The following is a 52,243-nucleotide window of genomic DNA, read 5'->3' on the forward strand; positions in this document are numbered from 1 at the left end:
AAGGTAACAGATGCATCATACAGATCGGCCCATGTTTTACCTCCATCGTCCGCATTTGCAAATCCCACGTAATTTGATCCTCTCGTTGCCCCAAACCCCGATCCTTTTATAGTAAGAATAGATTTGGATCCCGCTGAAATTGTTGTTGGAGAGAATGAAGTTATAGCAGCTGCGGCAGCTTGCTTCTTTGCAGCCCTGTTATTTTGCAACGCTTGCAAATTAAACTTGTTATAATCAATAACTGATAACGCAGTTTTTTGACTTATGAAATCATACAGTTTGGTTTTAATATCTGAATATCGGGTAAAAACATCAGCCGCGCTGAGTTCAGCAAGGTTGTATTTTATAAAACCCAGCGATAAGCAATTCGGGATGTAGCTAACGGATTTATTTGTTGCAATAGAGTTGTTTGTGTAAAAGTTGCAAAGAAAAATGCCGGTTTCTCCTATACCCAGCTCTACACCAGGGTTTACCTTAACCCAAGTATCACCAACTACGCCTCCATCAGATATCATTTCTATTTTTTCTGAACTAATCTCGCCTTTAAATACTTTATACAGCTCAATTATATTTGAAGTATATATACGGCTTTTATCCTCGTTCCAGAATGAAGTTTTACTAATTACCTTTCCCTCAATAATTATATCCGACTCGGCAATTCTTTTTTCCAAAGGAACATTTAACAAAAGACATTGTGCAGTAGAGAATGTAAAATTCGCTGCCAGGAAAATTGCAAATAAAAGCTTGTAGAAAGGTTTCATAGTTTATGGTTTTTGTAATAGTGAAAAAAATATTTTAATGTTTTTCTGCCGGCTATTAAACGAATGGAGTATGGAATTTTTTTCTTCTATCCCTTATTTTAGTGCCCAAACCGGTTGTCCGGATCATTTCATTTTAATTTACCGAACATTTATTACTAAACACGCGGTTCCCATCCGAAACCTGAATGGCATACATACCTTGTGAATACCCTGACATATCAATTACAGAAGAAGCCTGAGTTCCCGTTACTATTAGCTCTCCCGAATAGACAACCTGTCCCATCATATTAATGATCATTACCTGTTTATCATCATTCGTATTAAAATTGCCATTCATCATAATCGTTAATTGTTTATCTAACGGATTATAATTAGTATAAATGGCTGTTGAAGAAAGCAACGGATCAATGCCTGTACATATATCTACAGTTATTGTTTTTGAATACGTATTATCAGTGCCGCAGCTGTTAGTCGCTGACAAGGTAGCTGTATACGTTCCGGTGGCCGGGTAGGAAACGGAAGGTGATACCAAACCAGATGTTGAGGGCGAACCTCCGGGGAAGTTCCAGCTATAAGAACTTACATGCGTACTGCCCGAAGCATTAAAAACCAGGGAAGCATTCTTGCAAACAGTTGCATTGGCAGGAGTTGTAGTAACAAGCACAGTAACAGGATTGTCAATTTTGATATCTATCGCCGATGATCCCGTACAAGCTCCCGTTGAACCGGATATACTGTAAGTAATATCAGCAGTTGGAGAAGCAGTGACAACTGCTCCGGAGGTCGCACTCAAACCTGTGGATGGAGACCATGTGTATGAACCGGTTGCTCCGGATGCAGTAAGTGTTGTGGAATTCCCAGAACACATTGCGGTACCCTTTGAAGAAGTAATACTAATGGCCGGTGCGGGATTCACTGTTATATTTGTTACGGTTGAATCAAGTTCATGACATCCGCCACCTATTACAAACAGCTTCACCTTATAACTGCCTGCTGTACCATAAATAATACTTTGAGACACAGCGTTTGATATTTTAGGGTTCCCTCCAACGCTATACCAGATCAAGGTATCTTGGTGAAGTGATCCTGTTGCATCCACTGTTATTGCCGCACCCTGACATATTGTTGTTTGGCTTACTGTTGAAGTAGCTACAACCGGTTGATTGGTCAAAAAAGGAAACAGGTACAGTGATGCCTGTACGGCCCAATACGCACCGGTCACAGCCATCTGGTTCCATGAATTATCCATTCTTTGTTCCCATACTCCGCTTGGCTTGGTTTCTCCAAGCGAATTGGATACGATCAGTAAAGTATCCCTGGAAGTTGTCCAATTCAAATTCGAATAATCAATACCAATATAGAATTTTTTGTTAGCAGGTAAATTTATCACAGGCCTGAACGCAATATCCAAATATTGTTTTGCTTTTATCGCATTTCTGCACTGTTGGATTGTTTTTGTTGTGGAACCCAATAGCGTTCCGGGTGAATTGCCTGCGCCATCTGCTGCATACACATTAATGGTTATTGTTTTGCTCAAATTAGTGGAGTTTGCAAGATAAACCCACATGTTAGCGCGTGTAAGTATTGAATAAGGAGAACTTGACGCATCAAAATATTGCGCCTTTTGTTTTCTCGCATCCAGCCCATTGAGACCCATTATCCAGCCATCTTTATTGGTAGGAATAGTTGCGCTCGCGCCATATATGGCAGGATGCCAGGCAGGAGAAGCACCTTGTATCATTGAGTAATTTATATAATCACAACCATTGGCAGCTGTAACTGTTATGTATGCACTTTTTGTTTTGGTATCTGTTCCATTGCTATTACTTACCGTCAACGATACATTATACGAACCCGCCGTTGAATAAACTATTGGCGGCGGATTTTTTCCAGTATAACTGGCAGGTGTACCCCCGGTGAAAGTCCAGTTCCATGTAGTAGCTTTATGAATGCTTTGATCCGTGAATATTATTTTACCTCCTGCCGGAACACTTACAGCATTTGCTATAAAATCAGCTGTCGGTTTCCATGCCAGAGAAGCCTGTACACATTGCATGGTTTTATCCGCATTGATCCGGCCTGCTCCCAATTGACCGATATAAGAAGGATTCTGTGCATCAATATTGTCCGCATTATTTTTCAAACATGTTTCAACATCAACATTAGTCAGGTATGGATTCAATGATAACATCAATCCGCACAAGCCCGCAACTAGGGGAGATGACATAGAAGTGCCGCTCGGCGAGGAATAGCCCGCTCCGGTATTTGTTGTTAAAATACCTTCGCCGGGAGCCGCCAGGTCCACGTCAGGTCCAATGCTGGAAAAAGAAGATTTAACATCAGTCTGATTTGTGGATGCTACTGCAATAACGTGAGGGTATGCTCCGGGATAGGAAACCTGGCAAATACCACAATTTCCTGCTGCCGCAACCAGTACACAACCTTTACTGAACGCGTAATCTATTGCATTCTGATCGGTGAGTGAAACAGCTCCAGTTCCATACGACATATTAATAACTCTCGCTCCCGCAGAAGCTGCATAAACAAGTCCTGCAGCTCCACTGGTTATAGTTGAACCAGAAGCTGCGCTGGCCTTTACTGCCATTAATTTAATGCTGTATCCAATGGATGCTATGCCAGTACCATTATTTGAAGCAGCAGAAACTATTCCGGCAACTTCGGTACCATGTGGACCGGAATTAGAAGGATCACTATCATTGCTTCCTACATCGTACCCATTCACATCATCAATGTATCCGTTATTATCATCATCTTTATTATTACCCGGAATTTCTCCGGCATTCACCCATATATTAGCTATCAAATCAGGATGGTTTAGTTGTACGCCCTCATCGATAATTGCAACCACTATCGCCGAGCTGCCTGTGGAATAATTCCAGGCGTTTGCAGCACCGATCTTCGCTAATGCCCATTGCGATGAGTAACTTGGATCATTCGGTGTAGCCATTGATCTGTATAGGGGTACTTTCTCAACATACTCAACAATTTCAGAAGCCCTTAACTTACGAATCAACAGATCGATATCGGCATAGTTATTGAACTCCAATTCAAAAGTGCGTTGTAATACGTCCGATTCTTTGGCGGCATAAAAGGGCCTACGGAAGCTTTTAAAAATAAACTGTTCTGCCAGCGATGCCAAAAAAGGATAGGAATTTATATCCGTATGCATAGGATCATCCTTTATTCCCAAATTCAAGGGAACATTATTTTTCAGCTTAATATATACTCTGCCATCAACGTAGTTTTCATTTACCGTTTGGCCGGACAAGATCATTGCATTTGTTATGCAGGCACATACTATAATTAGCAGTCTTTTTGAAAGAACAATTTTTCGGGCAAAAACAATTATTTTGAAGAATAAAGTATGACGATTTTTCATAGTGACTTTTTGTTTTATATTGTTTGATTTCAACTAATATAAATTTCACTCAAAAATGCTGGCAAGTCAAATCAAATGTGTATAAAAATCATTAGATCAATTTTGATTAATATTATAATGTGGTTTGGAATAAAACCAATTAATACTGTTTTATTGACTATTAATAGGTTTAATTATTAAATTATCTGAATTATTATCAGTATATCAAATAAATATTAGTTAATTAAACCTCTCATCTCTTCCGTTCCTGAAATGGTAATTGTGCTGTTGCGTAAAAACTTATTCAGGCGGTATTCGGTTTAATCCTCGTTCCGGAATGAAGTTTTACCATTGCCGGTTCAGCCATTCTTTTTTTAAAGGAAAATTTAGCAGAAAGTCTTCTGCAGTAGGGGATATAAAATTCACTATCAGAAAAATCGTATATAAAAAGGCAGCAGAAGGGTTTCCTGGTTTATCATTTTTACATTTTCAGTATTTTACTTCAATACATGATCAATTTTGACATGCGTAGTCCTACTCTACTGAAGTCGTTTTCTCCTGCAATTATACACCAAAACGAGGACTATTTTCACGATTTATTTCGCGATAACCAGTTTGTGTTTGACTAATTTGTCATCCGATGAAGCAACAACATAATATATACCAGTGGGAATGTCAATTTCCGGTTTAATTATCACTTTGTCCGATCCATTTTCAATAATAACACTCGAACTGTATATTTCCGTCCCAATTATATCAAGCACCACAACTAGTATAGTTTTTTCTTTTTTTTCATTTAGCCGGAGCATAAAAGTACCCGTTGTAGGATTGGGAAATAACTGCTCGATAAAGTCCTTGCTAATTTGAACAGCCACTGTAGGTGAATATTTATATTTTCCGTCAAAGTCAGTTTGCTTCAGTTTGTAATAAGATACACCACTTAATGGTTGTTTGTCTTCTGCTAAATATTCCTTTACAGCAGTGCTGTTACCGGCTCCTTTTATTGTGGCTAGCTGTTCGAAGTGAAGATTATTTGCGCTGCGTTCGATGGTGAAATAATCGTTATTTGCTTCTGTTGCAGTTACCCAGACTAAATCTACCCGATCGTCATTTTTCCTTGCTGTAAAACTAAGCAGCTCTATGGGTAAAGGAGAACTTGACAGGGCAAGTGTACGAGGGGAGAACTGTGTAATACCCGGTTCTGTAACAACATTGGTAGTGCCATCGGCTGTTTGTCCTGGCAGTGCGGCATCCCACAAATTGTTGGACGTATTATATCGTTGGGCTTGCAGCAAGCCTTCATTTCCTGCTACTCCACCGGTAACTTCAGCCTGATTATACGTATAGCTAATGGTAGCTGTACCGCTCGGTCCGCTTTTATCAATCTGCCAAAAGCGGTCAATTGCATTTGTACTGTTATCTGCACCTGACTTAAGCAAATTAGTAACATTATCGGGTGCTGTGGGATAAGGTGTGTTATTGGATGCTGTTGGGTAGGTTGAAACGGCAACGTTTCCGGCAGTTCCGGCGGTTAGTTGGAAAGTGAGTGGGATATAGGTGCCGGTTGCCGTGGCAAATGGGTATATGTATGAGCCGGTAGTGCCTCCTACGTTCCAGTTTATTTTACTTGCATTATCGGTTGTCTCACTTTTAATATAACCAGTTGTGCGCGTGCAGGCTCCTGTTGAATTATTGGTTAAATAAAGTGTATGTGAATTGAGGTTGATATTTCCTTTAGTCAAACTGAGTACATTACTTACCCGCACATCCCCTGTTAATGTTGCAGCAACTATGGTACCCCAGATATTGGAAAGTTTCAGATCATAGAAACTCATATTTGCCGATCCATTTGTGCAAGTAACATTAGCCGTACTCGCGGCAATATTTATTTTTGAAGTGTTTGTAGAGGCATCTACCGTGCCTGCGATATATGTCCAATTTGTAGTCGATCCATTATCCCCTACATTGATAATATCTTTTAACGTAAGTGTGCCGCTTGGTTTATTGATAGTAATGTTCGGCGTGCCTCCAAGTCCCTCAAAGGTAGCCCCGAAAAAAGTTTGGTTGCCGGTACCGCAAATATTAATAGTTGCTGTACCCTGGCTGCCAAAACCCGAGGACTGACTTACATTAATATCACCTATGGCATTAATACTGCCTGTATTAATATAAACACCTCCGCCACCGCTCAGGACAAGGGTATTGGTTACAGTTATCGTTGTTCCGGTTGCAATATTGAAAAACATAGATCCGGAGCCATTAAATGTAACATTGTAAAGTGAAAGCGATCCGGTTATTGTCATAGGTCCGGTAGAGCTATACATAAACATAACGGTAGATATGCCGGGATCAACAGTGCCCTGTGTATAGGTCCAACTGCTGCATGTCACAATATATCCAACTAAGGATAAGGTTCCGCTTGCTTTATCAATATTTATTTTACACAAGGGTCCGTATCCCTGATTTGGAAAAAAGAAATTTTGTCCTGTTAAATTCTGGTTTCCCGTTCCACAAATATGAATGGTTGCAGAGCCTCCGCTGTTACCCGTAGTTGCATAAGAATAAACGGCGACGTTGCCTTTAGCGTCAATGGTACCTGTGTTTATGTACATCGAATTGGGAGCGCCAAAAGTAGGGTCGCCAATATTTAAAGTGCTGTTCACGGTAAGCGTAGTTCCAGCAGCTATTGTGTAAATGTAATTACGTCCTACTCCACCATTTGTTTGAGAAAATGTTAGATTATTTAACTGGTGAGATCCGGTTATTGTAGAACTTGCGGAAAATACGATAGTAGAAGCGCCATAATTAATAGTTCCCTGCGTGTAAGTCCAGTTGCCGGTTACACCGATCAGGCTTACCAGAAAAAGTGTGCCCGTAGCTTTATTAATATTTATAGAGCAAAGCGCGCCGCGGTATATGGAACCTTGACCTGTTAAGGTTTGATCAATTATCCCATTAATATTAATGGTTGCATTCCCGCCTATGAGGTTATTGTTATCGGTAAAACTATTGCTGTCTGTAATATCACCTTGCGCATCAATTGTTCCCGTATTAACAGTAACACCCTTGGTTCCTGTCCATGATAATGTATTTGTACATGTTAACACCGTTCCGGCTGCAATAGTATATACCTGATTGGCAGCAGTGGCTGTAAAAGTTAAATTGTAAAAAGCAGTGGAACCCGTAAGCGTAGCGGCGCCTGAAGTAGCAGCAAATACAACAGTCCCATTGTTCTGCGTAAACGTTCCACCTGATTTGGTATAACTGCCGACAAAAGTTAGTACACCTGAAGTAGAAGTAAAATTGCCTCCGCTTAAAGAAAATGTTCCATTGATAGTAATGGAGGAATTCCCGCCTGTAAATGTACCTGCAGCCATGGAAAAATTGCTTGCTCCAACGGTAATGGTTATTCCCGCATTTTGAGTGATCGTGCCGGAATAAGCTGCCTGTACATCAATTCCTGCCACATCGGGACTTCCATTTAAATTGCAATTAGCTGTGGATGTACCGTTGAATAAGGCTATATCCCCGGACCCGGGCACAGCGCCGGTGCTCCAGTTTAAACCATCGTTCCAATTATTTGTTGCATTGCCATTGTTCCAGATTATGTTAGCTGCTACACTATTATAATTATAAATAAGCAGCATTAACACTGCCAGGAAAAGCACTTTAACAAAAGGAATCTGTCTAAAGTGAGCGTTGATCCTAAAAAGCAAATATCTTCTCTTCTTCATAAAAAAGCCAATCTGAAAATCGGCAACAACCTCATTTAAAATTTAAACAGTCTCTTTCTTTTATTATTTCCGTTCGTTATAAATTTCAATTAAAAACAGTATCCAGTCAAATCAAATACATACAAAAATCATTCTGTCAATTAATAATTTAGGTAGAGCGAGCCTGGAAATAAGGCCCACAACTATATATTTTATTGATAATAATTAGATTTAATTATTAAATTAGCTGAATAATTATCAGTATATCAAATTAAAATACAGGATTTAAAATTTCCCATAATGCCTAAAACCAGCTCTGACGAATTGTTTATTTTAATCCAGTCTCTCTCCAAGGTTGAAAAGGCGAATTTCAGCACATACAGCAGGGCTAAATCTAAAACCGATAATCCTAAAAGCTTATTGCTCTTCGGTTTAATTTGTAAGCAAAAGGAATATGATGAGGTAAAACTTATCCGTCAATTAAACTCAATAGGCAAACATCATTTTGCAACGCTCAAAAATGAATTGCACCTATCAATTCTTCAAAGCCTCACCGATTATCACCGTGAGCTGGATGTAGAAACTGAACTGATCGAATTCATCCATGAAATAAAGATCATGATGAGCAAACAGTTATTTGATACGGCACTAAAACTAATAGCGAAAGCAAAAGCAAAAGGGCTTGAATATGAAAAGTACGATTACCTCCTTGTTTTATCTTCTTTGGAGCTCAGGATAATTAAAAGTACCTCAAGTCCTGATAAACTGAAAATATACCGTGAGACAGAAGAGGAAAGGAGAAAATTATACCTTGATTATTTGGATAATACAGCCCAGTATGAGGCTTTATCCAACGCGTCCTGGGAGGTTTTTTTAGATCACTCACATAGCAGGATTAAAAAAAATAAAAATAAATTAAAGCAAATATTAAAACATCCTCTTTTATCTTCTCCCCAAAAAGCACGGGGATTTTTATCACTGTTTGAGTTTTATTACATTCATTTTACATGTTCTAATTTACTTGAAAAAAGGGACAATAAACTTTTTGCACTTCAGAAAGAATGGCTTAGCTATTTGGAGAGTCAGCCACAAAAGCTTATTGAACGAAGGACTTTCTTTATAAGTGCAGCATCGCGTTTGTTATCCATTGCCTGGAGCCTGGGACGCATGAAGGAAGTGGATTATTATTATAAGCGGGCACAGACGTTTGTCCAGGGATTGCCCCCGGCAAAGAAAAATAAATTTTTTGTGGGCAATTTTGCGAGTCTAACCATTAATTACATGCATGGGCTACTGCTTGAGCAGCATGCAGCAAAAGCTATTGCAGTGTGGGAAGATATAAAGAGAATAATACCGCAGAATTTAATAAGTCAGTACAATACTATTACAGTTGATAACAATCTGTTTTATTCACATTTTTTATTGCGAAATTATCGGGAGGCCCGGAGCTATTTAAATAATATAATTTCTGTAAAAAAGGATATCCGGCTTGACATTCAGCAACAAACAAGGATCAACCTGCTTATAACCTATTATGAACTGGTAAACCTTGAACAAATGTCTTACTTAGCAAAATCCGTAAGAAATTATTTTATAAAAAAGTCTCCTGTTTCTGAATTTGATGAAAAGACCTTGAGTTATTTTGAACGAAAATTGCCAACGATCTCCAATAAAAAAGAAGAAAAAAGCGTATTCAGATTATGGAAACAAGAATTACTTCTGTTGCCACGTGAATCTTTGTTCTATAATTCTGATCCGGATAACCTTTTTGATTTTTTTTGTTGGATCGATAGCAAAATAGAAAACAGGTCTTATGCTGAGGTTGTGAAAGAGAAAGCGAAGAAAGTTGCCAGTTATTAGTTATCAGTTGTTTGTCTGTTGGCCACTGACTATTGACCAGAATGTCATTTCAAATTCGCCATTAAATACTCCCTGTTCAATCGGGCGATATTTTCAACAGAGATTTCTTTCGGGCATTCAGCTTCACAGGCATTTGTATTGGTGCAATTTCCAAAGCCTTCGTCGTCCATAGCTTTTACCATATTTAACACACGTGTTTCCCGTTCAATTTGTCCCTGGGGCAAAAGAGCAAGTTGAGAAACTTTAGCGGAAACAAATAACATGGCCGATGAGTTTTTGCAGGCCGCTACACATGCGCCACAACCGATACAAGCTGCAGCTGCAAATGCGTTGTCCGCATCATCTTTTGGTACAGGAAGGTTATTTGCGTCTTGCGCATTGCCTGTGTTAACTGACACAAAGCCTCCAGCTGAAATAATCTGATCAAATGCCGAGCGATCAACTACCAGGTCTTTGATAACCGGGAATGAAGAAGCTCTCCAGGGTTCTACTGTAATTGTATCGCCATCTTTAAACTTGCGCATATGAAGCTGGCAGGTGGTTGTACCCTGTGCCGGCCCGTGAGCACGGCCGTTTATATACATACTGCACGTTCCGCAAATCCCTTCACGGCAATCATGATCGAATGCGATGGGTTCTTCTCCTTTATTAATGAGCTGCTCATTGAGCACATCGAACATTTCCAGGAAGGACATGTCCTCAGAGATGTTGGTTACGTTGTAGGTATTGAAGTTTCCGGCTTCTTTAGAGTTCTTTTGTCTCCAGACTTTAAGAGTGAGGTTCATGTGTTGATGGTTGTTAGTTGTCTGTTGTTTGGGTATACTCTATTGCTATATCCGACACTATATCGGATTTAGACACAGCGCTTCCTAAATAGTTTGTATATCCATTTAATAATCTTAAAGTAGTTTCGATTAATTCTTTAGTTGATTTATATTCTTCAGGTGTTATGTAATTTTCATCCAAAGCAGTAATTAACTGATCGACCAACTCGAATAAGGAGCCTTTGCTATGGCGGCAAAAGCGAATATTGTCTTTGAAATGAAACCTTCCATATCCTTCTGCAATATTGTGTGTAACTGAGCGGGAAGCTCTCCTCATGTCATCAGTCAATGCGTATTTTTCCTCCGGTGGAAATTTGCGTACCATTTTCATGATACATCTTCTCACTTCAGTACCTGCTTTCCAGCAATTCAAATCTTCAAATGACTTTATTTGACTCATGTTATTTATTACAACCGACAACTAACAACTAACAACCAACAAACTACTTATAACTCCTCTGACTCGGATGCACAACATCAAAAACCAATTCTTCCTTATGAAGTTCAAAACTGCCTACTCCTTTGTATTCCCAAGCCGATACAAAACTGAATTTGTCATCATCCCGTTTGGCTTCTCCTTCTTCAGTTTGTGATTCTTCGCGGAAGTGGCCGCCGCAGGATTCTTTACGATTGAGCGCGTCCATACACATTAATTCGCCAAGTTCAATAAAGTCGGCAACACGACCGGCCTTTTCTAACTCAGGGTTCAATTCATTTTGTGTACCGGGAATGCGAACATCTTTCCAGAATTCTTCACGTAATGCACGTATTTCGCTGATAGCTCCCGTTAAACCTTTCTCGTTGCGACCCATTCCGCATTTGTCCCACATTATTTTACCGAGTTTTTTATGGAAATGGTCAACAGACTTTGTTCCTTTAATATTCATCAACTTGTCAAGCTGCTCCTGTACTTTCTTTTCAGCGTCAACAAATGCCTGGTGATCGGTTGGTATTGATTTGGTGCGGATATCACCCGATAAATAAGAGCCTATGGTATATGGAATGACAAAATACCCATCAGCCAAACCCTGCATCAATGCTGATGCACCCAGTCGGTTCGCGCCGTGATCACTGAAGTTGGCTTCACCCAGCGCATACAAACCGGGAACAGTAGTCATCAATTCGTAATCAACCCACAGGCCGCCCATGGTATAGTGAACTGCAGGATAAATACGCATCGGGGTTTCATAGGGGTTTTCACCGGTTATCTTTTCATACATCTCAAAAAGGTTTCCGTATTTTTCTTTTACGACGTCCTTACCTAATTTTTTTATTTCAGCTTCGGAAGGGTTTTGTATGCCGAGTTTATTGGCTTCAATACGGCCATAACGCATAGTGTTGAATGTGAAATCAAGATACACCGCCATTTTAGATGTGCCAACGCCGTAACCCGCATCGCATCTTTCTTTAGCGGCACGGCTGGCTACATCGCGCGGAACCAGGTTGCCAAATGCAGGATACCTTCTTTCCAGGTAATAATCTCTTTCTTCTTCAGGAATATCAATGGGTTTACGATTGTCGTCTTTTTTCTTTGGCACCCATATGCGTCCATCATTACGCAGAGATTCACTCATCAATGTGAGTTTTGATTGATGGTCGCCTGAAACAGGGATACAGGTAGGGTGGATCTGTGTGAAACAAGGATTTCCAAAGTAGGCTCCCTTTTTATGCGCTTTCCAGGCTGCAGTTACATTGCAGCCCATTGCATTGGTTGACAAATAAAATACATTACCATATCCGCCTGTACATAATAAAACCGCATGTCCAAAATGTCTTTCTAATTTTCCGGTCACAAGATCACGTGCAATAATGCCGCGGGCCTTGCCATCGATCATTACAATATCCAGCATTTCGTGGCGTGAATACATTGTTACCGTACCAATGCCTACCTGGCGTTCAAGCGCGCTGTAAGCGCCCAAAAGTAATTGCTGGCCCGTTTGCCCTGCAGCATAAAAAGTACGCTGTACCTGCGTTCCTCCAAAAGACCGGTTGCTTAAATACCCTCCATACTCGCGCGCAAAAGGAACGCCTTGTGCCACACATTGGTCAATAATATTTGCGCTCACTTCAGCAAGGCGGTATACATTTCCTTCGCGTGCACGGTAATCTCCGCCTTTTACAGTGTCATAGAACAAGCGATAAACACTGTCCCCGTCATTCTGGTAGTTTTTTGCCGCATTGATACCTCCCTGTGCCGCGATACTGTGCGCGCGACGTGGTGAATCCTGAAAGCAATAGCATTTTACTTTATAACCCAGCTCTGCTAACGACGCAGCGGCTGACGCTCCTGCAAGCCCCGAACCAACAACGATAATTTCAATGCTGCGTTTATTCGCAGGATTTACAAGCGGAACAGTTGATTTGTATTTGGTCCACTTGGTCTCAAGAGGGCCTTCAGGGATCCTTGAATTTAGTTTTGTCATATTCTTAATTACTCTTATATAAATTCTTATTCTTTATTTCTTTCTTCTCCCTTTTGCTCCCTCTCCGAAGGAGAGGGCCGGGGTGAGGACTATTTCACCCAGCCCATATACATTGCCAATGGCATTATTGCAAAAATAAAAGGAATGATAATTGAAAATGCTGTGCCAACAAGGTTTATTACAGGAGTGTATTTTTTATTATTTAAACCAAGTGTTTGAAAAGCTGAATAAAAACCATGCAGAAGGTGATAAGCCAATGAGATCATTGCAAGGTCGTACAGTACAACTACCCAAGCCTCACTGAATACCACTTTCATTTCGTCAAACAAAGTAGTATGTCCTCCTGTTATCTGATCGGTAAACCGACTCGTTACCCAGAAATGTTTAAGATGGATGATAAGGAACATCAGGATGAGTGTCCCCAGCAGACCCATAGAGCGTGAATACCATTTGCTGTTTTCATTTGCAGCGTTAACGGCATATTTAACAGGGCGGGCCCTATTGTTATCAAGCGTTAAAATGAGGGCCTGGTATATGTGCAGAACAAGTCCGATGAATAAAACTATTTCAACGGCTCTGATAATGGGGTTGGTTCCCATAAACTCAGCCCCTGCATTAAAATTTACGCCCCCATCGTTATAAAACATAAGCGCGTTAATGCCACAGTGAACAACCAGGAAAGAAATCAGGAATAGACCCGTAAGGGACATCACTACTTTTTTGCCAAGCGAGGAGGTTAAAAAACGATTCATGTGTATATAATTTTTAATTTCTTGATTGTCACATGGAATACGCCATATTAATTTTCGGTTGGTATGCCGAAGGTATATGGCTATTTCATAATTAGTAGCTTTAATTCAAAATTAAGTAATCTGTTTTCTTAAGGAAATAGTGTTAATTTTATGCGTCACAAAAGTAGCTTGCATAATTAATTCAAACAAGTAAATTACTTAATTATATTGCTCTCATTATTAACATTTGTTAATTCCTGAAAAATGAAGTACAATCCGATCGACAACAAGCTTTTTATTGAAAACAGGAAACACTTCGCTAAAAAACTAAAAGCAAACTCACTTGCTGTTTTTAATTCGAATGATATAATGCCTACCAGCGCGGATGGCACTATGCCATTTGTTCAGGATGCGGATATTTTTTATTTGTCGGGGATTGACCAGGAAGAAAGCATCCTTGTGATCTTTCCTGATGCAAAAAGCGAAGAGAATCGTGAGATCCTTTTTTTGAAGGAAACCAATGACCACATTGCTATCTGGGAGGGACATAAATATACAAAAGAAGAGGCGACTGCGGCTTCCGGAATAAGAACGGTTTATTGGTTGAGTCAGTTCAAAACTGTTTTTAAAACATTGATGAGCCATTGTCAGAATGTTTACCTGAATACGAATGAGCATACTCGTGCCGTTGCCGAGGTAGAAACCCGGGAAGACCGGTTTATTAAGTGGTGTAAAGAATATTATCCTGTTCATAATTACAAACGGGCGGCTCCCCTGATGCACGAATTGAGAGCCATCAAGTCCAAAGCTGAGATTGAGTTGATCCAAAAGGCCTGCGATATTACCGGGAAAGGGTTCAGAAGGCTGCTCGGGTTTGTTAAACCCGGGGTATGGGAATACGAAATTGAAGCTGAATTAAGCCATGAGTTTATCCGCAACCGCTCGCGTGGCTTTGCGTACGGCCCTATTATAGCCTCCGGTTCCAGCGCCAATGTATTGCATTATATTGATAATAATAAACAGTGCAAAAACGGAGAGGTAATATTGCTTGATGTAGCTGCGGAATATGCGAATTATGCTTCCGATCTGACACGCTGTTTGCCTGTAAGCGGAAAGTTTTCCAAACGTCAGAAAAGTGTTTACAATGCCGTACTGCGTGTACAGCGTGCTGCGATTAAAATGATGAAAGTCGGTAATACATTGGAAAAGCTGAATCGTGAAGTAGGAGATGTAATGCAGGAAGAATTGATAAAGCTCAGGCTTTTGAAAGGTTCTGCTGTTAAAAAACAGGATCCCCGAAATCCGCTGTATAAAAAATATTTTATGCATGGCACTTCCCACTATATGGGTCTTAATGTGCATGATGTGGGCGACTTCTCCCGTCCTTTTGAAGAAGGAATGGTTCTGACCTGCGAACCCGGTATTTATATTCGTGCAGAGAAGCTGGGAATTCGACTCGAAAATGATATTCTAATCACTAAAAAAGGTCCGGTCGACCTGATGAAAAATATTCCCATTGAAGCAGATGAGATAGAGGAGATAATGAATAAAAAATAAAGTATCACGCGACTTGGGCTAAAGCCCAAATAAGTTTTTATTTCATTACCCCGACCTGAAGGTCGGGGTAATGAAAAGTAGAAGTAACCGGGCTTCAGCCCAACACTCATTGGTAGAAGCTACCTTTACCCTACGCTTATTAAATGACAAAGTATACAGTATTCAAACAGGTTAAAGTACGTTACACCGATAAAGGAAAAGGTAGAACAATTGTGCTGCTTCATGGTTTCATGGAAAGCCTGGAGATATGGAACGATTTTTCCAAAGAACTTTCAAAGTCATTCCGGGTTGTTTGTATTGATCTTCCGGGATTTGGTGAAACGCCATGTATAGGCTACGTTCACACCATGGAGATGATGGCAAAATGCGTAAAATCGGTGATGGACAAGGAGCGTTTGAGGCGCTATGTTGTTATTGGTCATTCAATGGGAGGTTATGTTACAATGGCCTTTGCCGAACTGTTCCCCGATAATTTGAAAGGGTTAGGGTTATTCCATTCTTCTGCTTTGGCGGATACTCCTGAAAAAAAGGAAAGTAGGGATAAGGCGATCACCGTGGTGAAGAATAACGCACGGCAATACATTAAAATATTTTTTGAACCGTTATTTGCACCTCAAAATGCGGAAGCACATAAAAATGACATAAAAATTTTACAGGAAAGAGCAAGCCATTTTCCAAAGTTAGCTATTGTTAATGCTTTGGAAGGTATGAAGGACAGAGTGAAGCGTGATTGGATACTGGAAATGGCTAAGTATCCTGTACTGTTTATAATTGGCAAACATGATGTCGCTATTCCATATGAATCGGTTTTGAAGCAAACGGAATTGGTAAAAGATGCAGATGTTTTGTTCCTTGAAAATGTTGGACATATGGGTTTTTTGGAAGCGAAGGAGCAGACGATAAAAGCTGTAAAGAAATTTTCGAGAAGATGTTTTACAAGTCAATAACCTAACGGTTCTCTGCTTGTATGCCTGATTCTGACAACACGAATTTCTTTAGATACGGCCTTTAATTGATAGGTAATTCTATAACTGTAAACTACAAATGCCCGGAATTCTTTATTCGGGCTATTTTTTAATTTATCTAACTCACAAATAAGCGGATTTGTTTTAATAATTTCTAATCGCGTGAGAACGCCTTGCTTTACAATTTTAGGAGCTTGCTGACTTTGTTTGGATAAATAAGCGAGAATTTCTTTGAGGTCGTTAAGAGCATATTTGTCCCAAATTATCTTAAAATTTTTTACCATTTGGACAATTCCTTGATAGCGTCTTGGTGCGTAACGAAATTGCCCTTTTCAATCCTGGCAACTGCTTCGTCAATTTCTTTATTATACTGTTTGCGGTTAACCCGTGGATTTTCTTTATCAACATTCAAAAAGCTTTTTACCATTTCTAAAAGCAATGTTTGTTGCTTCTTAGATAATAAAGGCAAATAACTATCGAATTGTTTTTTTATCGCTATAGCTGTCATTTTGCTGAATTTTTAACACTCAAATTTACAAACAAACGGTTTGAATTCCAAAATGCTTTTGAAATGCAAGAGCAAAGCTATACATTAAACGGAATAAATTTCCGCAGAGTGAAACGTGATTGGATACTGGAAATGGCTAAGTATCCTGTACTGTTTATAATTGGCAAACATGATGCAGCTATTCCATATGAATCGGTTTTGAAGCAAACAGAGTTGGTAAAAGATTCAGATGTTTTATTCCTTGAAAATGCCGGTCACATGGGGTTTTTGGAGGAGAAGGAGCAGACGCTTAAAGCTGTAAAAAAATTTGGGAGAAAATGTTTTTATAATTAATCTCAATAGCAAAAAGTACTCAATGTAACTGATTGATTAGTAGATTTTTGAATTTTTTTGGGGGGGGTAAAATTAGGTTTTTATAGAGATTTGATCTAAATTAGCTTTAATATTTGGCATCCGAAAATGGTATTTAATCCCATCTTTTAAATTGGATTTTCCTGAAGAGTTGAGCATTGCAATAGGTGATTTTAATACTGCTTTCGAGTATGAATAAAATAACTTAAGTAGGAAATGAAAATATCAATTACAATTATTTTTAAAGGTATTTTATTTGTTATTGTTGCTCTTCTTCATTTACAAATGAATGGGCAATACCATTGGGACTACCCTGGTCCAACCAATGGATTTAATGGTGATGTTCGCGCTGCAGCAGTTTTTAATGGTAAACTTTACGTTGGTGGAAATTTTACTTTGGTTGATGGCACAACTCCAGCTAATCGTATTGCCTGTTATGATGGAACGAGTTGGGCGGCAGTTGGGAGCGGATTAGACAACAATGTTCGACTCCTGTATGTTTATAACGCTGAATTGTATGTAGGAGGATATTTCACTACTGCCGGCGGAGTTTCTGCAGTGCGTATTGCAAAGTATGATGGTACCACATGGAGTACCGTAGGAACAGGTGTTGGAATGAGTGGTGTTCCGTATGCTATGGCTACTTACGGTGGAAACCTGTATGTAGGTGGAGAATTCGGCAGTGTGGATGGACTTACCGTTAACCGCATAGCTAAATGGGATGGAAGTGCATGGAGTACAGTTGGCAATACCGGTGTTGGTATGAATGGCGCAGTTTATGCATTGGGTGTATATGGTGGAAATCTTTATTGTGGCGGGTCATTTAGTTATGCTGATTATGTTTGCTGTCCGACTGGTGTTGCTTGTGGCAAACTTGCGATATGGGATGGGGTAAATTTTTCTGCCCCCGGAACTGGAATTACAGGATCTTATGTTTATAAGGATATGGCCGTATATAATGGTGAGTTGTATGTACCGGGCCTATTTTCTGCCATGAATGGTGTCGCGGCAAATAATATTGCAAAATACGATGGAACAACTTGGACTGCTTTAGGTTCAGATGTAGCTGGCGGAGGTGCTAATGCAGAAGTAAACCCTTTGGTAGAATTTAATTCCGAATTATATGTAGGAGGAGATTTTACTTCTGTAAATGGAATGTTCGCCAGTAAAGTTGCTAAATGGAATGGAACAGCATGGTCGCTTGTTAGTACCGATACACTAAATAGTTTTGTTACTACCTTGACCGTGTACGATGATGGAGTTCACGGTGCTCATATTTTTGCGGGAGGGAAATTTACTCTAAAGGGAGTAGGGAAAGCTGTAAACAAAATGGCCATTTTACCCGTAGAATGGCTATACTTCAATGCCTTACATAATGTTGATGAAGTCAGGATTGAATGGGCTACAGCATCTGAAACCAATAATAATTATTTCACTTTAGAGCGTTCAGGTGATGGTATTTTATTCGACGGGATTGCAACAATAACCGGCGCAGGCACCAGTTCAAAGAGAATTAATTATTATACATCCGATAAAAACCCTCTTGCCGGAATTTCATATTATCGTTTAAAACAAACTGATTTTGATGGGAAGTTTACGTATTCAGAAATAGTTTCTGTAAATGTTGAAAATACCCAATCGGCTGATTTTTCAATTTATCCAAACCCTGTAAATATTTCAGATGGAAGTAGTTTTTCAATTACATTGGCTGGTTTGCAAAGAGAATCAACGGCGTTGGTAGTGCTTTACGATGTATTTGGTAAGCAATGCGTGTCGAAAAGAGTACAGACCGATAGTCATGGTAGTATTAATTTTACATTTGAAATTGGCGCATCGCTGAACAGGGGTGTATATATGATCAGGGCCACAAGTGGTAATAAACAGTTCAGTAAAAAGGTGATGATCGGATAATTGCACTTTTTAATTTTTAGAGAGTTGAACTATTCGGGCAGCCCCGGATCATAAAAACAATACCAGAATAAAATTTGCTAACCTTATTACATAATCATAAAAACTTTTCAAAATGAAGAAGATCTGCGCACTGATTTCATCGTTTTCTGTTTTCTTGTTTTCAACCGCCCAAACTATCGGAACATTTACCTCGGTTCAATCGGGTGTTCAGGTTCCTCAATTAATACTTCCTTCCACTCATACTTTCCAGCTATTGGTGAAAAATGGCGACCTAAGAACAGATGGCCTTCCTATAAAGGGTTGGCATGATTTTACCGGGTATATACCTAAAAATGGAAGTAGTAATGATGGGTATGTATTGCTTAACGAAGAAATCGGCGGTTATAGTAGTGAAGGAGGCGGGGGTGTGTCATTGGTTCGTACACATTTTAACAGTTCGACTCAATTGTGGGTTGTAGATTCCATAAATCAAATCGATTTTAGTATGCTGGATGGAACGTATGGAAATTGTTCCGGGGGTATTACGCCCTGGGGTACAGGTATAACCGCCGAAGAACAGGTAACCGCAACTGATCCTAATGGTGATGGATATAATAAAAATGGTTGGTTGGTTGAAATAGATCCTGCAACGCGTAAAATCAGGGACTATGGCAGCGGTCCTCAAAAGCTTTGGGCAATGGGCTGTGTAGACCACGAGAATGTTGCAATAAAAAGTGATGGAACAGTGGCCTATACCGGAGCTGATAAAACCGCTTATGGATTTTTATACAAGTTTGTACCAACAGTTGCAAATGATCTGACGGATGGAAAATTATATGTTTTTAAACAAATTACAGATACTACAGGCGATTGGGTACAAGTGCCAAATACGACAAAGGTTGAAAGAAACACCACCAATACACTTGCAACAGGGCTTGGCGCGACCAATTTTCAGGGTATTGAGGATGTTGAAATAGGGCCCGATGGTAAAGTTTATTTTGCCGAAAAATACAGCGGTAGGGTTTATCGATTAAACGATAATGGAGCCAACGTAATTAATTTCGAAACTTTTGTTGAGTCTGCCAGTTACCTTATTAATACTGATGCCGGACAACAATCAATTCCCTGGGGAGATGGCAACGATAACCTTTGTTTCGATGGTGAGGGGAATTTATGGGTGCTACAGGACGGCAGCGGAACAAGTTTACAGTATAACTATATCTGGATGGTAAAACCCGGCCATACAGCCTTATCTCCAATGGTAGAGCTGTTTGCAAGGACACCTCTTGGTAGTGAACCAACAGGGATCACGTTTACACCTGATTATAAATATATGTTTATTTCTATGCAGCATCCTTCAGGAACCAATAAAGCGAAGCAGGTAGATGCAGGAGGTGATACGGTTCAGTTCAATACACATACAACCATCGTGATAGCGCGAAATGAAAATCTTGGAAGTATAACCACATCCTTATCTAAAGTACAATTGAAAGATGCCATGACAGTATATCCAAACCCTGTTAAAAAAGGGGCGTTGCTGAATTTAGCATTTGATGTATCCGGAATTCAGGAATTGGATATTGAAGTGCTGAATATAAATGGAACTAAAAAAGTTAGTCTGCACATGACTTCAAAAAATGGTGAAAATATTTATTCGATCTCTACAGATGAACTGCCGGCCGGAATATATTTTGTCAGAATAACCGGAGTGGATGGGTTTAAAAAGAATGCGAAGATCACCATTCAATGATTTTGTAGTGATAATATACCGGCACTTATTGAGGTTAGAACCGGCTATATGTGTACTACGTAGCTTATGAGCGTAGTAGTACCGATAGCGTTGGCCTTCCGCAAACTCATGTAACCATATACTATCTTATAATTAATTTTTGTCTGAATACGGAGTTGTCAGAAGTTGCGGAGATGGTATATATCCCTGGGGAAAACGTATTAAATGGATCAATGGCAATTACCTGTCCTGTGTTATTTTCGAGGATGATTGCCTTGGAAAAAACTTCCCTGCCGCTTGCATCATAGATCACCACCAATACCTGTTGATTGTCTTCAGCCCCGGTTAAATTAAGTGTGAACCCGGTATTGAGATCAGCAGGATTTGGATATACACCAAATCTGAGTCCACCCGGCTCCGATTCGAAATTTACTGCCACCCAATTGTAGTATTTGTATTTTCCGTCAAAGTCGGTTTGTCTTAACCTGTAATAGGAAGTTCCGGTCATAGGTTGTTTGTCAACAGTCGAATAATTAAGTGTGTTGTTGCTGTTTCCGGCTCCATCAATAGTGGCGATCGATTCAATACCGATCATATCAGAACTTCGTTCAATCGTAAAATAATCGTTGTTGATCTCAGTTGCAGTACTCCATTTCACATCCACAGTATTTCCATTGGGTAAAACGGAAAATGATAATAACTCAATAGGTAATGGATTTTCTGTGGTTGTTGAAGCAAGAGTAAACGGACTGAATGAGGTAATCACGGCGCCTGAAATTACCGTGCCGGCTGTTGTATTACCTGTAGTTCCTCCGTTTCCGTGATCGCGCCACACTGATCCATCCCAGCGGGCAACCCTTAGGGTAGAGAGGTTGGTAACATCCCCGCTTCTCGCATTTTGCCATGATAAGGTAGCACTTACATTGGAAGTGCCGTTGGTACGATTCAATATCCAGTATTCATTGTGGCTGATATGTTCCAGGGTGGCATCTTTCAACTGGTTGTCATAGGTGGGATGAGGATCTGCTTTTAAATATTCGGCAGTAAAATGATCAGTTGTTACCGAGGGCGCTGTGATTGAAATTCCGGCATATACACCGCTCTTGCCCACAGGGAAAGTAAAAGCATCGTTACCGATCTTTCTCACCTGGCCGTCAACAAAACTGGAGTTGGAAGCTCCGCTAACTGTAACATTATCGCCGATCTGCAGCATGTTTGTTGATGTAGAAATAATATTACCTGACATAAAAGTCAATGTCTGACTGCTTCCATCCATCAGTAAAAGTGATTGTAATACTACATTCCCGGTAGATTTATTTATCTTGATCTTCCCATCAAAATTGCCTGTGGCTCCTGTAAGATCAAAATTCTGGTCGCCGCCTGTTCCTGTAAATATTAAGGTTCCCGTGCCGCCGTCGAATGTGGATTGAACGGTTACGGTATTTCTACCTTCAATAATGCCGGCTAAGATTCCGTCGGTAAAAATAAGATCATTAATCACATCAATAGTATCCCCCGCTGCAGTGCTGATTGCGTTATTTCCGCCACAACCGGGCTGTACATTCAGTGTACAATTATAAAAAGCGGTAGAGGTCAGCAGATCCACAGTAAAGTTGCTCGAACTGCAGCCTAGTTGCCGGTAGGTGCGGTGAAATCACCTGCCGATATAGTTAAAGCCTGTACAGACAATACAGTAGTTCCTATTGCAGGAGTAAGGGCACCGGCAGATTTGTCGATCACCAGGTGACATGTTCTTGGAGCCGCCGCGTTAACCGAGTAAGTTTGCGCGCCTGTTCCATTCATGATGATCCTTCCGGTTCCGCCATCTGAGTTGGCATTGATTGTTAAATTATTTTTCACTTCAACCATCCCGTTCAATACTCCATCAGTATGCACCAGGTCATTAATCACATCAATAGTATCCCCCGCTGCAGTGCTGATTGCGTTATTTCCGCCACAACCGGGCTGTACATTCAGTGTACAATTATAAAAAGCGGTAGAGGTCAGCAGATCCACAGTAAAGTTGCTCGAACTGCAGCCTGATCGGATCAAAGATCAGGGTACCATTGTTATGCGAAAAAGTACCGCCACTGTGTGTGAAAATGGTAACATTACTATTCCATGAACCACCAACTGATAAATTTGCAGAAGTGCTAAGAAAAGTGCCGCCATTTAAACTAAATGTACCTCCATTAATTGTGATGTTGGAACTTCCTCCTGTAAATGTACCACTCGACATGCTGAAATGAGATGAGCCGATAGTAATTGTATTTGCTCCCTGCGAAATAATACCTGTATATCCGGTAATTGAAAAACCCGCCACATTAACAACGGCATCGATTGTGCAGTCACCATTATTGCTTCCGGCTCCATCAAAAATAGCGACATCGGATGCGCCTGGTACTGAAGCTCCACCGGGACTATTTGAATTGGTTGACCAATTTGCGGTATTGTTCCAGTTGCTTGCTGATGCGGATACCCAATAGCGATTCGCCGAAAAGCAAATCGCGCCTGGCAAAGTACAAAATAATAATAAGGTGTATTTTAAGTGAGTTATCAATGTTTGAAATTATTATACTAGGTATAAATACTTAGTTGTTTTCATTATCTTATACTAGGTAAAATTATGAATTGTTGCGTCAAAAATCCAATAATTCTTACAGATGTAAGAAATTGGTTTATGATTGAATGAAGCAGAAACTGAGATACGATTAACAGGAGTTGATCCGGATCAATTTGCAAATATCTGATCTGTAGGTGATTATATATTATCAGCTAGTTAAAATGAGTACGAAAAAATGAAGATAAATTGAACTTATTTCTTTAGCAATGCATCCCAGCCTTGTGCCTTCAGGGGATGTACCGTTCCGCTTTTTGATACCAGGTTGCAGCCCGAATTTTTGTCCGAAATATGTCCTATGATGGTAATATCGGGATTGTCTTTGATCTTTTCATAATGACTTATGTCAACTGTAAACAGCAGTTCATAATCCTCTCCACCATTCAGTGCACAAGTGGTCGGGTCGAGATTAAATTCACGGGCGCGGTTAAAGGTCATCGGATCAAGGGGAATCTTTTCTTCGTACAAATTACAGCCAACACCTGATTGGGTACATATATGTAAAATTTCTGAGGCCAGCCCGTCAGAAATATCGATCATAGCGGTAGGGACGATATCCAGCCCTTCAAATATCAGCGGAAGATCCTTGCGTGCTTCAGGCTTAAGCTGCCGTTCGAGTATATAATCATTGCCTTCCAGGTCGGGCTGCACACCGGGATTTTCCTTGAATATTTTTTTCTCCCGCTCTAAAAGCTGCAATCCGACATACGCCCCGCCCAGATCGCCCGACACACAAAGCAAATTACTTTCTTTAGCTCCATCACGATAAACAATATTCTTTTTATCAGCCTCACCGATCGCGGTTACATTTATTACCAATCCGCTTTGAGATGAAGTGGTGTCACCGCCAACAAGATCAATACCATACCGGTCACAGGCAAGTGTTATACCCGAATATAATTCTTCAATGGCTTCCAGCGAAAATCGGTTCGATAATGCAATAGATACCAGTATTTGCCTGGGTGTAGCATTCATTGCATAAATGTCACTCAGGTTAACGGTTACCGATTTGTATCCCAAATGTTTTAAAGGGGTATAGGTCAGGTCGAAATGAACACCTTCAACCAGCATGTCCGTTGAAATAACAGTTTGTTTGTTTTTATAGTCAATGACAGCCGCATCATCACCAACACCTTTCACAGAACTCTCATTCTTCAAATTAATGAATTGTGTAAGGTGTTTGATAAGGCCAAATTCGCCTAATGCTTCCAGTTCTGTGCGTGATGATTTATTTTCGAACATATTTTCTATAATTTTTTAGTTCTAACGGGATGTTCCCATTTTTGAAAAATTGAACCCTCTCCATTTGGAGAGGGCAGGGTGAGGCCAGGCTATATAAATTTAATTTTCCTCGCCGCAAACACGCACATACGCAACAATATCAATCCATGCCTGAAGCGCGAAATATTTGTTTCGCCATAAGTACGTTCCCGGTAACGGATAGGAATTTCAATGATCTTTAAATTGAGTTTATGCGCCCCGAAGATCAGGTCGAAATCCCCGAACGGATCGAAATCGCCAAAAAATTTCTTATTCTTGACCAATTTATAGTAGTCTTCCCGAAAAATAACTTTGGTTCCGCACAAAGTATCTTTAAAACGCTGATCGAGTAGCCAGGTAAAGGCCATGCTGAAAAATTTATTCCCTAATAAATTAAGAAAGCGCATGGCTTCTTTCTCCATTTGATAAACCAATCGTGACCCGTTAATAAATCCGCCCTTACCCGAAGCGATGGCATCGTAAAATTTCGGAAGGTCTTCAGGCGGAACGGTCAGGTCCGCATCCAGTATCATTAAAACATCCCCGGTGGCGATACCATATCCTTTACGAACAGCGTCGGCTTTTCCTTTGCCTTCCTGCTGCGTAATCTTTATATCGTGTGAGGAAGCGTATTTTTTTTGTATCTCCTGTATCTTTTGCCAGGTATCATCTGTTGAGTTTCCTTCCACAAAAATTATTTCGGTGTGTTTGCCGAGTTTGGGTAAACGTGTAATGGCGTTTTCAATGTTGCCGCTTTCATTGCGGGCGGGTATAACGACAGTTACGGAATATTTATCTTTCCATTCCTGCTCATTAGTTGATGCAAGTGGTTTCGCAAATGTAAAGTGATTCAGACAGAAGTATTTAAATACAGGCAGCTTTGCCAAAATTGTATTAAACAGAGTTGATAAAAGGGGGATGTAATAGGGGAGAAGCATGCGTTTTGAATTCCGGTATACTTCAAAGCCCGCCACATAAAGTAAATTGCTGATATCATCAAGTGATAACCAGTTTTGTTTGGGAGATGGAGTTTTTAATCCGATCATCTCACCAACACTCAGCACAGGCTCCCATAAATAATTGTAATAGGTAACTATTATTTTTGTTTGCGGGTGACAGACTTTATGCAACTGTTTAAAGACTTCCTCTACATCCTCCAAAAATCCAACTAAATTGGAAATAATTATCAGGTCATACTTTTTGTTGAGTGTTAGCTCTTCGGCTTTCATTTCATGGAACTCAAGCTGCGGGAATTGTTCCCGGGCCAGTTTGATCATGGTCGGACTGAAATCAATGCCGGTTTTGTTTTTGCCTTTTATTTCATTCAGTAATTCACCTGTTCCGCAGCCAATTTCAAGTACTGCATAATCTTCGTGCGCGAAGTAGTCGCAATACCGGGTAATATCATTCCAATAATGGGAATTCAGTCTTCGCTTTTTATTGCGTGTGGCCGCTACCTTTTCGAAGAATGCGATCTTATGTTCGATATTGCCTACCAAGGGTAAAAGTTAAGAGTACGAAAATAAAGAATTTAAGTGCTTGGTTTACAAAGCGCAAAATTTGTTTCACAGAGCTGCACAGAGAAGGCACAGAGGGCCACAGGGAAGGGAAGGTTTTGCTCTGTGTAACTCTGTGCCTTCTCTGTGTAATTCTTATTGCTAATTTTACATGGTGAACAAACTCATTTACCTCGACTACAATTCCACAACCCCCGTTGATGACAGGGTGTTGAAAGCAATGCTGCCCTATTTTTCTGAAAAATTCGGGAATGCTGCCAGTAGAACACATTCTTTGGGTTGGGTTTCCGAAGAAGCGGTAAAGACAGCCCGCAAGCAAGTTGCACAGCTTATTAATTGCAATGAACAGGAACTCGTTTTTACTTCCGGCGCAACCGAGGCGATAAACCTTGCTATTAAAGGTGTGTTTGAAGCCTATCAAACAAAAGGTAAACATATTGTTGTCACAGCAACAGAACACAAAGCTGTTTTAGATACCTGTAAAGCACTTGAAGCGAAAGGAGCCCAAATAACTTACCTGCCAGTTGACAGAGAAGGATTGATCGACCTCAGCCAACTCAATAACTCAATAGCACAATCAACTATTCTCGTCTGTGTGATGTTCGCTAATAACGAAACAGGAGTAGTTCAGCCTATAGAGCAGATAGCCGCCATTGTTCATTCAAAAGGCAGCATTTTTATGAGCGATGCGACACAAGCTGTGGGGAAAATTAATGTGGATGTGCAGGCTGAAGGGATTGATCTTTTATGTTTGTCGGCTCACAAATTTTACGGACCCAAGGGAGTGGGTGCTTTATATGTACGGAGAAAAGACCCAAGAGTAACGTTAGCTGCACAAATACATGGAGGAGGACATGAACGGGGTTTGCGTTCCGGAACGCTGAATGTGCCTGCTATAGTTGGCTTGGGCAAAGCCTGTGAAATTGCAAGCGTACGCTTTTGGAGCAATCGTTACTGGATTCAGGCGGGGTTTTTGTGAATGGTTCACAAAAGAATCGTTTGCCGAATATTTCTAATCTTTCATTCTCAGGTATAAAAGCAGATTCATTAATTACCAAACTACCGGATATTGCTCTTTCAACCGGTTCAGCATGTTCATCTGCAATTCCTGAACCTTCGCATGTTTTAATGGCTATGGGGCTTACACATGAACAGGCCTATTCGGCTGTTCGATTTAGTTTGGGGAAGTATACAACTGAAGAGGAAATAAAAATTGTGATCGGAAAATTGAGGAGCTATTTGCTTAACTATTCTGCAATTCCTTAAACGAATCAATAGTCTGGTCAATATCGTGTGTATATGACTCTTTGTTGCCTGCGCTGGTCCAGGTGAGGATCTGGTAAAAACTATTATTTGTTTCAATAACAGCGATCTTGTAATAAACGGGGTTTTGGTTAATGTCGCCTGTGATTTCGGCTACCATAGCTGTTGAGCCATTGATCTGTCTTTTAACCGGTACGCTGATCTTTCCATGTTCGATGGATTCAACGAAAGGCTGTGAGGCTACAGCCTTAAAGTAGGTGTCGAGATTGTATTTCAGATTGTAATTTTGCATTTCGTCTTTATTCTCATCTATCACAATAGTGTAAATGTCCTTTTCTTCATTTTTATACTGCAATGAAGCATCCGTATGCAGTTCAGTTGCCGGCTGCATATATTCAGGCAATTGTATGGCGTACTTGTTATTAATATTTACGTTAGTGAATTTTGCCTGGTGCGTACAAGCGAATAAAACTATTGTGGGTATGAAAGAGAAGTATTTCATAAGACTAAATTACAACTAAATTCTTTCATCTGCACTTTAGGCTATCTTCCGACTCCTGACTTCCGACTACTTTTTTCCTATAAAGTCCCCCTCTTTTCCTGCTCCCTTTCAATAGATTCGAACAATGCCTTGAAATTACCTGCGCCGAACCCTCTTGCTCCCATACGTTGAATGATCTCGAAAAACAAGGTCGGACGGTCTTCAACCGGTTTGGTAAATATTTGTAATAAATAACCCTCTTCATCCGCATCTATCAGGATCGATAGCTTTTCCAGCACATTAATATCTTCCTTCATCATTTTCATGTGTGTGCCAAGGCGGGCCGGTATTTCTTCGTAATAGGAGTGTGGCGGAGCGGATAAAAATTCAACACCGCGGGCTCTTAACGTGGTTACGGTTTTAATTATATCATCTGTAGCAACAGCCAGGTGTTGACAGCCGGGTCCCTCGTAAAATTCAAGGTATTCTTCGATCTGGGATTTTTTCTTTCCATGAGCCGGTTCATTGATCGGGAATTTGATACGGCCATTGCCATTGCTCATCACCTTACTCATCAATGCGGAATACTCCGTGTGAATCTGCTTGTCATCAAACGAAAGGAAATTCGCAAATCCCATAACATCTTCATACCACTTCACCCATTTGTTCATTTCGCCCCAGCCTACATTGCCAACCATGTGGTCAATGAATTTTAATCCGACAGATGTTGGGTTGTAATCCGACTTCCAGGATTGATAGCCGGGTAAAAATATTCCTTTATAATTTTTACGTTCAACAAAAATGTGAATGGTTTCACCGTAGGTATATATGCCTGAACGGACAACTTCACCGTGTTCGTCTTTCTCTACGGTTGGTTTCATAAAGGGTTTCGCCCCGCGCCCGGTGGTTTCTTTAAATGCCTTAGCGGCATCTTCAACCCAGAGTGCTATCACTTTTACACCATCCCCATGTTTTGCAAGGTGTTTATTTATTGGAGAGGTGCTGGTGAGCGGGGTGGTTAATACCAAACGGATCTTATCCTGCGCCAAAACATAGGATGCCCTGTCTTTTAAACCGGTTTCCAATCCCGCGTAAGCCAACGATTGGAATCCAAATGCTGTTTTATAGAAGTGAGCCGATTGTTTTGCGTTACCTACATAAAACTCTACATAATCGGTTCCTAATAAAGGAAGGAAATCCTGTGCGCCTTCAAATATTTTTTCCAAACCGTAGTTTACACTTTTTACTTCTTTTGCCATGATAAAAAAATTTTGAATTAGTGAATTGGAGAATTTGTCGAAATGTAATGTTGTTGAATTATGATTTGTTGGAATTTTTAATTCTTTAATTCAACAAGTCAATAATTCAAGACTTTTTCCCCGACCACATGGCCATAGCTTGTGTAAGTAGAATGGAATTTATTTCGGCAGTCATTTTTTCTTTTTACGTTTATAAATGGCCCGGGGAGGTTCACTAACAAATTGATATTTGTAATCATCATATTTTCCCAATATCTGCTCAATATGATACACTTCATCGCAATCATCAAAAGTGAAGCCTTCACCACCAATAATGGACCATTTTTTTCTTTGTTCAGAATTAAGTTTCTTAATATCCGAGAAAAAGTCAATAGGGGTTACTATTATCCTTCCGTCATCCAGGTAAATATCAATTTTGCCTCTTTTAGTAAATCCGATCTTTTTGATACGAGGTTGATAACCGAAAGCGCCTTCTATTCGTCTCATTTTTTAATTTTAATTGTATTGATAATTTTGCCGGAATAAAAACTTTCCAATTGTTCTTTTAATTGTTTTTCAAACCTTAAAATTAGTTTTCCCACTTCATTGATTTCTTTTGTAGTGAAATCACCCCGTTTAGCTAACTCTATTCGGGGTTCCATCCAAAATTTTGCAGGTTCAAATTCTTTTACAGATTTTTTGACCACATGTATGTGAATTCTGCTTTCAAATTTATCAACTGAAAATATGATAAAAACAATATTTTTATAAATTAAAATCTTTGGCATTATTTTACTCCACCCAGCTTTTGTAATATTTCCCGTCATCAATTTTCATTGCATCTTCAGTAACCATGAGCGGTCTGAACGTATCTACCATCACAGCCAGTTCCTGTGTTTCTTTTTGGCCGATGCTGCGTTCCATTGCTCCCGGTGCAGGCCCATGCGGGATACCTTTCGGGTGAAGCGTAATGTGTCCTTGTTCAATATTGTTGCGGCTCATAAAATCACCATCAACATAGTACAATACTTCATCGCTATCTATATTGCTGTGGTTATAAGGTGCGGGAATAGCCTGCGGATGATAATCATATAAGCGCGGACAAAATGAACAAACGACATATGCGTTTGTTTCAAACGTTTGGTGAACGGGAGGCGGCTGATGCACCCTGCCCGTTAAGGGTTCAAAATCGTGAATAGAAAATCCATAAGGAAAATTGTACCCATCCCAACCTACTACATCAAAAGGATGCGTGGCATATACAACCTCATGTATCATTCCTTCTTTTTTGATCTTGATTAAAAAATCACCCTTCTCATCATGCGTTTCAAGATCGAGAGGCAATTTATAATCTCTTTCACAAAATGGCGAGTGTTCTCCCAGTTGTCCGAATGAATTTTTATAACGTTTAGGAGTATAGATCGGACTGAAACTTTCGAGATATAAAAGACGGTTATCGGCAGAATTAAATTCAATTTGATAGATCATGCCGCGGGGTATGATCAGATAGTCACCATACTCAAACGATATAGTCCCTAAAAAGGTTTTCAACCTGCCGGAACCTTTGTGAATAAACAACATCTCATCCGCGTCTGCATTTTTATAGAAATATCCTGAGCTTAACTTGCGGGGTGCAGCCAGGCCAAGATGTACATCATTGTTTACCAGTAATGCCTTTCTGCTATCTAAAAAGTCGTCAGCCGGTTTTATTTCAAAGCCTTTAAGCAATAGCGATTTTATATTTTTATCGATCGCAATTTTTGGCGCGACATTATAGGATTTCAGTATTTCTTTTACCTGTGTTGGGCGGTGAACATGGTAAAGCAGAGATGCCATTCCATTAAAGCCTTCGGTGCCATACAATTGTTCGTAATAATGCTTGCCTTTAGGACTTTTAAATACCGTATGGCGCTTATGGGGGATGTTTCCGAGTTTATGGTAAACAGGCATGATATTGTTTTATATGATTCAAAATTACTAATTACAAGGCAGTAATAAAAATGATCTTTATCAGATGGATTTTGCAGACTCGTTGGTCATGTAAGATCAATGTTTTGAAGGGTTAAAGGTAAAGCCATCCCTGTTTTTCAGCAATTCCTTCAGGTTGTACTACTACGCTCATTGCTTGGGAAACATTGAGCTCTTTGAAAGCATCGTAAAATAAGGGTTTTGTTTAATAAATTGTCGCATAAGCTACGTAGTACGCAGTAATTAAGGGGCTGTAAGATTCACATTTACACTGCACCCGTTTTTATCTGTAATATTTATGGAATAATTGCCTGAGCAGAGGTGATTTTTATATCTTTTGTCATATCCATCCGGCCACAAATATGTGTATGGATTTGTGCCACCTGTGGCATTTACCATTATCCATTCTTTGCAACCGCAGCCGGTGCAGTTGGCGGTGCCTTTGGTGAATTTGGCAACTAAGTTACAAGCTGCACATTGCGTTACAGTTATATAATTGGTTTTTGTTAAACTGTCTTTTTTACAAACCGTGGTAACCACTAATTTAACATCATATGCGCCAACACCAGCAAATGTAACTATTGGTTTTACAGCGCTTGATGTTGAAGGGCTACCTCCCGTAAATTTCCATTGATATTTATAGCCTGTGGTATCGCAGGAATTGGCTACTGATGGGGTAAAAGTAACCGGTACATTTACACATGCACTTGTTGTGTTTGCAATATAATCTAAGGCAAGTATTTTTCCTTCACATATATTGGCACATATTGACGTTATAAATGCATCATATTTTTCACCACCATACTTTGTTTGAAAGGCACCTGAAGATACGGGATATCCTCCATCTGTTGTACCAGTAATATAGAGTGAATTTCCAAATATAGTTACCATTTTTCCGGACCCAAAGCCATCCGAATCATCCTCTCCGGTGCCGCCTATGTATGTGGAACAAATCTTTTTACCAAGAGGGCTAAATTTTACTATTAGTTGATCTTCTGGAATTCCTCCTCCATTCGGACTAGGATTCGTATTTGATCCTCCATTAAACTCCGGCTGATAGGAGCAAGCATCAATAAGATTAGCCCCCGGTTGATCCTCAATTTCCATAAGCAGGTAAACATTATTGCTTCCATCAGTTGTCAGGCTAAAGCCTATCTCGTCTTGAATACCCCCGCAATAAGTAGCCCATTGCATAACCCCAAATGAGTTAAATTTCACTAGATAGGCATCACCCATGTTAAAAATGCCCAGCCCTCCGAAAACAACTTGTTGAACTATATTAGGGCCATTAGCTCCAACAGGAAAAGCACCCCCAGTACCTCCTGTAATTATGACATTGTCTGAAAAGTCGATGGCGATACCGCTACCATAAATATATTCTAATTGATTTCCCCCATAATATGTAGCCCAGAGGCGGTTGCCATTGGGGCCAAACTTCACCACAAAAGCATCAAAGACTCCTCCTCCATAGGACGTCTGCCATGTAACGTTTGGACCCCCTGCATTAGTGGCAGAAAAACTTCCTCCACCCGTACATCCTGTAATTAATATGTTTCCCGCATTGTCTGTAGCAATGCCGTTACCATAGTCATTTTTATCACCCCCATAATAGGTGGCCCAAAGTCTGTTTCCATTGGGATCAAATTTTACCACGAATGCATCATTCAACCCTCCTCCAAAAATGTTTTGCCATGTAATATTTAATCCTCCGGCATTAGTAGCTGAAAATGTGCCACCTCTAGTGGTCCCAACAATTATAACATTTCCTAAATTGTCGGTGGCAATGCCCTCACCTTGAACCCACTCATCACCACCGTAATATGTAGCCCAAAGCCTTTTGCCATTGGAATCGAACTTTACTACGAAAGCAGTAGCATATGTACCTACATAAATGGCCTGCCATGTAACATTTACTCCTCCAGCATTTGTGGCCGGAAATCCCCCATAATTCTCTCCGGTAATTATAATATTACCTGCGTTATCTGTGGCAATGTCATTAGCTTGATCCCATTGATTACCTCCATAATAGGTAGCCCAAAGGCGATTTCCATTTGGACCTAACTTAACAACAAAAGCATCAAATAATCCTCCTTTGTAGCTACTTTGCCATGTAATATTCAATCCTCCCGCATTCTTGGCTGGAAAAGTTCCACCTCTTGTCATCCCAGTAATAATAACATTTCCTGAATTGTCTGTGTCAATACCACTGCTTAAATCGAAGTTGTTTCCCCCATAATAAGTAGCCCAGGGGTCGATCACTAAAGGGTGTTCCTGGTTCCAGGTTCCAAGCTCAAAGGTTACTTCGTAGATATGAGATTTGAGACATGAGATATGAGAATTATTTGTAGTGTTGTTTTTTTCTCTCACATCTAACATCTCATATAATTTGTACTCAGCTTTTACATCAACTACTTTTCCATTTATTACCTGGTACACTTTTGGGATTGATTCAGTAAATTCATTTACGCTGGTTTTAATGACCAGGTCACCTTCGCGATTTAGGTATATGCTTTCAGCACCTTTCCAGTGAAGTTTTATTTGGCTTGGGTCGGCATGTGGTTTTACAATGAGGTCGTATTTTATTCCGTTTGTTTTGTCGCCGTAATACGCCATATCAATACCGTTGTAAATATTTTTATAGGTTATTTTATTGTATTGCTTTACATGGGTAATGCCTTGTGGGCAATAAGCATAGTAAAAATTCTGGTAGCCGTCTACTTCTTCTTCATTTATGAGCTTTGGGTTTGTAGTTGAACCTTCAAAGTCCATATCAACACGGTGTACTTTAAAGTTTTCTTTTTGCAGTAGTTCCTTTTTCTTTTTATGTTCGTCCATTTCGGTTATAGTCCCTGCTTTTATTAAATCTTCAACTTGTTCATCTATATTATGCATTACCTCGCCCATATTACTGTATACGTAGCTTATGCCTGTTTTACGCAGATATATGTCAGCTCCGGCGGTTTCACCTTTGTACAAAACATCCGGGCAAAGTTTGCCTTCCATATCGGCTATCTGGCCTTTGTTGGGGGTGAAGCATAGGCCACTGCCGTTTAAAAGATTACGGGTTTCAGGTTCAAGGTTCCGGATTAGTGTGTTTTTTGAAACAACATTATTTTGGGCATGGCTATGACCCATTAATAATAAAGTTAAACCGATGAAGGGTTGCAACCTTAGTTTGAGTGATGTGCTTTTTTTTTGTCTCATAATTTATTTAGTTAAGCTATAGAAAAGTTACTATTACAAGTTTACTTTGTACTACTTAGTAAGTCAAATTACTTTTCTAAAAAAGGTGTGCTAATGAATATGAAATTTATTAGCCACTATTAAATTATTTCGTAGTTCTCTACCGGGTTATTTCCTACATTAGTAATCAAAATTATTGAAAAATGAAATCAACCCCGGATGAATTGTTCCTGCTTATAAAATCACTAACAGCTCAGGAAAAGCTTTATTTTAAAGCATTCAGCGTAAATAAAAGGGAGCGCAGTAAGTCATCCGGTTATCTTCAACTATTTAATGTAATGAATAGAATGAAGGTGTTCGATAAAAAAAAGCTGCGATCGAATCTTGAAAAAATTGGTTTTAAAAACACTATTAAGGAATCAAAAAGGCGTGCTACTGAGGCAATATTAAAGAGTTTGACGGACTACAATCCGAAGTTGAACAAAGATATTGAACTGCAGCAGTTAATTCATCGCATCCATGTTTTGGTAGAAAAGAAATTATTGGATATGGCATTTAAATTGTTGGTAAAGGCAAAAAAAATCGCGTTGGATAATGAGCGCTATTCGCAGTTATTAATTCTTTCCGGTCTGGAAGAAAGTATATTGAGGGAGAAATCAGATGTGAGCGCATTCGAAAATTACAATAAATCGGAGGCTGAAAAAAAAGTCAAGTACTCCGAATGCCTAAAAAATGTTTCCGAGTATAAAAATTTATCTCTTTTACTTTCTCCTATTATACTTCAGCAATCGAAAAGCAATGCCGAAGATCATACTAAAACAATCAGGCAAATTCTTCGGCATACTTTGTTACAAAATCCGGCGAGTGCAATCACTCTCCAATCATTGGAGCTCTATTATTACATAAAATTCCGCTGTTCCTTTTTGCTGAATAAAATCGGTGACGATGATTATAACGATCAAATGAATTGGCTAGCTTGCATTGAAAGAGATAAGTCGAAACTGGCAAATTATCGATCAAGTTATCTTATTACGATTAGTAACCTGATTGTTGCAATTCGTTTTACTGGCAAAGTTGAGAAACTCGACTTCATATTTAATAAAGCCCTTTTACTTATTCAATCAATTCCGGAAATTGAAAAAACTTCACGTCTATTATCAACGGCAGTCAATGTCTTTGGAAATTATATGGATGCTCAATTAAATATTCCCGATCCAAAAGGAGTGCTGAATGTATGGGAAAAATTGAAAGACTTTGGTATATATAAAGTAACAAACCCTTCTAATCTAATAACATTACATGCAAATATGGTGCAGGCTTATTTTTTGCTAAATCATTTTAAAGAGGCACTGCACTTTGTAAATAAAATCATAAATGAAAAAAATAATATTATGCAGGATGCTCAACGATTTGCAAGATTAAATTTGCTTATGATCAATTATGAACTGAAAAAGCATGAACTGTTGCCATATATTGTAAAATCTGCAAAAAATTATTTGGTCAAAAATAATATTGCTATTAGTCAATTCGACAAATGTGTTTTAAATTATTTTGAACGAAAACTTCCTGAAATAAATAACAAGCAAGTAGAGAAGGCTGTATTTAATTGAAATATTGAAGAGAAAATCTTTGCAAAAAAAATCTGGCTGATCAGTTTAAAAAATTTTTATCAAGGAGCTGTGATATTCACATTTACAATGCAACCATTTTTGTCTGTAATGTTTATGGTATAATTGCCCGGGCAAAGCTGGTTTTTGTATCTATTGGTATAGCCATCGGGCCAAAAGTAAGTATAAGGGTTTGTACCTCCTGTAGCATTTACCATTATCCATTCTTTGCAACCGCAGCTTATGCATGTGGCGCTGCCTTTGGTAAATTGTGCAAACAAGGGCGGTGGTGAAAATATATTTGCAGTAGAAGCACTGGTACAACTTTTTGCATCAGTAACAGTTACAGTATAGATACCGGTAGTAAGTCCTGTGGCTGTTTGTGTGTTTTGACCATTACTCCAATTATAAATATAAGGTATTGTGCCACTGGCAGGGTTGGCAAGTATACTGCCATTAGTGCCACCGCTACAACTTATATTGGTTGGAGTGATAATGACACTAACAGGGGGATTGATCGTAACTGTTGCTATAGAAGTAGATGTATTTCCACCGGCATCTTTTATCGTTACTGTATACGTTGTAGTTGATGCAGGACAAGGGTTAATATTTTGTGTCGTAGCGCCATTACTCCATAAGTAAATATATGGACTGGTTCCTCCATTACCAATTGATGTTACCGTTGCGCAGCTACCCGGACATATTGAACTGCCGGTGGCAGTCACTGTCGGAGCATTGCAATTGATTACTGTTACCGAACCTGTTTCGGTTGCGGTGCAACCTGAAGTAGTAACTTTATGGGTAAAGTTAAATACACCTGGGGTTAAAAATGTGTAAGAAAAATCAACCGTGGAAGCGAACACAAAAAGATTCTGTATAAACCAGTTATATGTTCCTGTTGTACCGGTATTGGTAAAATTAACTGTTGTGCCAACACAAATGGTATTGTTTGGTGATTGTGTAAATGTTGCAGAGGCAGGACTTGTTCCTGTAATATTAATTGTTTGAGAGGTAGTGCATCCGCCCGCCCCTGTAACAGTTACGGTATAATTTCCCGCAGTAACATTGCTTGTAATAGATGAACCGGTTTGGCCGTTACTCCAATTATATACAAAAGGTGGCGAGCCACCCCTAACAATAACCGATGCACTTCCACTTGTTGTACAACTTATGTTTGTACTTATGGGAGTTATAAGCATTGGCATAATTGTCGGTGTAAATGTGTTGGTGGCTATACATCCGTTAGCATCAGTTACGGTAACAGTATAAGTAACATTCAGACTCAGCCCTGTAGCAAATGGTGTTGTTTGTCCGCTGCTCCACACATAGGCATAGGGTGAAGTGCCATTTGTAGCAATTGCCGATACAGTTGCTTTGTCAGTAAGACATGACGGCAATGATGATCCCCATAGCACCGCTAAAGCCCCGGGCTGAGTGATGGTTACTGTTGATGTTACTGTGCAGGAGCCTTGTGTAATGTTTACTGTATAAGTCCCCAAAGATAAATTGTTGAGTTCATTACTTATTGAAGTAGTAATCGTTGATACTCCAGTACTCCAGCTATAAGTATATGGGCCGCCTGAATTGCTGCTGGCTATTATGGTGGCTTTGCCATCGTTTCCATTATCGCAGGACACACTAGTTGCTGAAATTGAATTTATGCTTAAGGTGTTTTGTGGTAAGATCGTTACAGTAGTAACAGAGGCACAACTACCATCAGTTACTGTAACACTATACGTATTTGTTGATAAGCTGTTAATGGGTATTGTAGAAGCTGTTGTGGATCCACTTACTCCATTGCTCCAATTATACTTATATGATCCCCCAGAACCATTGCTGATATTAATATTAGCACTACCATTGCCCACTCCGCTACAACTTGCGTTCGCTGTAACTGATGTTGAAGCGGACATTACACAACCACAATTGTTTACTGTAATATAGGAGAGCTTTATGACACTGTCTGTTTTACAAGGTGTGGTAACGATAAGTTTAACGGGATAAGACCCCGGAGTTGAATAAGTAATGCTTGGTTTTGGGTCAATTGAACTTGAAGGGGTAGCACCCGTGAAAGTCCATTTATATTTATAGCTGGTAGTATCGCATGAGTTGGTTATTGTTGGTGTAAAGGTAACAAGTGAATTGGCGCATACACTGTTACTCTCGGCAGTAAAATCCAAACCAAGTAGTTTACCTTCGCAAATTTCCGAACATAAAGAAGCTATGAAAGCATCGCTACCAGCTATATTATAGGTATAGGTCGTTTGAAAAGCACCTGCTGTTATTGGATAGCCACCATTACGTACCCAAGTTCCGTTAACATTCACATAATACCCCAATGCGCCGCCTGTGATGTAAAGTGAATTGCCATAAATAGCTATGCCACCACCTCCATCCAGATCATCCTCGCCTTTCCCACCCATATATGTTGCGCAAAGCTTTTTTCCGGTTGGGGTAAATTTTACAATTAGTTGATCTTCCGGTGATCCTATAGCAGGAACAAATCCTTCATTAAAAACCGGTTGGTAGGAACAGGCATCAACAAGATTAGGAGTGGCTACATCTTCTGGTTCCATGTACACATAAATATTATTGTTTGTATCTGTTACAACGCCATAAGATTGTTCATTAGTTGACAACCCATAATAGGTGGCCCATAAACGTATGCCTGTAGGGTCAAACTTTGCTACAAATACATCGCCACAATCATTCCCGCCTCCGTAACTCAATTGAACTGCTCCAGCGGTAACAGGGAAACCGCCCTGTGTGCTTCCTGTAATAATTACATTGCCTATATTGTCAATGGCGATAGCCGAAGCGTAGGAATTCTCACGACCATTTCCTCCAATGATAGTGGCCCATAGCCGTGTTCCAAAAGGGTCGAATTTTACCACAAAGGCATCACTCTGGCCCGTTTGCGCCTGGTTGTAACCGCCCGGATTGATCAGTTTGGGGAAATTAGCAGATGAAGTTTCTCCGGTAATAACCACGTTACCTGAATTGTCAGTAGCGATGTCGCCACAGCAATACCAGCCATCGCTGGCGCTGCCCCCGTAATAAGTGGCCCATTGACGCGTTCCCAAAGAGTTAAACTTCACTACAAATGCATCGCCAATGTACATGGGTGGAAAGCCTCCTCCCCCGAAAGTGGTTTGGAATGCTCCCGGAGTAATTGGAAGATCTGTTGATATAGTGACCCCTTTAATCAATACATTATCTGAATTGTCGGTAGCGATAGCTGTGGAACTTGACCACCCGTCGTTTTCACTATCACTCCCTCCATAATAGGTAGCCCACAGACGTGTTCCAAAAGAGTTGAACTTTATCACAAAGGCATCAGATACACCGCCGAAGTTCGTTTGGAATGCTCCGGGAGTAATTGGCAGATCGTTTGAAAAAGTCATCCCGGAAATTACCACGTTACTTAAATTATCGGCAGCTATATCCTCACCTCTATCTTTCAAACTGCCTCCATAAAATGTAGCCCACAGGAGGGTTGTCCCCAAGGGATTAAGTTTTGCTACGAATGCATCTTCAATACCAGCAAAAGTAGTTTGGAATGCTCCTGTTGTAAAAGGGAATGCAGGAGATACAATGGAGCCCGCAATTAATACATTCCCTGTTTTGTCTGTGGCGACTGTAAAGCATTGCGCGGGAAAATATGTTGCCCAGGGGTCGATTACCAAAGGGAATGAAGAATTGTAATTTGCAAATGAAAAATTAATAATTGTTTCGTTTTTGGAAATAGTAGTTAAAACATATTTAGTTTTTACGTCAACTACTTTGCCATCAATTACCTGATAAACTTTTGGTAAGCTTTCGTAAAATTCATTTACACTTGTCTTAATTTCCAAACTACCTTCCCGTTTAAGGTGTATGCTTTCAGCTCCCTTCCAGATGAGTTTTATTTGATGGGGGTCGGCATGGGGTTGAACTATAATATCGTATTTTATTCCTTGTTCTTTGCCACCATAATATTTCACATCAATTCCATTATAAATATTTTTATAAGTTACTTTGTTGAATTGTTTTACATTGGTTACTCCTTGTGGACAGTGGGCGTAATAATAATTGTTGTAGCCACCTACTTCGTCTTCACTTAACCGTTTTATATTTTCATTGCAGTTGGCAAAGTCCATATCAACACGATGTATCTTTATGCTTTCTCTTTGCAGCAATTCTACCTTCCTTTTATGTTCGTCTGCTTCGGTTATTGTTCCAGCCTGTATTAGTTCTTCCACTTGCTCATTAACTTTGTGCTGTACTGTGCCCATATTATTGTACACATAACTTATTCCTGTTTTCCGCAAGTACATATCTGCTCCGCCACCATCGCCCTTGTATAATAGGTCGGGACAAAGATTGCCAGCCATATCTACTATTTGTCCCTTATTGGGGGTGAAACATAAACCATTTCCTCGGATAGATTGAATACTCTGTTGTTTTCCGTCCTGGGACATGAATTTGGCAGACAGACTTGGTTCAATATTTTGTTGGGCAAGGCTTTGACTCACAAATAGTCCGGGTAAACCCGTGAAAAATAGCACAATTATTTTTTGTGACGTGCTGTTTTTTTGTTTCATAATTTATTTAGGTAAACTCTTAAAAGTTTCTTACCACAAGTTTAGCCAATAGTACTGCCCGAATCAAACCATTTTTTTCAAAAAGGCGTGCTATCGAAAAAGATTTTTAATTACTCTTAATATATTATCCAGTAGTTTTCTTTTATGTTAATTACCTACATTAGCATGATAAAATATTGGAAATGAAAGCAGCATCAAATGAATTGTTTCAGCTCATAAAATCACTCACAACGCAGGAAAAGGTCTATTTTAAAGCATTTAGCGTGCATAAGGGAGTTCGCAGTCAGTCTGCAGGATATCTTCAGTTATTTAATGTGCTTGATAAAATGAAGGCATTTGATAAGTTGGTATTGCGATCGAATCTCAAGAAGGTTGGGTTTAATCAAAGGATTAAAGAATCAAAAAGGCGTCTTACCGAAGCCATTCTGAAAAGTTTGACGGATTACCATTCCGACATGAATAAGGATGTAATACTACAGGAAATGATCCATCGAATACATATATTATTTCAAAAAAAATTGTTCGATTCGGCTTTGAAACTTTTGGTAAAAGCAAAAAAAATAGCGACCGATTATGATTGTTACGAACAGTTACATATTTTATCCTCACTTGAGGAAAGTATTTTGAAAGGCAAGTCAGATATAAAAGCGCTTCAGAATTTTATAAAAATGGAGTCAAGAAAAAGAATCACATATCTTGAACTTCTTAAGAACATTGATGAGTATAAAAATTTAGAACTTATAATAGAACCCCTGTTTAGAGCTCATAATTACAAAAATAATATTGATAAAATAGGAAAGTTAACCCGGCATCCTTTGTTACAAAATTCTGGCAGCGCACTAACCAACACGTCATTGGACTTTTACTATTTTATTAAACTGCACTGTTCATGGCTTTTGAATAACATGAGTGAAAGGAATTATCAGGAACAAAACGACTGGATAAAGCTACTTGAAAAAAACAGGTCAAAACCACAATTTTCAAAAACAAATTATATTCGGGCAATTGGCCATATGATAATAATTATTCAAAATATCCGTAAGATTAAAAATCTTGACTTATTTTTTAGAAAGGGATTGATTTGCTTTCACTCTCTTTTCCATAAGGAAAAAACTAATCGTTCTTTATCCATTTTTGCCATGATGGTTAACAATTATATCTCTACTCAATTGCTTGTTCCTCATCCGGATAAGGTTCTTAACGCGTGGGATGAACTAAAGAGAGCCAATGCTTATAATGGGTTAAATCCTTATCTTCAAATTATTTTTCAAGCTAATTTGCTAATTGCTCATTTTTTGTTGAATCAATATAATAAGGCTTTAGATTTTGTGAATAGCATTAATAATTCCAAAAATGATAATCGGGTTGATATTCAACACCAAGCCAAACTATGGCTACTTATGATCAATTATGAACTGAAAAAACATGAACTATTGCCATATATTGTAAAATCTGCAAAAAATTATTTGGTCAAAAATAATATTGCTATTAGTCAATTCGACAAATGTGTTTTAAATTATTTTGAACGAAAACTTCCTGAAATAAATAACAAGCAAGTAGAGAAGGCTGTATTTATTTGGTAAATGGAAAACAGAATTGCTACAATTGCCACGTAAATCAGTATTTTATCCAGAAACAGGAGATTCTCCATTTGATTTCATTTCCTGGCTGGATAGCAAAATTGACAATCTTCCTTTAATAGAAATACTAAGAAGGAAATTTTTGCAAAAAAGATCATAACAGCCTGATTGCATGATTACCGTTAAGATCACGACCATCTATCATTATTTATAGCCATCCCTGTTTTTCAGCAATTCCTTCAGGTTTGGCCATAGACGACTTTTGTAAACCGAGTGGGCATTTTCTTTAATTTTTCCTTTGCGAAGTTTACGTTGTTCTTCAATGGGGAGCGCTGCAATTGCCATGCATTCTGGTGTACAGCATCCATTGTATTTTTGTTTACACTCTTCACATTGTATAAATAGTAAGTGACAATCAGCGTTCGCGCAGTTAGTGTGCGTGTCGCAGGCGGTGTCGCATTGATGACAGGTACTGATGATCTCATCGCTGATGCGTTCACCCAAACGTTCATCAAATACAAAATTCTTGCCTTTGAATTTTGATTTGAGTCCCTGGGCTTTAACCTGGCGGGCGTATTCGATGATGCCGCCATATAGTTGATTCACATCGTTAAATCCATTGTGTTTAAAGTAGGCGCTGGCTTTTTCGCAACGAATTCCGCCGGTGCAATACAATAAAATTTTCTGATCTTTTTTGTCTTTCAGCAGGTCAACTGCCATAGGTAGTTCATCCCGGAAAGTATCAGCCTCCGGTGTAATGGCTCCTTCAAAATGTCCGATCTCGCTTTCGTAATGATTGCGCATGTCAACAACAACAGTTCCGGGCTCTTCCATAGCTTTATTAAATTCTTCCGCGGTAAGGTGTTTGCCAACATTTGTAACATCAAAAGTATCATCTGCCAGGCCGTCGGCAACGATCTTACTTCTTACTTTAACCGATAATTTGTAAAACGATTTGCCATTGTCATCAACAGCGATTTTAAGCGGTACATCTTTAAAATATGAATTGGCGTATAGTTTTTCTTTGAAAAGGCTCCAGTTAACATCGGGTACACTCATTTGAGCATTAATGCCTTCACGAGCTACATAAATACGCCCCATAATGTTAAGCTCCTTCCATAGTTTGTAAAGCTCATCGCGTAAATATTTCGGGTCATCAATGATCACATAGCGGTAAAATGACACGGTAGTGCGCTTAACCGGCTCTTCCTTTAAGCGCTGTTTTAAAATATTTTTATCAACACGATTGTGCAAAAGGGCCATTTGTCAGACGTTTGGAAATTTATACCCCAGCTAAAATAGTTTGTAAAAAACCTGCCTACCGGTCAGGCAGGCAAACTGACAAACGCAGCTGGTACTACTACGCTCATAAGCTACGTAGCACACATATAGCCGGCTCTAATTTCGTTTGCAACGCAAACTCAATAAGAACCGGATAATTACAAATTTAAGCAGATATTTTTTTACTTTTACGCCGCCTTGCTCTCAACTCAATTAAAATAAATTTTTGAATGATGGCTTAGCCGGCGTTATACCTTGCCGCGATTGGTTTTTGCGGGTTTGCTGAGGTGTTGCTGTGATATTAATCATAAAAGATGATATGAGTTCGAAAGAAAAAGTAATGGTGATAGGCTCTCAGGGTCAGATAGGGACTGAGTTGGTTGAAGGGCTGCATAAAATTTATGGAGCCGGAAATGTTATTGCCTCAGATATAAAAGAGATCGATAAAGGTGAGCAGGAGAAAACAGGCCTTTACGAGGCGGCGAATGTGCTTGATGCGAAGCGCTTGCACGAAATAATTGTTAAGCACAATGTTAAAGAAGTATATCTTTTGGCAGCCTTATTATCAGCTACTGCCGAAAAGAATCCTGCTTTTGCATGGGAACTTAATATGAACGGGCTTTTTAATGTGCTTAATATGGCTAAAGAAGGTATTCTCTCAAAAGTATATTGGCCAAGTTCAATCGCTGTATTCGGTCCGACAACTCCTAAAGAAAACACCCCTCAGTATACTGTCATGGAGCCAAGTACGGTTTATGGTATAAGCAAACAGGCTGGTGAACGTTGGTGTGAATATTATGTTAATAAATACAATATTGATGTGCGAAGCATACGTTATCCGGGGTTAATTGGCTGGAAATCAGCTCCTGGAGGAGGGACAACAGATTATGCCGTGCATATTTTTCATGAAGCTTTGAAAACAGGTAGTTACGAGTGTTTTTTATCCGAAAACACCAGATTACCAATGATGTATATGTCTGATGCCATTAAAGCGACCATAGATATTATGCAGGCAGATAGTGCTAAGATCAAGATCCGTTCGAGTTACAACCTTGCCGGTGTTAGTTTTTCACCAAAGGATATAGCGAATGAGATCAGAAAGCATATTCCTTCGTTTACGATCACCTATAAGCCTGATTTCAGGCAGCCTATAGCCGACAGTTGGCCACAAAGTATTGATGATTCAAGAGCCAGGACTGACTGGGGCTGGAAGCCCGGATTCGACCTGCAAAAAATAACTGAAGATATGTTGACTAACCTGAAGAATCAGAAAAGATAAAAAAGCGTAACCTTTTTTGAAGTAAATGCGTATAATTGCACGTTTATATATCGTTAAAAATAACATATCGGGTAAATAACAACTTTCATCTAAAAAGTGAAACTTTATTAGAGCGGTTAAAGTATAAATGGTCATATTAGCATAGTTATTCATAAAAAAATCAGGAGCATATAATAATGAAAAGACTCGGTTTAATATTGCTATTTGTTACCTGCAACATTGCTTTCGCGCAATCCAGTAATGATTCTATTAACGTAACCGATGCCGAAGGAAAAAGGCAGGGGCGTTGGATCGTAACCAACAAACTGATGAAACCGCCTTTGCCAAATTACACGGATGATCAGAAGGTAGAAGAAGGGCGTTATGCTGATGCCAAAAAAATAGGCATTTGGGCTGCCTATTATCCGAATGGAAATATGAAAAACCGTATTACATTTGAAGGTGGCCGGCCTTTTGGAAAAGCCATTATGTACCACGAAAACGGAAAAGTTGCTGAAGAGGGTTTGTGGCGCAACAATCGCTGGGTAGGTGATTATAAACTATATTACGAGAACGGGGAAGTGCAGCATGAGTTTAAGTTTAACCCCAATGGTAAACGCGAAGGTGTTCAGAAGTATTATGCCGACAACGGTCAATTGATCATAGAAGGAGAGATGAAGGACAGCAAAGAAGTTGGTACGTGGAAAGAGTTTTATGAGAATGGTGATCTGAAAGCTGAGAAGGCATTTAATGAAGGTTCACTTGATCCTGTCAACACCAAAACGTACGAGCCTAAAAAACCAGTTGAACCAAAATCGGAAGATAAAACGATCATTGATGATGCGCCAAAAGGGAAGTCTGGTATTACAGTTGACCCTGTTGCGGAAAAACCAAACGAAGGTACTGTTAAGAATGCCAAGCCATTTACAGGTGAAGGTTATGCCAAGCTTTTCAGACCCGACAGGCAGATATCCAAGGATGGAGAGTTTAAAAAATTCAGACTTGTGAATGGTAAAACATATATTTATAATAACAATGGTATACTTGAACGTATAGCAGTTTACCAGGAAGGTAAGTATATCGGTGATGCTCCGCTACCGGTTGAATAGTGCAGACCATATCTCCCCCGCTTTTATATACTGAAATTTTTTCTTTCCTTTGGGCTTCGCATGGAGCCCTTGATCATATATAATACACTTACCCGTCAGAAGGAAACGTTTAGTCCCATCAACCCGCCTTTTGTTGGAATGTATGTTTGCGGCCCGACCGTATACAGCGATGTTCATTTAGGTAACTGCCGCACGTTTATTTCTTTCGACCTCATCTATCGTTACCTGCTTCATGCGGGTTATAAGGTACGGTATGTCCGGAACATTACCGATGCCGGACACCTGGAAGGTGACCGGGATGAAGGCGAAGATAAATTCGCGAAAAAAGCGAAACTCGAACAGGTAGAACCAATGGAAATTGTACAAAAGTACACTGTTGGGTTTCATGAAGTATTGAGGATGTTTAACGCACTGCCTCCAGGTATTGAGCCTACCGCAACCGGTCACATTTCGGAGCAGATCGAAATGACAAAAAAGATTATTGAACAGGGTTATGCTTATGAAACAAACGGAACGGTTTATTTTGACGTTGAAAAATATTGCAGGAAAAATAATTACGGAGTTCTTTCCAATCGTAACCTTGATGACCTGTTAAATAATACACGGGAGTTAAGCGGGCAGGACGAAAAAAAAGGCCGGCTTGATTTCGCTTTATGGATAAAAGCCAAGCCCGAGCACATTATGCGCTGGCCCTCGCCGTGGGGATGGGGTTTTCCGGGCTGGCACATTGAGTGTTCAGCTATGAGTATGAAATACCTTGGTGAAACATTCGATATACATGGAGGAGGTATGGATCTGATCGCTACGCATCATACAAACGAAGTGGCTCAATCAGTTGCGTGCAATCATAAAGAACCCGTTAAGTACTGGATGCATACCAACATGCTTACCGTTAATGGTGTCCGCATGTCAAAATCGGCCGGAAACGGTTTTTTACCGGGCGAGTTGTTTACCGGCAATCATCCGCTGCTCGAAAGAGGTTATCCGCCGATGGTTGTGAGATTCTTTATGCTGCAAACCCATTACAGGAGTACACTCGATTTTTCAAATGAAGCATTACAGGCATCTGAAAAAGGTTTTGAACGTTTGATGAGCGCGATCAATTTGTTGGAAAAGTTAAAAGTGTCTCAACACTCTTCGTTCAATATGGCAGAGTTCAGGAAAAAGTGTTACGATGCGATGAATGATGATTTTAATAGTCCTGTTTTGATCGCTCATTTGTTTGACGGGGTGCGTGTCATTAATTCAATCAATGATGGTAAAGAGACCATTTCATCCGCCGATCTTGTTAGCCTTAAAAAAATATATAATGAACTTGTGTATGATGTGTTTGGTTTAAAGCAGGAAACCGGATCTCACGATACTGATGAACTGGCGATAAACCTGATGAATGCTGTTCTTGCTATCCGTAAGGCGGTTCGGGCTAAAAAAGATTTTACAACCTCCGATCTCATCCGGGATGAGCTGAAAAAAATAAATATAATTATTAAGGACACAAAAGATGGGGTTGTTTGGGAGAAGGAATGATCGGTTATCGGTTATCGGTTGTTGGTTATCGGTTGGAGTGCCGTTGGCTTTTTTGTGCTCATGTTCAACCGATCCCCAACCTGAAGTAAAAAGTGTTGAACCTCCTCCTGTATCAGTAAATAGAATTCCTACCCCTGAGTTCAATTCTGATTCCGCTTATTTATTCACCAAACAGCAGGTTGATTTTGGTCCGCGTGTGCCGGGAACTCCTGCGCATGCAAAGTGTGCCGATTATTTGGTAAACAAGTTAAAGTCTTATAAGTTAGATGTAATGGTGCAGAGTGGTGTAGTGCAAACCTTCGACCAAAAGCAGTTCAGGCTAAAAAATATAATTGCGAGTTATAAACCCGGATTGAATGATCGTATATTACTGTGCGCGCACTGGGATGCCCGCCCGTTTGCAGATTCAGATACAAAAGACCGTGATAAACCTATAGATGCCGCAAATGATGGCGCTGCAGGGGTTGCAGTATTGATGGAGATTGCCCGGCAGCTGAGTTCCGCTAATCCGGGTATTGGTATCGACATTATTTTATTTGACCTGGAAGATTACGGTAATAACGGCGACCAGAAAAGCTGGTGTCTTGGCTCACAATACTGGAGCCGTAATCTGCACAAGCCGGGCTATTCGGCCAGGTTTGGTATTTTGCTGGATATGGTTGGCGCTGCCAATGCCACATTTCCAAAGGAAGCAAATTCCGTGGAGTTTGCGCCGATGATAGTTAATAAGGTATGGAGCATAGCGGCCAACCTGGGGTATTCAAATTATTTCATTGATGAAACAATTTCGTTTGTGGGTATTGATGATCATATCTGGGTAAACAAAGCCGGTATACCTTGCATAGATATCATTCAGTATGATAAGGCTGTGGGTGGTTTCGGTAAATACCATCATACCCATGATGATAACATGAGCATTATTGATAAGAATACGCTGAACGCTGTGGGTCAGACTTTGCTGGAGGTCATTTTTAGCGAAAAAGGATACCAGTAAGTTTTCAACAATTTAAATGACTTAATAACAGGCGGATGGAAATGCGTATTCTGTTTTTTATATTGTGGCCCTCAAATATAAAACCTCAAAACACGTGATCAGAAGGATGCAGTTAATGTTGGCTTTAGCGGTGAGTATACTTACAACTGCTTCAGCTCAATCAACCCTCACTGCCGGATATATCATTACTGCGAAAGGTGATACATTAAAGGGGCAGGTTAAGTTCAACCCCAAGAATGATCTGCTTTTGTACGATGCCATCACATTTCAGACAAATGCTGCGGATAAAAAATCGTACCGCGCGAATAAAATAAAGGAGTATTCTTTTGATGGAAATGTTTTTGTTTCTCGTTTGATTGATGATAAGCCTGTTTTTGTGAAACGTTTGTCAGCTGGTGCCGTTAATCTGTACGAATATAAAATGGAAGAGTATTTTATGAATAATATCCATTTACGGGTCGATTATTACATGGAAAAGTTGGGTGATTCTGAATTGATCCATATACGGGAGTCGAAATTTAAAAGGCAATTGACGGAAGCTTTGAGTGATGATCAGGATCTGATCAAGGACATCCAGGAAAAGAAATATGATTACGAAAATATTGTAGATATATTCGAACAATACAATAAGAATAAAGACAAAAAGGGGTAAACAATTGTGTTAACTGATCGACCCCGGCTTTCCAGGTCGGGGTTTTTTCTTTATGGTCATTATCGAAAAAACTATACATTAGCATATCAATCAGTATACTATGTCTGAAAATAAAAAGAAGCTTTTTTTGCTCGATGCGATGGCGCTTGTTTACCGTGCTTATTTCGCGTTCAGTAATAACCATCGGGTTAATTCCAAAGGGTTAAATACATCCGCCATTTTTGGTTTCACTAACACCCTGCTCGAAATATTAAAAAAGGAGAAACCAAGCCATATAGCTGTGGTGTTTGACACAGCTGCCCCTACTGCCCGCCATGTAGAGTTTGAAGCGTATAAAGCGCATCGCGAAGAAATGCCCGAGGATCTTTCCAAAGCCATTCCCTATATCTATCGCCTTGTAGAGTGTTTTAATATTCCCGTTATTACAAAAGATGGTTTCGAAGCCGATGATATCATCGGTACCCTCGCTAAGAAGGCCGAGCAGCATGGATTCATAACATATATGATGACACCTGATAAAGATTTCGGGCAGCTGGTTTCGGACAAAATATTTATTTATAAGCCGGCGAGGCTTGGAAATGGTGCGGAAATTTTAGGTGTTCCTGAAATATTAAAAAAGTGGGATATCAAGCGTATAGATCAACTGATAGATGTTTTAGGTTTGATGGGCGATGCAGCGGATAATATTCCCGGCATTCCGGGGGTAGGAGAAAAGACGGCTATTCAGCTCATTAAAGAATATGATACAATTGAGAATTTGCTGAAGAATACGGATAAGTTGAAGGGTAAGCTTAAAGAAAAAGTCGAGAATAACGTTGAGAAGGCTAAGCAGTCAAAATGGCTTGCGACAATTATTTGTGATGTACCTGTTGAGTTTGATGAGAAAAGTCTTGCGCTTAAAGAGCCCGATAAGGATGCGTTACGCGAGTTGTTTACAGAACTTGAGTTCAGACGATTGGTCCAGCAGGTTCTGGGAGAAGATATTCCGGAGCCGCAAGTCACCAAGAGGCAGGAAGTATCCGGCGGTCGTGAAAAGAAAGCTGCCAAAAGCGATAATGGTCAGATAGATATTTTCGCTCAAGCCGGTTCTCTTGTCCCTTCTTTGGCGGCTATAGAGGAGGATATAGCTGTGGAAACTGAAGAAGAGGCAAAAGTGCATCACACTATTCAGGATACACCTCACAGCTATCACCTTGTCGATACCACGGAAAAACGGCAGAAGTTGATTAAAGATCTGACCGCTCAAAAAGCAATTTGTTTTGATACTGAGACAACGGGTGTCGACGCGCACAATGCTGAGCTGGTTGGCTTGTCATTTGCCTGGAAAGCGCACGAGGCTTATTATGTTGTAATACCCCAGGCGTACCATGATGCACAACAGGTGGTTGATGAGTTTAAGCCGTTGTTCGCGAATGAGTCTATTACTAAGATCGGGCAGAATATAAAATATGATATGTCAATCTTGAAGTGGTATGGCTTAGAAGTGAAGGGTAAATTATTTGATACAATGCTGGCGCATTTTCTTATTCAACCCGATATGCGTCATGGCATGAATGTGCTTGCTGAGGCTTACCTGAATTATTCCCCCGTATCCATTGAAACATTGATCGGAAAAAAGGGTAAAGAGCAAAAAAGTATGCGTGATGTACCTGTGGAAACGCTAGTTGATTATGCCGCTGAAGATGCTGATGTAACATTGCAGCTGAAAGAAAAATTTGGATCCATGCTTGCTGATGTTCACGCCACTAAATTATTTGAAGAAGTGGAGATTCCTCTTATTCCTGTTTTGTCGGCTATGGAAGCGGAAGGGATACGGTTAGATACTGATGCATTGAAACAGATATCTGCAGGCCTTGAAACGGATATAGTAACTGTTGAGAACGAAATAAAAAAGCTTGCAGGAACTCCTTTCAATATTTCATCGCCAAAGCAGGTGGGTGAGATATTGTTTGAAGTACTTAAAATTGTTGAGAAACCAAAGAAAACAAAGACCGGCCAATACGCTACCGGTGAAGATGTGTTGACAAAACTGGCGAACAAACATGAGATCGTTAGAAGAATACTCGACTACCGCGAATTGGTTAAACTGAAGAACACATATGTCGATACTTTGCCATTGTTAGTCAACCCGCGTACAGGCCGTATTCACACTACTTATAACCAGGTAGTAGCTGTGACCGGGCGCCTGAGTTCAGATAATCCGAATTTACAAAACATTCCTATCCGTACTGATCGCGGACGTGAGATACGCAAGGCGTTTGTAGCACGCTCGGAGCAATTCATATTATTATCGGCCGATTATTCGCAGATAGAATTACGCATTATGGCAGAGCTGAGTAAAGATCCTGCAATGATAGAGGCATTTAACAGCGGACAGGATATCCATGCTGCAACTGCTGCCAAAGTGTATGGTGTTGAGTCAGATAAAGTGACCGGCGATATGCGTCGCAATGCGAAGATGGTGAACTTTGGAATTATTTACGGCATCTCTGCCTTTGGTTTGTCGGAACGATTAAATATTCCACGTAAGGAAGCAGCCACGATCATTGAAAATTATTTCCAGAAGTACCCGCAGGTAAAGGAGTACATGGATATGAGCATTGAAAATGCCCGTAGCAAGGGCTATGTTGAAACGATACTGGGCCGCCGCCGTTACCTGCGTGATATTAATTCAAATAACGCGACGGTACGCGGCTTTGCCGAGCGAAATGCTATAAATGCGCCTATACAAGGCTCGGCTGCGGATATGATAAAACTGGCCATGATAAATATTCATAACGATCTTACCTCAAAAAAACTTCGCTCAAAAATGTTGCTCCAGGTGCATGATGAATTGGTGTTTGATGTTCACAAAGAAGAATTGGAAACAATAAAACCAATTGTGGAGCACCACATGAAAACGGCTTTACCGATGGCAGTACCCATTGAAGTAGGAATGGGAACCGGAAATAATTGGCTGCTAGCGCATTAGGTGCCCCCCCCCCCCCCCCATTGCCATAATTTTTGTTGAAGATGCTCTTCTACGTGATCAATACTTTTGAAGATATGGTTATTGAATTGTTTTTGTTCTCTCATGTAGTCCCAAATATTTTCAACTGGGTTTAATTGTGGAGAGTAGGGCGGCAAGAATAACAATCGTATGTTGTTGGGAAGCTTTAAATCTTTGCTTTTGTGCCATCCTGCACCATCCAATGTGAGTATTATTCGATTGTGCTTAAAATGACTGGAGAACTCATGTAAAAATGTATTCATGGCCGAAGTATTATTAAAAGGGGAGATGATGGAGTAAGCCTCTCCGGTTTGCGGACAAACAGCGGTATAAGCGTAGGTGTATTCTCGAATAAGTTGCCGTTCTATTTCTGCTCTTTCTGTTTTAGGAACCCAACATCTGGTTAAGTTGTTAATTCTCCCAAAGCGAGCTTCATCCTCGA

At 39.8% G+C, this 52,243-nt stretch carries 37 protein-coding genes and 1 pseudogene (1 of these 38 running past the window's edge); 15 read left to right on the plus strand and 23 right to left on the minus strand.

The features are described from left to right. The 3 genes from HYU69_09860 to HYU69_09870 all read right to left on the minus strand — a co-directional run. Positions 1-761 carry the beginning of a T9SS type A sorting domain-containing protein gene (locus HYU69_09860; protein ID MBI2270643.1) on the minus strand. The gene continues 1,759 nt to the left of window position 1, outside the view, so 761 of the gene's 2,520 nt are visible here — the first part of the coding sequence; the start codon lies at positions 759-761; the stop codon falls past the left edge of the window. 133 nt (positions 762-894) lie between these two features. Next, positions 895-4,161: a S8 family serine peptidase gene (locus HYU69_09865; GenBank protein ID MBI2270644.1), complete on the minus strand. Its 3,267-nt coding sequence runs from the start codon at positions 4,159-4,161 to the stop codon at positions 895-897. Between the two features lie 575 nt (positions 4,162-4,736). Then, positions 4,737-7,874, minus strand: a complete 3,138-nt coding sequence (locus HYU69_09870; protein MBI2270645.1) for a T9SS type A sorting domain-containing protein — start codon at positions 7,872-7,874, stop codon at positions 4,737-4,739. Between the two features lie 279 nt (positions 7,875-8,153). On the opposite strand from HYU69_09870, the gene HYU69_09875 reads away from it, so the two are divergent. Further along, positions 8,154-9,713: a hypothetical protein gene (locus HYU69_09875; protein ID MBI2270646.1), complete on the plus strand. Its 1,560-nt coding sequence runs from the start codon at positions 8,154-8,156 to the stop codon at positions 9,711-9,713. Between the two features lie 44 nt (positions 9,714-9,757). Here the strand turns inward: HYU69_09875 and HYU69_09880 are convergent, their stop codons facing one another. From HYU69_09880 to HYU69_09895, 4 genes are all read right to left on the minus strand, one after another. Next, positions 9,758-10,498, minus strand: a complete 741-nt coding sequence (locus tag HYU69_09880; protein ID MBI2270647.1) for a succinate dehydrogenase/fumarate reductase iron-sulfur subunit — start codon at positions 10,496-10,498, stop codon at positions 9,758-9,760. A gap of 13 nt (positions 10,499-10,511) precedes the next feature. Then, positions 10,512-10,937, minus strand: coding sequence for a four helix bundle protein (locus tag HYU69_09885; GenBank protein MBI2270648.1), 426 nt, complete (start codon positions 10,935-10,937; stop codon positions 10,512-10,514). A 43-nt stretch (positions 10,938-10,980) separates the two neighbouring features. Further along, positions 10,981-12,960 (minus strand): fumarate reductase/succinate dehydrogenase flavoprotein subunit, encoded by a 1,980-nt coding sequence (locus HYU69_09890; GenBank protein MBI2270649.1) that lies wholly within the window; start codon positions 12,958-12,960, stop codon positions 10,981-10,983. Positions 12,961-13,049: 89 nt separating this feature from the next. Continuing rightward, a complete protein-coding gene (locus HYU69_09895) occupies positions 13,050-13,712 on the minus strand; it encodes a succinate dehydrogenase cytochrome b subunit (GenBank protein ID MBI2270650.1) in 663 nt (220 codons plus the stop codon). 243 nt (positions 13,713-13,955) lie between these two features. On the opposite strand from HYU69_09895, the gene HYU69_09900 reads away from it, so the two are divergent. Continuing rightward, on the plus strand, positions 13,956-15,248 hold the full coding sequence (locus tag HYU69_09900) for an aminopeptidase P family protein (protein ID MBI2270651.1): 1,293 nt from the start codon (positions 13,956-13,958) through the stop codon (positions 15,246-15,248). A 143-nt stretch (positions 15,249-15,391) separates the two neighbouring features. After that, complete coding sequence (locus HYU69_09905) at positions 15,392-16,195, plus strand: alpha/beta hydrolase (protein ID MBI2270652.1); 804 nt, start codon at positions 15,392-15,394, stop codon at positions 16,193-16,195. Here HYU69_09905 and HYU69_09910 read toward each other — a convergent pair. Together HYU69_09910 and HYU69_09915 are read right to left on the minus strand one after the other, a co-directional pair. After that, positions 16,189-16,497: a type II toxin-antitoxin system RelE/ParE family toxin gene (locus HYU69_09910; protein MBI2270653.1), complete on the minus strand. Its 309-nt coding sequence runs from the start codon at positions 16,495-16,497 to the stop codon at positions 16,189-16,191. The two genes, HYU69_09905 and HYU69_09910, sit on opposite strands and share 7 nt — an antisense overlap. Continuing rightward, on the minus strand, positions 16,491-16,721 hold the full coding sequence (locus HYU69_09915; protein MBI2270654.1) for a hypothetical protein: 231 nt from the start codon (positions 16,719-16,721) through the stop codon (positions 16,491-16,493). The genes HYU69_09910 and HYU69_09915 overlap by 7 nt, the downstream gene beginning before the upstream one ends. 63 nt (positions 16,722-16,784) lie before the next feature. Here HYU69_09915 and HYU69_09920 point away from each other — a divergent pair, with 63 nt between their 5' ends. The 3 genes from HYU69_09920 (at position 16,785) to HYU69_09930 (ending at position 20,712) form a co-directional block, all read left to right on the plus strand. Continuing rightward, positions 16,785-17,054 carry an alpha/beta hydrolase gene (locus HYU69_09920; GenBank protein ID MBI2270655.1) on the plus strand — a complete coding sequence of 90 codons (270 nt, stop codon included), beginning with the start codon at positions 16,785-16,787 and terminating at the stop codon, positions 17,052-17,054. 234 nt (positions 17,055-17,288) lie between these two features. Continuing rightward, a complete protein-coding gene (locus HYU69_09925; GenBank protein MBI2270656.1) occupies positions 17,289-18,983 on the plus strand; it encodes a T9SS type A sorting domain-containing protein in 1,695 nt (564 codons plus the stop codon). Positions 18,984-19,095: 112 nt separating this feature from the next. Next, positions 19,096-20,712, plus strand: a complete 1,617-nt coding sequence (locus tag HYU69_09930) for a DUF839 domain-containing protein (protein ID MBI2270657.1) — start codon at positions 19,096-19,098, stop codon at positions 20,710-20,712. 121 nt (positions 20,713-20,833) lie between these two features. Here the strand turns inward: HYU69_09930 and HYU69_09935 are convergent, their stop codons facing one another. From HYU69_09935 to HYU69_09955, 5 genes are all read right to left on the minus strand, one after another. Continuing rightward, positions 20,834-22,297 carry a T9SS type A sorting domain-containing protein gene (locus tag HYU69_09935; protein MBI2270658.1) on the minus strand — a complete coding sequence of 488 codons (1,464 nt, stop codon included), beginning with the start codon at positions 22,295-22,297 and terminating at the stop codon, positions 20,834-20,836. 23 nt (positions 22,298-22,320) lie between these two features. Next, the gene (locus tag HYU69_09940) at positions 22,321-22,707 is read right to left on the minus strand and encodes a hypothetical protein (protein ID MBI2270659.1); all 387 of its coding nucleotides are present in this window, start codon (positions 22,705-22,707) and stop codon (positions 22,321-22,323) included. Further along, positions 22,676-23,251: a hypothetical protein gene (locus HYU69_09945; protein ID MBI2270660.1), complete on the minus strand. Its 576-nt coding sequence runs from the start codon at positions 23,249-23,251 to the stop codon at positions 22,676-22,678. The genes HYU69_09940 and HYU69_09945 overlap by 32 nt, the downstream gene beginning before the upstream one ends. A gap of 255 nt (positions 23,252-23,506) precedes the next feature. Next, entirely contained in the window at positions 23,507-24,553 is a 1,047-nt protein-coding gene (gene thiL / locus HYU69_09950; GenBank protein ID MBI2270661.1) for a thiamine-phosphate kinase, read from the minus strand. 89 nt (positions 24,554-24,642) lie between these two features. Beyond that, positions 24,643-26,058 (minus strand): glycosyltransferase, encoded by a 1,416-nt coding sequence (locus HYU69_09955; GenBank protein ID MBI2270662.1) that lies wholly within the window; start codon positions 26,056-26,058, stop codon positions 24,643-24,645. Between the two features lie 181 nt (positions 26,059-26,239). Between HYU69_09955 and HYU69_09960 the strand changes: the two are divergent. Then, positions 26,240-27,354: pseudogene (locus HYU69_09960) on the plus strand (cysteine desulfurase). On the opposite strand, the gene HYU69_09965 reads toward HYU69_09960, so the two are convergent. The 6 genes from HYU69_09965 to HYU69_09990 form a co-directional block, all read right to left on the minus strand. Then, positions 27,332-27,853 carry a hypothetical protein gene (locus tag HYU69_09965; GenBank protein MBI2270663.1) on the minus strand — a complete coding sequence of 174 codons (522 nt, stop codon included), beginning with the start codon at positions 27,851-27,853 and terminating at the stop codon, positions 27,332-27,334. The pseudogene HYU69_09960 and the gene HYU69_09965 overlap by 23 nt on opposite strands. Positions 27,854-27,930: 77 nt before the next feature. Further along, entirely contained in the window at positions 27,931-29,091 is a 1,161-nt protein-coding gene (gene hppD / locus HYU69_09970; GenBank protein ID MBI2270664.1) for a 4-hydroxyphenylpyruvate dioxygenase, read from the minus strand. A 171-nt stretch (positions 29,092-29,262) separates the two neighbouring features. Further along, the gene (locus HYU69_09975) at positions 29,263-29,577 is read right to left on the minus strand and encodes a DUF2442 domain-containing protein (protein ID MBI2270665.1); all 315 of its coding nucleotides are present in this window, start codon (positions 29,575-29,577) and stop codon (positions 29,263-29,265) included. Continuing rightward, a complete protein-coding gene (locus HYU69_09980; protein ID MBI2270666.1) occupies positions 29,574-29,858 on the minus strand; it encodes a DUF4160 domain-containing protein in 285 nt (94 codons plus the stop codon). The genes HYU69_09975 and HYU69_09980 overlap by 4 nt, the downstream gene beginning before the upstream one ends. Positions 29,859-29,862: 4 nt before the next feature. Next, the gene (locus tag HYU69_09985; protein MBI2270667.1) at positions 29,863-31,020 is read right to left on the minus strand and encodes a homogentisate 1,2-dioxygenase; all 1,158 of its coding nucleotides are present in this window, start codon (positions 31,018-31,020) and stop codon (positions 29,863-29,865) included. A gap of 261 nt (positions 31,021-31,281) precedes the next feature. Next, on the minus strand, positions 31,282-34,242 hold the full coding sequence (locus tag HYU69_09990) for an SBBP repeat-containing protein (GenBank protein ID MBI2270668.1): 2,961 nt from the start codon (positions 34,240-34,242) through the stop codon (positions 31,282-31,284). A 182-nt stretch (positions 34,243-34,424) separates the two neighbouring features. On the opposite strand from HYU69_09990, the gene HYU69_09995 reads away from it, so the two are divergent. Beyond that, positions 34,425-35,831, plus strand: a complete 1,407-nt coding sequence (locus tag HYU69_09995; protein MBI2270669.1) for a hypothetical protein — start codon at positions 34,425-34,427, stop codon at positions 35,829-35,831. Between the two features lie 59 nt (positions 35,832-35,890). On the opposite strand, the gene HYU69_10000 is transcribed toward HYU69_09995, so the two are convergent. Further along, on the minus strand, positions 35,891-40,411 hold the full coding sequence (locus HYU69_10000; GenBank protein ID MBI2270670.1) for a PKD domain-containing protein: 4,521 nt from the start codon (positions 40,409-40,411) through the stop codon (positions 35,891-35,893). Between the two features lie 182 nt (positions 40,412-40,593). Here HYU69_10000 and HYU69_10005 point away from each other — a divergent pair, with 182 nt between their 5' ends. Continuing rightward, positions 40,594-41,994, plus strand: coding sequence for a hypothetical protein (locus HYU69_10005; GenBank protein MBI2270671.1), 1,401 nt, complete (start codon positions 40,594-40,596; stop codon positions 41,992-41,994). A 201-nt stretch (positions 41,995-42,195) separates the two neighbouring features. Here the strand turns inward: HYU69_10005 and HYU69_10010 are convergent, their stop codons facing one another. Then, positions 42,196-43,254, minus strand: coding sequence for a rhodanese-related sulfurtransferase (locus HYU69_10010; GenBank protein ID MBI2270672.1), 1,059 nt, complete (start codon positions 43,252-43,254; stop codon positions 42,196-42,198). 337 nt (positions 43,255-43,591) lie between these two features. Here HYU69_10010 and HYU69_10015 point away from each other — a divergent pair, with 337 nt between their 5' ends. From HYU69_10015 to polA, 6 genes are all read left to right on the plus strand, one after another. Next, positions 43,592-44,551 carry an NAD-dependent epimerase/dehydratase family protein gene (locus tag HYU69_10015; protein MBI2270673.1) on the plus strand — a complete coding sequence of 320 codons (960 nt, stop codon included), beginning with the start codon at positions 43,592-43,594 and terminating at the stop codon, positions 44,549-44,551. 176 nt (positions 44,552-44,727) lie between these two features. Continuing rightward, positions 44,728-45,639: a toxin-antitoxin system YwqK family antitoxin gene (locus HYU69_10020; GenBank protein ID MBI2270674.1), complete on the plus strand. Its 912-nt coding sequence runs from the start codon at positions 44,728-44,730 to the stop codon at positions 45,637-45,639. A gap of 60 nt (positions 45,640-45,699) precedes the next feature. Continuing rightward, on the plus strand, positions 45,700-47,166 hold the full coding sequence (locus tag HYU69_10025; GenBank protein ID MBI2270675.1) for a cysteine--tRNA ligase: 1,467 nt from the start codon (positions 45,700-45,702) through the stop codon (positions 47,164-47,166). Beyond that, positions 47,141-48,160 carry a M28 family peptidase gene (locus HYU69_10030; protein ID MBI2270676.1) on the plus strand — a complete coding sequence of 340 codons (1,020 nt, stop codon included), beginning with the start codon at positions 47,141-47,143 and terminating at the stop codon, positions 48,158-48,160. Before HYU69_10025 ends, HYU69_10030 begins: the two co-directional genes overlap by 26 nt. 94 nt (positions 48,161-48,254) lie before the next feature. Beyond that, positions 48,255-48,812 (plus strand): hypothetical protein, encoded by a 558-nt coding sequence (locus tag HYU69_10035; protein MBI2270677.1) that lies wholly within the window; start codon positions 48,255-48,257, stop codon positions 48,810-48,812. A 100-nt stretch (positions 48,813-48,912) separates the two neighbouring features. Further along, the gene (gene polA, locus HYU69_10040; protein MBI2270678.1) at positions 48,913-51,783 is read left to right on the plus strand and encodes a DNA polymerase I; all 2,871 of its coding nucleotides are present in this window, start codon (positions 48,913-48,915) and stop codon (positions 51,781-51,783) included. Here polA and HYU69_10045 read toward each other — a convergent pair. Beyond that, on the minus strand, positions 51,780-52,243 hold a 464-nt coding region (locus HYU69_10045), incomplete at its 5' end, for an IS630 family transposase (protein MBI2270679.1). The genes polA and HYU69_10045 overlap by 4 nt on opposite strands.

Source organism: Bacteroidota bacterium (genome assembly GCA_016183775.1).
GTDB lineage: Bacteria > Bacteroidota > Bacteroidia > JABDFU01 > JABDFU01 > JABDFU01.

What these genes read in the sequence shown, in the direction of transcription:
- HYU69_09975 (MBI2270665.1), bottom strand. Translation starts at nt 29,577, where the DNA reads ATGAGACGAATAGAAGGCGCTTTCGGTTATCAACCTCGTATCAAAAAG.
- polA (MBI2270678.1), top strand. Translation starts at nt 48,913, where the DNA reads ATGTCTGAAAATAAAAAGAAGCTTTTTTTGCTCGATGCGATGGCGCTT.
- HYU69_09985 (MBI2270667.1), bottom strand. Translation starts at nt 31,020, where the DNA reads ATGCCTGTTTACCATAAACTCGGAAACATCCCCCATAAGCGCCATACG.
- HYU69_09915 (MBI2270654.1), bottom strand. Translation starts at nt 16,721, where the DNA reads ATGACAGCTATAGCGATAAAAAAACAATTCGATAGTTATTTGCCTTTA.
- HYU69_09905 (MBI2270652.1), top strand. Translation starts at nt 15,392, where the DNA reads ATGACAAAGTATACAGTATTCAAACAGGTTAAAGTACGTTACACCGAT.
- HYU69_10025 (MBI2270675.1), top strand. Translation starts at nt 45,700, where the DNA reads ATGGAGCCCTTGATCATATATAATACACTTACCCGTCAGAAGGAAACG.
- HYU69_10020 (MBI2270674.1), top strand. Translation starts at nt 44,728, where the DNA reads ATGAAAAGACTCGGTTTAATATTGCTATTTGTTACCTGCAACATTGCT.
- HYU69_10000 (MBI2270670.1), bottom strand. Translation starts at nt 40,411, where the DNA reads ATGAAACAAAAAAACAGCACGTCACAAAAAATAATTGTGCTATTTTTC.
- HYU69_09880 (MBI2270647.1), bottom strand. Translation starts at nt 10,498, where the DNA reads ATGAACCTCACTCTTAAAGTCTGGAGACAAAAGAACTCTAAAGAAGCC.
- HYU69_10010 (MBI2270672.1), bottom strand. Translation starts at nt 43,254, where the DNA reads ATGGCCCTTTTGCACAATCGTGTTGATAAAAATATTTTAAAACAGCGC.
- HYU69_09870 (MBI2270645.1), bottom strand. Translation starts at nt 7,874, where the DNA reads ATGAAGAAGAGAAGATATTTGCTTTTTAGGATCAACGCTCACTTTAGA.
- HYU69_09920 (MBI2270655.1), top strand. Translation starts at nt 16,785, where the DNA reads ATGCAAGAGCAAAGCTATACATTAAACGGAATAAATTTCCGCAGAGTG.
- HYU69_09885 (MBI2270648.1), bottom strand. Translation starts at nt 10,937, where the DNA reads ATGAGTCAAATAAAGTCATTTGAAGATTTGAATTGCTGGAAAGCAGGT.
- HYU69_09895 (MBI2270650.1), bottom strand. Translation starts at nt 13,712, where the DNA reads ATGAATCGTTTTTTAACCTCCTCGCTTGGCAAAAAAGTAGTGATGTCC.
- HYU69_09930 (MBI2270657.1), top strand. Translation starts at nt 19,096, where the DNA reads ATGAAGAAGATCTGCGCACTGATTTCATCGTTTTCTGTTTTCTTGTTT.
- HYU69_09900 (MBI2270651.1), top strand. Translation starts at nt 13,956, where the DNA reads ATGAAGTACAATCCGATCGACAACAAGCTTTTTATTGAAAACAGGAAA.
- HYU69_09965 (MBI2270663.1), bottom strand. Translation starts at nt 27,853, where the DNA reads ATGAAATACTTCTCTTTCATACCCACAATAGTTTTATTCGCTTGTACG.
- HYU69_09865 (MBI2270644.1), bottom strand. Translation starts at nt 4,161, where the DNA reads ATGAAAAATCGTCATACTTTATTCTTCAAAATAATTGTTTTTGCCCGA.
- thiL (MBI2270661.1), bottom strand. Translation starts at nt 24,553, where the DNA reads ATGTTCGAAAATAAATCATCACGCACAGAACTGGAAGCATTAGGCGAA.
- HYU69_10005 (MBI2270671.1), top strand. Translation starts at nt 40,594, where the DNA reads ATGAAAGCAGCATCAAATGAATTGTTTCAGCTCATAAAATCACTCACA.
- HYU69_09910 (MBI2270653.1), bottom strand. Translation starts at nt 16,497, where the DNA reads ATGGTAAAAAATTTTAAGATAATTTGGGACAAATATGCTCTTAACGAC.
- HYU69_09925 (MBI2270656.1), top strand. Translation starts at nt 17,289, where the DNA reads ATGAAAATATCAATTACAATTATTTTTAAAGGTATTTTATTTGTTATT.
- HYU69_10015 (MBI2270673.1), top strand. Translation starts at nt 43,592, where the DNA reads ATGAGTTCGAAAGAAAAAGTAATGGTGATAGGCTCTCAGGGTCAGATA.
- HYU69_09875 (MBI2270646.1), top strand. Translation starts at nt 8,154, where the DNA reads ATGCCTAAAACCAGCTCTGACGAATTGTTTATTTTAATCCAGTCTCTC.
- hppD (MBI2270664.1), bottom strand. Translation starts at nt 29,091, where the DNA reads ATGGCAAAAGAAGTAAAAAGTGTAAACTACGGTTTGGAAAAAATATTT.
- HYU69_09890 (MBI2270649.1), bottom strand. Translation starts at nt 12,960, where the DNA reads ATGACAAAACTAAATTCAAGGATCCCTGAAGGCCCTCTTGAGACCAAG.
- HYU69_09995 (MBI2270669.1), top strand. Translation starts at nt 34,425, where the DNA reads ATGAAATCAACCCCGGATGAATTGTTCCTGCTTATAAAATCACTAACA.
- HYU69_09980 (MBI2270666.1), bottom strand. Translation starts at nt 29,858, where the DNA reads ATGCCAAAGATTTTAATTTATAAAAATATTGTTTTTATCATATTTTCA.
- HYU69_09990 (MBI2270668.1), bottom strand. Translation starts at nt 34,242, where the DNA reads ATGAGACAAAAAAAAAGCACATCACTCAAACTAAGGTTGCAACCCTTC.
- HYU69_10030 (MBI2270676.1), top strand. Translation starts at nt 47,141, where the DNA reads ATGGGGTTGTTTGGGAGAAGGAATGATCGGTTATCGGTTATCGGTTGT.